Source organism: Pseudogulbenkiania sp. FW507-F1 (assembly GCF_058781125.1).
Genome location: NZ_JBYSWM010000023.1, coordinates 1 through 55,555, shown reverse-complemented (window position 1 = coordinate 55,555; position 55,555 = coordinate 1). Strand labels below are relative to the sequence as shown.

At 64.0% G+C, this 55,555-nt stretch carries 51 protein-coding genes (1 of these 51 cut by a window edge); 31 read left to right on the top strand and 20 right to left on the bottom strand.

Going from position 1 to position 55,555, the window contains the following annotated elements:
* The 10 genes from mutY to AC3WG5_RS14660 all read left to right on the top strand — a co-directional run.
* Positions 1-896, top strand: partial view of an A/G-specific adenine glycosylase gene (mutY, locus tag AC3WG5_RS14705; protein ID WP_492569250.1) — the 3' portion only. Its footprint begins 145 nt before the window's first position; only the last 896 of its 1,041 coding nucleotides appear in the window; its start codon lies off the left edge, out of view; the stop codon is at positions 894-896.
* A 62-nt stretch (positions 897-958) separates the two neighbouring features.
* On the top strand, positions 959-3,160 hold the full coding sequence (locus tag AC3WG5_RS14700) for a RelA/SpoT family protein (RefSeq protein WP_492569248.1): 2,202 nt from the start codon (positions 959-961) through the stop codon (positions 3,158-3,160).
* A gap of 351 nt (positions 3,161-3,511) precedes the next feature.
* Positions 3,512-3,940, top strand: coding sequence for a 50S ribosomal protein L13 (gene rplM, locus AC3WG5_RS14695; protein ID WP_008953419.1), 429 nt, complete (start codon positions 3,512-3,514; stop codon positions 3,938-3,940).
* 14 nt (positions 3,941-3,954) lie between these two features.
* On the top strand, positions 3,955-4,347 hold the full coding sequence (gene rpsI / locus AC3WG5_RS14690) for a 30S ribosomal protein S9 (protein ID WP_014085984.1): 393 nt from the start codon (positions 3,955-3,957) through the stop codon (positions 4,345-4,347).
* 124 nt (positions 4,348-4,471) lie between these two features.
* Positions 4,472-5,515 carry an N-acetyl-gamma-glutamyl-phosphate reductase gene (argC, locus tag AC3WG5_RS14685; RefSeq protein ID WP_014085985.1) on the top strand — a complete coding sequence of 348 codons (1,044 nt, stop codon included), beginning with the start codon at positions 4,472-4,474 and terminating at the stop codon, positions 5,513-5,515.
* Between the two features lie 179 nt (positions 5,516-5,694).
* Positions 5,695-6,045, top strand: coding sequence for an iron-sulfur cluster insertion protein ErpA (gene erpA / locus AC3WG5_RS14680; RefSeq protein ID WP_008953416.1), 351 nt, complete (start codon positions 5,695-5,697; stop codon positions 6,043-6,045).
* Positions 6,046-6,102: 57 nt separating this feature from the next.
* The gene (locus AC3WG5_RS14675; protein WP_492569245.1) at positions 6,103-6,969 is read left to right on the top strand and encodes a CheR family methyltransferase; all 867 of its coding nucleotides are present in this window, start codon (positions 6,103-6,105) and stop codon (positions 6,967-6,969) included.
* A gap of 82 nt (positions 6,970-7,051) precedes the next feature.
* Positions 7,052-8,311 carry a D-amino acid dehydrogenase gene (locus AC3WG5_RS14670; protein ID WP_492569244.1) on the top strand — a complete coding sequence of 420 codons (1,260 nt, stop codon included), beginning with the start codon at positions 7,052-7,054 and terminating at the stop codon, positions 8,309-8,311.
* 74 nt (positions 8,312-8,385) lie between these two features.
* On the top strand, positions 8,386-8,772 hold the full coding sequence (locus AC3WG5_RS14665; RefSeq protein WP_014085987.1) for a group II truncated hemoglobin: 387 nt from the start codon (positions 8,386-8,388) through the stop codon (positions 8,770-8,772).
* Positions 8,773-8,870: 98 nt separating this feature from the next.
* Entirely contained in the window at positions 8,871-9,179 is a 309-nt protein-coding gene (locus tag AC3WG5_RS14660; RefSeq protein ID WP_008953412.1) for a hypothetical protein, read from the top strand.
* Between the two features lie 69 nt (positions 9,180-9,248).
* Here the strand turns inward: AC3WG5_RS14660 and folB are convergent, their stop codons facing one another.
* A complete protein-coding gene (gene folB, locus AC3WG5_RS14655) occupies positions 9,249-9,608 on the bottom strand; it encodes a dihydroneopterin aldolase (protein ID WP_008953411.1) in 360 nt (119 codons plus the stop codon).
* 71 nt (positions 9,609-9,679) lie between these two features.
* On the opposite strand from folB, the gene plsY reads away from it, so the two are divergent.
* Complete coding sequence (gene plsY / locus AC3WG5_RS14650) at positions 9,680-10,324, top strand: glycerol-3-phosphate 1-O-acyltransferase PlsY (protein ID WP_014085989.1); 645 nt, start codon at positions 9,680-9,682, stop codon at positions 10,322-10,324.
* A gap of 74 nt (positions 10,325-10,398) precedes the next feature.
* On the opposite strand, the gene AC3WG5_RS14645 is transcribed toward plsY, so the two are convergent.
* On the bottom strand, positions 10,399-11,358 hold the full coding sequence (locus tag AC3WG5_RS14645; protein ID WP_492569242.1) for a histone deacetylase family protein: 960 nt from the start codon (positions 11,356-11,358) through the stop codon (positions 10,399-10,401).
* A 74-nt stretch (positions 11,359-11,432) separates the two neighbouring features.
* On the opposite strand from AC3WG5_RS14645, the gene AC3WG5_RS14640 reads away from it, so the two are divergent.
* The 3 genes from AC3WG5_RS14640 to AC3WG5_RS14630 are packed head-to-tail and all read left to right on the top strand — an operon-like array spanning position 11,433 to position 15,230.
* Positions 11,433-12,347 carry an AAA family ATPase gene (locus tag AC3WG5_RS14640; RefSeq protein ID WP_492569240.1) on the top strand — a complete coding sequence of 305 codons (915 nt, stop codon included), beginning with the start codon at positions 11,433-11,435 and terminating at the stop codon, positions 12,345-12,347.
* Entirely contained in the window at positions 12,334-13,281 is a 948-nt protein-coding gene (locus tag AC3WG5_RS14635) for a DUF58 domain-containing protein (protein WP_492569238.1), read from the top strand. Before AC3WG5_RS14640 ends, AC3WG5_RS14635 begins: the two co-directional genes overlap by 14 nt.
* A complete protein-coding gene (locus tag AC3WG5_RS14630) occupies positions 13,278-15,230 on the top strand; it encodes a transglutaminase TgpA family protein (protein WP_492569236.1) in 1,953 nt (650 codons plus the stop codon). Before AC3WG5_RS14635 ends, AC3WG5_RS14630 begins: the two co-directional genes overlap by 4 nt.
* Positions 15,231-15,287: 57 nt before the next feature.
* Here AC3WG5_RS14630 and rpoS read toward each other — a convergent pair whose 3' ends face one another.
* The 5 genes from rpoS to nadA form a co-directional block, all read right to left on the bottom strand.
* Entirely contained in the window at positions 15,288-16,238 is a 951-nt protein-coding gene (gene rpoS, locus AC3WG5_RS14625) for an RNA polymerase sigma factor RpoS (RefSeq protein ID WP_008953405.1), read from the bottom strand.
* A 41-nt stretch (positions 16,239-16,279) separates the two neighbouring features.
* A complete protein-coding gene (locus tag AC3WG5_RS14620) occupies positions 16,280-17,365 on the bottom strand; it encodes a peptidoglycan DD-metalloendopeptidase family protein (protein ID WP_492569234.1) in 1,086 nt (361 codons plus the stop codon).
* Positions 17,366-17,439: 74 nt separating this feature from the next.
* On the bottom strand, positions 17,440-18,108 hold the full coding sequence (locus AC3WG5_RS14615; protein WP_008953403.1) for a protein-L-isoaspartate(D-aspartate) O-methyltransferase: 669 nt from the start codon (positions 18,106-18,108) through the stop codon (positions 17,440-17,442).
* Positions 18,093-18,836 (bottom strand): 5'/3'-nucleotidase SurE, encoded by a 744-nt coding sequence (surE, locus tag AC3WG5_RS14610; RefSeq protein WP_014085995.1) that lies wholly within the window; start codon positions 18,834-18,836, stop codon positions 18,093-18,095. The genes AC3WG5_RS14615 and surE overlap by 16 nt, the downstream gene beginning before the upstream one ends.
* Before the next feature lie 113 nt (positions 18,837-18,949).
* Entirely contained in the window at positions 18,950-19,867 is a 918-nt protein-coding gene (gene nadA / locus AC3WG5_RS14605) for a quinolinate synthase NadA (protein ID WP_008953401.1), read from the bottom strand.
* Between the two features lie 605 nt (positions 19,868-20,472).
* Between nadA and AC3WG5_RS14600 the strand changes: the two genes are divergently transcribed.
* The 7 genes from AC3WG5_RS14600 (at position 20,473) to xerD (ending at position 26,601) form a co-directional block, all read left to right on the top strand.
* A complete protein-coding gene (locus AC3WG5_RS14600) occupies positions 20,473-23,154 on the top strand; it encodes a bifunctional acetate--CoA ligase family protein/GNAT family N-acetyltransferase (protein WP_492569232.1) in 2,682 nt (893 codons plus the stop codon).
* A 105-nt stretch (positions 23,155-23,259) separates the two neighbouring features.
* The gene (gene rpsP / locus AC3WG5_RS14595; protein WP_008953399.1) at positions 23,260-23,508 is read left to right on the top strand and encodes a 30S ribosomal protein S16; all 249 of its coding nucleotides are present in this window, start codon (positions 23,260-23,262) and stop codon (positions 23,506-23,508) included.
* A gap of 35 nt (positions 23,509-23,543) precedes the next feature.
* A complete protein-coding gene (gene rimM, locus AC3WG5_RS14590; RefSeq protein ID WP_492569231.1) occupies positions 23,544-24,050 on the top strand; it encodes a ribosome maturation factor RimM in 507 nt (168 codons plus the stop codon).
* Positions 24,050-24,820 (top strand): tRNA (guanosine(37)-N1)-methyltransferase TrmD, encoded by a 771-nt coding sequence (gene trmD / locus AC3WG5_RS14585; protein ID WP_492569230.1) that lies wholly within the window; start codon positions 24,050-24,052, stop codon positions 24,818-24,820. The genes rimM and trmD overlap by 1 nt, the downstream gene beginning before the upstream one ends.
* Before the next feature lies 1 nt (position 24,821).
* Positions 24,822-25,190, top strand: coding sequence for a 50S ribosomal protein L19 (gene rplS, locus AC3WG5_RS14580; RefSeq protein ID WP_008953396.1), 369 nt, complete (start codon positions 24,822-24,824; stop codon positions 25,188-25,190).
* Between the two features lie 69 nt (positions 25,191-25,259).
* The gene (locus AC3WG5_RS14575) at positions 25,260-25,727 is read left to right on the top strand and encodes a methylated-DNA--[protein]-cysteine S-methyltransferase (protein WP_492569228.1); all 468 of its coding nucleotides are present in this window, start codon (positions 25,260-25,262) and stop codon (positions 25,725-25,727) included.
* Positions 25,711-26,601, top strand: a complete 891-nt coding sequence (gene xerD / locus AC3WG5_RS14570) for a site-specific tyrosine recombinase XerD (protein WP_492569226.1) — start codon at positions 25,711-25,713, stop codon at positions 26,599-26,601. Before AC3WG5_RS14575 ends, xerD begins: the two co-directional genes overlap by 17 nt.
* A 56-nt stretch (positions 26,602-26,657) precedes the next feature.
* On the opposite strand, the gene clpA is transcribed toward xerD, so the two are convergent.
* Together clpA and clpS are read right to left on the bottom strand one after the other, a co-directional pair.
* A complete protein-coding gene (gene clpA, locus AC3WG5_RS14565; RefSeq protein WP_008953393.1) occupies positions 26,658-28,937 on the bottom strand; it encodes an ATP-dependent Clp protease ATP-binding subunit ClpA in 2,280 nt (759 codons plus the stop codon).
* Positions 28,937-29,245 (bottom strand): ATP-dependent Clp protease adapter ClpS, encoded by a 309-nt coding sequence (gene clpS, locus AC3WG5_RS14560; protein WP_008953392.1) that lies wholly within the window; start codon positions 29,243-29,245, stop codon positions 28,937-28,939. Before clpS ends, clpA begins: the two co-directional genes overlap by 1 nt.
* A 231-nt stretch (positions 29,246-29,476) precedes the next feature.
* On the opposite strand from clpS, the gene AC3WG5_RS14555 reads away from it, so the two are divergent.
* Complete coding sequence (locus tag AC3WG5_RS14555) at positions 29,477-29,680, top strand: cold-shock protein (RefSeq protein WP_008953391.1); 204 nt, start codon at positions 29,477-29,479, stop codon at positions 29,678-29,680.
* 222 nt (positions 29,681-29,902) lie between these two features.
* Here AC3WG5_RS14555 and icd read toward each other — a convergent pair whose 3' ends face one another.
* Positions 29,903-31,147 (bottom strand): NADP-dependent isocitrate dehydrogenase, encoded by a 1,245-nt coding sequence (gene icd / locus AC3WG5_RS14550; protein WP_492569224.1) that lies wholly within the window; start codon positions 31,145-31,147, stop codon positions 29,903-29,905.
* Positions 31,148-31,432: 285 nt separating this feature from the next.
* The gene (locus tag AC3WG5_RS14545; RefSeq protein WP_492569222.1) at positions 31,433-33,670 is read right to left on the bottom strand and encodes an NADP-dependent isocitrate dehydrogenase; all 2,238 of its coding nucleotides are present in this window, start codon (positions 33,668-33,670) and stop codon (positions 31,433-31,435) included.
* 522 nt (positions 33,671-34,192) lie between these two features.
* On the opposite strand from AC3WG5_RS14545, the gene AC3WG5_RS14540 reads away from it, so the two are divergent.
* The gene (locus tag AC3WG5_RS14540; protein ID WP_492569220.1) at positions 34,193-34,870 is read left to right on the top strand and encodes a pseudouridine synthase; all 678 of its coding nucleotides are present in this window, start codon (positions 34,193-34,195) and stop codon (positions 34,868-34,870) included.
* Between the two features lie 85 nt (positions 34,871-34,955).
* Entirely contained in the window at positions 34,956-36,758 is a 1,803-nt protein-coding gene (aceK, locus tag AC3WG5_RS14535; RefSeq protein WP_492569218.1) for a bifunctional isocitrate dehydrogenase kinase/phosphatase, read from the top strand.
* A 71-nt stretch (positions 36,759-36,829) separates the two neighbouring features.
* Here the strand turns inward: aceK and AC3WG5_RS14530 are convergent, their stop codons facing one another.
* A complete protein-coding gene (locus AC3WG5_RS14530) occupies positions 36,830-37,264 on the bottom strand; it encodes a hypothetical protein (RefSeq protein WP_008953386.1) in 435 nt (144 codons plus the stop codon).
* A gap of 68 nt (positions 37,265-37,332) precedes the next feature.
* On the bottom strand, positions 37,333-39,879 hold the full coding sequence (gene mutS, locus AC3WG5_RS14525) for a DNA mismatch repair protein MutS (protein ID WP_492569215.1): 2,547 nt from the start codon (positions 39,877-39,879) through the stop codon (positions 37,333-37,335).
* 212 nt (positions 39,880-40,091) lie between these two features.
* Between mutS and AC3WG5_RS14520 the strand changes: the two genes are divergently transcribed.
* From AC3WG5_RS14520 to AC3WG5_RS14510, 3 genes are read left to right on the top strand one after another with little or no spacing between them, the layout of a single operon-like run.
* Positions 40,092-40,661 carry a GbsR/MarR family transcriptional regulator gene (locus tag AC3WG5_RS14520; RefSeq protein ID WP_014086008.1) on the top strand — a complete coding sequence of 190 codons (570 nt, stop codon included), beginning with the start codon at positions 40,092-40,094 and terminating at the stop codon, positions 40,659-40,661.
* 3 nt (positions 40,662-40,664) lie between these two features.
* Positions 40,665-42,008, top strand: a complete 1,344-nt coding sequence (locus AC3WG5_RS14515; RefSeq protein ID WP_492569213.1) for a cytochrome ubiquinol oxidase subunit I — start codon at positions 40,665-40,667, stop codon at positions 42,006-42,008.
* Positions 42,005-43,015 (top strand): cytochrome d ubiquinol oxidase subunit II, encoded by a 1,011-nt coding sequence (locus tag AC3WG5_RS14510; protein ID WP_492569211.1) that lies wholly within the window; start codon positions 42,005-42,007, stop codon positions 43,013-43,015. The genes AC3WG5_RS14515 and AC3WG5_RS14510 overlap by 4 nt, the downstream gene beginning before the upstream one ends.
* Here the strand turns inward: AC3WG5_RS14510 and AC3WG5_RS14505 are convergent.
* Entirely contained in the window at positions 43,006-43,170 is a 165-nt protein-coding gene (locus AC3WG5_RS14505; protein WP_492569209.1) for a hypothetical protein, read from the bottom strand. The genes AC3WG5_RS14510 and AC3WG5_RS14505 overlap by 10 nt on opposite strands.
* A gap of 156 nt (positions 43,171-43,326) precedes the next feature.
* Here AC3WG5_RS14505 and aptA point away from each other — a divergent pair, with 156 nt between their 5' ends.
* The 3 genes from aptA (at position 43,327) to AC3WG5_RS14490 (ending at position 46,578) form a co-directional block, all read left to right on the top strand.
* Positions 43,327-44,670 (top strand): omega-aminotransferase AptA, encoded by a 1,344-nt coding sequence (gene aptA / locus AC3WG5_RS14500; protein WP_492569207.1) that lies wholly within the window; start codon positions 43,327-43,329, stop codon positions 44,668-44,670.
* Between the two features lies 1 nt (position 44,671).
* Positions 44,672-44,965, top strand: coding sequence for a cupin domain-containing protein (locus AC3WG5_RS14495; protein ID WP_492569205.1), 294 nt, complete (start codon positions 44,672-44,674; stop codon positions 44,963-44,965).
* Positions 44,966-45,084: 119 nt separating this feature from the next.
* On the top strand, positions 45,085-46,578 hold the full coding sequence (locus tag AC3WG5_RS14490) for a CoA-acylating methylmalonate-semialdehyde dehydrogenase (protein WP_492569203.1): 1,494 nt from the start codon (positions 45,085-45,087) through the stop codon (positions 46,576-46,578).
* 78 nt (positions 46,579-46,656) lie between these two features.
* On the opposite strand, the gene AC3WG5_RS14485 is transcribed toward AC3WG5_RS14490, so the two are convergent.
* A complete protein-coding gene (locus tag AC3WG5_RS14485) occupies positions 46,657-47,877 on the bottom strand; it encodes an alpha-hydroxy acid oxidase (protein ID WP_492569201.1) in 1,221 nt (406 codons plus the stop codon).
* Positions 47,878-48,061: 184 nt separating this feature from the next.
* Here AC3WG5_RS14485 and AC3WG5_RS14480 point away from each other — a divergent pair, with 184 nt between their 5' ends.
* Positions 48,062-48,961 carry a LysR family transcriptional regulator gene (locus tag AC3WG5_RS14480; protein WP_492569199.1) on the top strand — a complete coding sequence of 300 codons (900 nt, stop codon included), beginning with the start codon at positions 48,062-48,064 and terminating at the stop codon, positions 48,959-48,961.
* Positions 48,962-49,002: 41 nt separating this feature from the next.
* Here AC3WG5_RS14480 and AC3WG5_RS14475 read toward each other — a convergent pair whose 3' ends face one another.
* Genes AC3WG5_RS14475 through AC3WG5_RS14455 form a run of 5 tightly spaced genes read right to left on the bottom strand, consistent with a single transcriptional unit; the run spans position 49,003 to position 54,790 of the window.
* Positions 49,003-50,346 (bottom strand): sigma-54-dependent transcriptional regulator, encoded by a 1,344-nt coding sequence (locus AC3WG5_RS14475; protein ID WP_492569198.1) that lies wholly within the window; start codon positions 50,344-50,346, stop codon positions 49,003-49,005.
* Positions 50,343-52,217, bottom strand: coding sequence for a sensor histidine kinase (locus tag AC3WG5_RS14470; RefSeq protein ID WP_492569197.1), 1,875 nt, complete (start codon positions 52,215-52,217; stop codon positions 50,343-50,345). Before AC3WG5_RS14470 ends, AC3WG5_RS14475 begins: the two co-directional genes overlap by 4 nt.
* Before the next feature lie 19 nt (positions 52,218-52,236).
* A complete protein-coding gene (locus tag AC3WG5_RS14465) occupies positions 52,237-53,034 on the bottom strand; it encodes an ABC transporter ATP-binding protein (protein ID WP_492569195.1) in 798 nt (265 codons plus the stop codon).
* Positions 53,035-53,045: 11 nt separating this feature from the next.
* Positions 53,046-53,813, bottom strand: coding sequence for an ABC transporter permease (locus AC3WG5_RS14460; RefSeq protein WP_482583232.1), 768 nt, complete (start codon positions 53,811-53,813; stop codon positions 53,046-53,048).
* 8 nt (positions 53,814-53,821) lie between these two features.
* The gene (locus AC3WG5_RS14455) at positions 53,822-54,790 is read right to left on the bottom strand and encodes an ABC transporter substrate-binding protein (RefSeq protein WP_294864449.1); all 969 of its coding nucleotides are present in this window, start codon (positions 54,788-54,790) and stop codon (positions 53,822-53,824) included.
* Positions 54,791-55,555: the final 765 nt, after the last annotated feature.

Genomic DNA, 55,555 nt, shown 5'->3' with positions numbered 1-55,555 from the left:
ATTACGCACGCTTTCTCGCGCGTTTTCCCGACGTCGCCAGTTTGGCTGCAGCGCCGCTCGACGACGTGCTGGCCCTGTGGAGCGGCCTCGGCTACTACACCCGGGCACGGAATCTGCATAAGGCCGCGGGCATGGTGATGAGCGAGTTCGGCGGGCAATTCCCGCAGCAGCGCAGCCAGATCGAGCGTCTGCCCGGTATCGGCCGCTCCACCGCGGCGGCGGTCGCCGCCTTCGCTTTCGGCCAGCGCGAGGCCATCCTCGACGGCAACGTCAAGCGCGTGCTGACGCGCTGCTTCGGCGTCGAGGGCTTTCCCGGGGAGAAGAAGGTCGAGCAGCAGTTGTGGGCGCTGGCCGAATCGCTGCTGCCAAATCAAGGCATGACCGCCTATACCCAAGGCATGATGGATCTGGGCGCCACCGTCTGTACCCGCAGCAAGCCGGCCTGTACCGTCTGTCCGATGGTCGATCGCTGCGTCGCCGCGCGCGACGGGCGCTGCGCCGAACTGCCGGCGCGCCGGCCGAAGAAAGTGGTGCCGACGCGGCGTACCGTGATGCTGCTGGCCGTGCACCAGAACCGCGTCTGGCTGGAGCGGCGTCCGCCCAGCGGCATCTGGGGCGGCTTGCTGTCGCTGCCGGAGTTCGAGACTTCCGAGGCCGTCGAGGCATGGCGGCGCGAGCGCGGCCCGGGCGACCTGTTGCCGGCCTGGCCCGAGCTGGAACACGTATTTTCGCATTTCCGGCTGATCATCACCCCGCAGCCGTTGCGGCTGGAGGCTCTGGACGGACGCGTGGCGAAGGAAGAAAACGGCAGCTGGCTGGCGCTGGACGAGGCTCCCGATGCCGGGGTGCCGGCCCCGGTGCGCCGGCTGCTGCACAGGTTGGCCGAAGAGCGCTGAACCTTCAGCGTGCGATGTTGACGAAGAGGACGGCCAAGCGGCCGTCACGAGAATAGAGAATCATGGTTTCCGTAGTCCGTTCCGTAGCCGATACCCTGGCTGGTGCCGCCGATCCGCAGCGCTGGCTCGAGCACCTTTCCGCCTCGCAAAACGAGGCCGACCGCAGTGCGCTGGCCCGCGCCTTCAACAGCGCGCGCGAGCTGTACGCCGGCAAGCGCCTGACCCAGACCGGCGAGGACGTGTTCAGCCACGCCGTATCGGCCGCTGCCATCGTCGCCGACCTCGACCTGCTGACCGACGCCGTGGTCGCCACGCTGCTGTTCGCCGTGCCGGATTTCCGCGAAGACTGGCACGAATGGATGACGAACGAATTCAACCCCACCGTCGTGGTGCTGGTGGATGGCGTCAACCGCGTGCGCCGGCTCACCGAGATCGCCCGCATCGACAAGCTCGACACCCCCGAGGAGCGCGCGCGCCAGGCCGAGACCATGCGCAAGATGCTGCTCGCCATGGTGGCCGATATCCGCGTGGTGCTGATCAAGCTGGCCTGGCGCACCCAGACCATGCACTACCTGACCGAGTGCCCCGAAGCGGTGCGCCGCGCCATCGCCCAGGAAACCATGGACGTGTTCGCCCCGCTGGCTAACCGTCTCGGCGTGTGGCAGATCAAGTGGGAACTGGAAGATCTGGCATTCCGCCATATCGAACCGGAAAACTACAAGAAAATCGCCAAACTGCTCGATGAGCGCCGCCTAGGCCGCATCGATTACATCGCGCGCGTGCTGGACACGTTGCGTGGCGAATTGCGCGCCGCCGACATCAACGGCGAGGTGGCCGGCCGACCCAAGCACATCTATTCCATCTGGAAAAAGATGCGCAAGAAAAACCTCGACTTCTCCGAGCTGTACGATATCCGCGCCGTGCGTGTGCTGGTCGAATCGGTGAAGGACTGCTACACCGTGCTGGGCCTGATCCACAGCATGTGGCAACCGGTGCCGGGCGAGTTCGACGACTACATCTCGCACCCCAAGGCCAACGACTACCGCAGCCTGCACACCGCCGTCATCGGCCCGGAAGACCGCGTCATCGAAGTACAGATCCGCACTTTCGACATGCACGAACACGCCGAATTCGGCGTCGCGGCGCACTGGCGCTACAAGGAGGGAGGCAAGGGCGATGCCGCCTACGAGGAAAAAATCTCCTGGCTGCGGCAACTACTCGACTGGCGCGAGGAGGTCTCCGACCGCTCCGGCCTGACCGACGCCTTCAAGACCGAGCTGTTCTCCGACACCATCTACGTGCTGACTCCCAACGGCCGGGTGCTGGCGCTGCCCAGCGGCGCCACCGCGATCGACTTCGCCTACGCCATCCATACCGACCTCGGCCATCGCTGCCGCGGCGCCAAGGTGGAAGGGCAGATCGTGCCGCTGTCCACGCCGCTGCAGAACGGCCAGCGCGTCGAAATCCTCGCGGCCAAGGAAGGCGGCCCCAGCGTCAACTGGCTGCACGAAGGCTGGGTCAAGAGCCATCGCGCCATCGCCAAGATCCGCCAGCACATCCGGCTGCAGAACGCCGACGCGGTGCGCGAGAGCGGGCGACAGCTGTTCGAGAAAGAGCTGGCGCGCCACCCCAACCTGCAACCCAACCTGGCCGCGCTCGCCGAAAAACTCGGCTTTGCGCGCATGGACGAGCTCTACGGCGCGCTCGGCCACGGCGAGCTGTCGATCCGCTCGGTCGCCCAGGCGATCGAGAGCTTCGCCCCGCCGCCGCCGCCGGACATCGCCCCGGAAGACCTGGTCAAGCGCAGCAAGGGCGGGCACAACGCCGGCGGCATCCTGATCGAAGGCATCGACAACCTGATGACGCAGCTGGCGCGTTGCTGCAAGCCGGCGCCGCCCGACGCCGTGGTCGGCTTCGTCACCAAGGGGCGCGGCATCTCCATCCATCGCGCCAATTGCCTCACGCTCAAGCGGCTGTCGGCGGACGCCCCCGAGCGCCTGATCGCCGCCGACTGGGGCGAGCAGAAAACCAGCGTGTTCCCGATCGACATAGAAGTGATCGCGCATGATCGCAACGGCCTGTTGCGCGATATTTCCGACGTCTTGTCGCGGGAAAAGCTCAATGTCATTGCCGTGAACACGCTCTCCAAGGATCTCAAGGCGCGGATGCGTTTCACCGTCGAGGTGCGGCAGGTCAACGACATCAACCGTGTTCTGTCTCATGTGCTTGATTTGCAAGGAATTCTTGAGGCTAGGCGAGTGTGATTCAGGCGTCAGTTGCAAATTTATACTGCACTGCACAAAAAATACTTGCGTAATCGATCACATGTGCCGATAATCGGTACTGCATCAGGACGTTACATGCAACGTGTGCGTTTTGGTGTTGTCTCCTCCATCCTCCTTCTTAGGTGGAACTTGGCGCAATCTAACGGTTGCGCTTTTTTTTTGCCTTTTGCACAAGCCCCAGGTGGCATTTCTGGTGCTTTGAGACACCCGTTACAACACTTTTCCGAGCTCGCCTCACCTCGCCTTTTCTGTTGCCGCACAAGGGTTTGACAGTCCCCAGGCACTGTAATAGAATCCGGAACTTTCAAGAATTTACGATGGAAGAGCTCCATGAAGACCTTTTCTGCCAAGCCGCATGAAGTAAAGCGCGAGTGGTACGTGGTCGATGCCTCGGACAAGGTGCTGGGTCGCCTCGCGGCCGAAGTTGCCCGCCGTCTGCGTGGCAAGCACAAGCCGGAATTCACCCCGCACGTTGATACCGGCGACTACATCGTAGTCGTTAACGTCGACAAGTTGCGTGTTACCGGTGCCAAGGCACTCGACAAGAAATACTACCGTCACACCGGCTATCCGGGCGGTATCAAAGAGCGTTCCTTCACCGAACTGCAAAACCAGTTCCCGGAACGTGTTCTGGAAAAAGCCGTCAAGGGTATGCTGCCGAAGGGTCCGCTGGGTTACGCCATGATCAAGAAGCTCAAGGTATACGCCGGTAGCGAACATCCGCACACTGCTCAGCAGCCGAAAGTGCTGGAATTCTGATTTAGAGGCAAAAGATGAACGGTAAATATTACTACGGTACCGGCCGTCGCAAGAGCTCGGTAGCGCGTGTATTCATGCAAAAGGGTTCCGGCCAGATCATCGTCAACGGCAAGCCGGTTGACGAGTACTTCGCCCGCGAAACCGGCCGCATGGTGATCCGCCAGCCGCTGGCTCTGACCGAGCACCTCGAGTCGTTCGACATCAAGGTGAACGTGGTTGGTGGCGGCGAAACCGGCCAGGCCGGCGCCATCCGTCACGGCATCACCCGTGCCCTGATCGACTTCAGCGCCGAGCTGAAGCCCGCTCTGTCCCACGCTGGCTTCGTTACCCGCGATGCCCGTGAAGTCGAGCGTAAGAAAGTCGGTCTGCGTAAAGCACGCCGCGCCAAGCAGTTCTCCAAGCGTTAATCCGCTGCTGGACTGGATCGAAAAAGCCACCGCGAGGTGGCTTTTTTGTTTTGTTGCGTTGGCTGGTTACTCTACTTAGACTGTCGTCTTTGCGACATTGTTTTACAGCTACGAGGAGTTGGGCATGATCAAGGTGGGTATTGTCGGTGGCACTGGGTACACCGGGGTGGAACTGCTGCGTCTGCTGGCCGGGCATCCGGCGGCACACGTCACCGCGGTAACCTCGCGCAAGGAAGCCGGCATGCCGGTGGCCGAGATGTTCCCGAGCCTGCGCGGTCGTGTCGATGTTGCCTTCTCCACCCCCGAGGAGGCCAAGCTGACCGAGTGCGACGTGGTGTTTTTCGCCACCCCGCACGGTGTTGCCATGGCGCAGGCGCGCGAGCTGCTGGAGGCGGGTGTCAAGGTGATCGACCTGGCCGCCGACTTCCGTCTGAAGGATCCCGCCGTGTTCCAGCAGTGGTACGCGATGGAGCACAGCTGTACCGACCTGTTGGCCGAAGCCGTGTACGGGCTGCCGGAAGTCAACCGCGAGGCGATCAAGGCCGCACGCCTGGTCGGCATGGCCGGCTGCTACCCGACCTCGGTACAGCTCGGCCTGCTGCCGCTGCTGGAAGGCGGCAAGCAGCTGATCGACGTCGACACCCTCATCGCCGACTGCAAGTCCGGCGTGTCCGGGGCCGGGCGCAAGGCCGAGGTCGGCACGCTGCTGGCCGAGGCCGGCGACAACTTCAAGGCCTACGCCGTCAAGGGGCACCGCCACTCGCCCGAGATCATGCAGGGTCTGTCGGCGATCCACGGCGCACCGGTCAAGCTGACCTTCGTGCCGCATCTGACACCGATGATCCGCGGCATCCATTCCACCATCTACGCGCGCATCCGCCCCGAGGCCAGTGCGACCGACTTCCAGGCCTTGTTCGAGCAGCGTTTCGCCGCTGAACCGTTCGTCGACGTGCTGCCGGCCGGCAGCCATCCCGAGACGCGCTCGGTACGCGGCTCCAACACCGCACGCATCGCGCTGCATCGGCCGGGTAACGGCGACCTGTTGATCGTGTTGGTGGTCGAGGACAACCTGGTCAAGGGTGCTTCCGGCCAGGCGGTGCAGGTGATGAACCTGATGTTTGGCCAGCCGGAAAACGCCGGTCTCGATATCGTCCCCTTGCTGCCGTAAGTACGGCTGACAGGGCAGGAACACGTCAGCAGTCGGAGGCTTTTTCGCCGCCGTCGATATGGGGTGCGGCTTTTGCACCCACCTGCCGTATTGAAAACTGGCCAGCCGGCCTAATATCCGACTAAAATAGTAGGATGAAAGCCGTGCTGACGGCATTTGTTTGTTTTGTGAGGTAAAAAATGACTGCTACGACCGAAATGCCGAGCCCGATCGCGTTCACCGACAGTGCCTGCTCCAAGGTGCGCGACCTGGTGGCGGAAGAAGGTAATCCGGACCTGAAACTGCGCGTCTTCGTGACCGGCGGTGGCTGTTCCGGTTTCCAGTACGGCTTCACCTTCGATGAAATCGTCAACGAAGACGATACCGCCATCGAGCGCGAAGGCGTCACCTTTCTGGTCGACCCGATGAGCTACCAGTACCTGGTCGGCGCCGAGATCGACTACCAGGAAAGCCTGGAAGGCTCGCAGTTCGTGATTCGCAATCCGAACGCCGAGACCACCTGCGGCTGTGGCTCGTCCTTCTCGGTATAAGCAATCCACGCTAAGATAAGACCCGGGCTTCCGCCCGGGTTTTTTTATGTGGACTTCATGATCAAGCTGCCATCGATTGCCCTGCCCAAGGTCGAGTACACGCGTGAATTCGCCTTCAATGATGCCGATTTCGAACGCATCCGCAAGCTGATCTACCGCGAAGCCGGCATTGCCCTGAATCCTTCCAAGAAGGACATGGTGTACGGTCGCCTGGTGCGGCGCATCCGTGAACTGAAGCTCTCCAGCTTTGCCGCTTACCTCGACCAACTCGAGTCCGCCTCCGGACGCCGGGAGTTCGAGCAGTTCGTCAATGCGCTGACGACCAACCTGACGTTCTTCTTTCGTGAAGAACACCATTTTCCCATTCTCTCCGAGCACCTGAAAAAGAAGGCGCAGCAGGGGGGGGAGCTCTCCATCTGGTGTGCCGCGGCCTCGACCGGCGAGGAGCCGTACTCGATCGCGATGACGGCGCTGGAGAGCGTGCCGGGGGCGCGCGTGTCGATCACCGCCACCGATCTCGATACCACGGTGCTGGAAACCGGCCGCAAGGGCATCTACCCCGCTGACAAAATTGCACGTCTGCCGGCTGGGCATGCCACGCGTTTTTTTGACAAGCAGGGCGACGGCAGCTACCAGGCCAAGGCCGCGTTGCGCAGCATGATCAGCTTCTCGCGCCTCAACCTGATCGACAGCACCTGGCCCCTGCGCAAGCAGTACGACGCCATCTTCTGCCGCAACGTGATGATCTATTTCGATCGCGATACCCAGCTCGCCGTACTGAAAAAGTTCGCGCCGTTGCTGAAGCCGGATGGCCTGTTGTTCGTCGGTCATTCCGAAAACTTCTATTTTGCCGCCGACCTGTTCAAGCTGCGCGGCAAGACCGTGTACGAGCTGGCCGCCAATGGCGCCGGCCGTTCGGCTTGAACATGTGCCAGCGCCGCCCTAGCGCTCGGGCCGTACCCAGTGGACATGCCCCCCTCTTTGCTATCGTGAACGGGGTTCTACGATGAAGGTGGTGGTGTTGGGGGCGGGCATCATCGGCGTCTCGACGGCCTGGTTCCTGGCGCGTGACGGACACGAGGTGGTGGTGCTGGAGCGGGCGACCGGTCCGGCGCGCGAGACCAGTTTCGCCAATGGCGGACAGATCTCGGTAAGCCACTCCGAGCCGTGGGCGCAGCCGTCCACCCCATGGAAAGTGTTCAAGTGGTTGCTGCGGGAAGATGCTCCGCTGCTGTACCGGCCGCGCTTCGACAGCGCCCAGTGGGCCTTTGCGCTACGCTTTCTGCGCGAATGCCTGCCGCAACGCGCGCATCGCAACATGCTGTGCATGCTGGCGCTGGGGCGCTTCAGCCGCGACACCTTCGCGCTGATCCGCGAGGAAACCGGCATCGCCTTCGATCACCTGGCGCGCGGTATCGTGACGCTGTTCGAGTCCCGCCGGGATCTGGAGCAAGCCTTGCGCGCGGCCGAAACCATGCGTGAGTTCGGCGTCGACAAACGGGAGATTTCGCGCACCGAGCTGCTGCGGATCGAGCCTGCCCTGGCAGCCAGTGCCGACCGCATTGCGGCGGCCTGCTACTGCGACAGCGATCAGTCCGGCGATATCCACAAATTCACGTCGGGGCTGGCTGCGGCCGCAGCGGCCTTGGGCGTGGAGTTTCGCTTTTCCACCCACATCAACGCCTTGTTGGCCGAAGGCGGCGACGTCGCCGGGGTGTCGGTGACTCGCCCGGATGGCTACTTCGAGACGGTGCGCGCCGATGCCTACGTGCTGGCGCTGGGCAGTTACAGCACACCGATTGCGCGCAGCGTCGGTCTCGCGTTGCCGGTGTATCCCGCCAAGGGCTATTCGGTCACTCTGCCCATCCGCGAGCCCGCGGCGGCGCCCACGGTGGCGCTCACCGAGGAAAGCTACAAGGTATTCATGTCACGGCTGGGAGACCGCCTGCGCGTGGCCGGCACCGCCGAACTCGCCGGTTACTCCTCGACGCTCAACCCGGTGCGCTGCGGCCTGCTGGTGCAACGCGCGCGGGCGTTGTTTCCTGACGCGTGCGACTGGGAAGGGGAGCTTCAGTACTGGACCGGTCTGCGGCCCGCCTCGCCGGGCAATGTGCCGCTGATCGGGCGTACCCGCTACCCCAGTCTTTATCTGAACACCGGCCATGGCACGCTGGGCTGGACTGAAGGTCCGGGCTCGGGGCGGGCGCTGGCCGACATCATCGGTGGGCGCCGCCCGCCACTGGATTTTCCTTTTACCGGCTGCTGATGAGGCACTGGCCTGGCTTGTGACGCACAGGCGAGGTCGATTGCCATGGCAGCGCAACTTGGCAGGATAGAACGATGCAGGACATGACCCCCTTTCAACTGTTGGGCGGAGCCGGCGTGGTACGCTGGCTGACCGACCGCTTCTACGACATCATGGACAGCGACCCCTCCGTGAAAGCGCTGCGCGATATGCATCCGGCCGACCTGACCGAGTCGCGCGACAAACTCTACATGTTTCTGTCGGGCTGGCTCGGCGGCCCCTCGCTGTACATCGAAAAGTATGGCCATCCGCGTCTGCGTGCCCGGCACATGCCATTTCCGGTCGACAGCGCCGCCCGTGATCAGTGGATGTCCTGCATGAGTCGTGCCATTGCCGACCTGGTGGTGGAGGAAGCGCTGAAAGAGAAGCTGCTGGAGGCCTTTTTCAATACCGCCGACTTCATGCGCAATCAGCAAGAATAAACGAATAATTGAAGATGAAATAACTGCTTGAATGAATTTAGGGATGATCCATGCTGATATGAGTAGCGGCTTTCCGTCGACCTTGCAGGACGATCGCCATGAAATACTCGTTGTGCTGGATCTCTGTGCTGTGCGGCTGTTTTGCCATGCCTGCACTGGCGAAATGTCCCGAGGGCGCGTGGATGTGCGCAACGCCGGGAGCGGCCTATGCCGGCAAGAGCGAAAGCCGGGTTGCCGCCACCGAGACGGTGGTGCTGCGCTCGGGCGCGTTCGCCTTGGAGCGGATCGATTCGCCTGGCGGGCAAAGTCTCGATCTGCGGCCTAGCTGGCGCCTCGACGAGGATACCCGCCTGTCGCTCAAGGTCACCAAGCACCAGACAGAGTTGCGCTTGAAGTGGCAGTGGTAACGAATGATCAGCACAACACCTTGTGCCAACAAAAAACGGCCCGCATGCGGGCCGTTGCCTTTGCCGGGGTCAGTGCGGCCGGTGGCCGCGCTCTATCATGACCCCGACCTGTTTTACTCCCGGCAAAATGCCGAGCTTGGTTACCGAAACCTTGACCCACGGCGCGCCGAAATCCTCGCGGATGACCTTGGCGATGTATTCCGCCAGCGCCTCGATCAGCAGGAAATGCTGCTCGGCCAGCGCCTTGCGCAGGCGCTCGACCACCACGCCGTAATGAATGGTATCGCCGATATCGTCGCTATGGCACGGCACTTCGCTGGGGATGCCGATTTCCAGATCGATTTCGATGACTTGCGGGGCTTGCCGCTCCCATTCGTAGACGCCGATGACGGTGTCGGCGCGCACCTCGCGCAAGAAGATGATGTCCATTGGAGCGCGGCAGTTGGGGATTGCCGCCTGATACCGTAAAATTCGAAGTCTTGCATTTTAGTGGATATACGATGACCACGACAGCTTTTGCTTTTCTCGTGGCGGCCTACCTTATCGGTTCGCTGTCTTTCGCCGTGATCGTCAGCCGCCTGATGGGCATGGCCGACCCGCGTTCCTACGGCTCCGGCAACCCGGGGGCCACCAACGTGTTGCGCAGCGGCAAGAAGCTGGCAGCCGTGCTGACCCTGCTGGGCGACGGCATCAAGGGCTGGGTGGCGGTGGCGCTAACGCAGTGGCTCGGCCCGCGTTATGGCCTGGGTGAGCAGGCGGTGGGCATGGCCGCCATCGCGGTACTGGTTGGTCACATGTGGCCGGTATTCTTCGGCTTCAAAGGCGGCAAGGGGGTTGCCACCGCCGTGGGCGTGCTGTTTGGTTTCAACCTGTGGTTGGCGCTGGCCGCCGTGGCCACCTGGCTGTTCATGGCCGTCGTGGTGAAGATTTCCTCGCTGTCGGCGCTGACTGCTGCGGTATTGGCCCCGGTCTACGCTTTCTTCATCGTCGGGCCGCACAGCGTCTACTTCGGCAGTTCCATCATCATCGCCATTCTGGTGGTGCATCGTCACAAGTCCAACCTGATCAAGCTGCTGACCGGGCAAGAGGGCAAGATCGGCGAGAAGGCCGACGGCTCAGCCGGCAACGGATCCGGCGGACAGTAACTGTCAGGATGAAAAAAGCCGACGTAATGTCGGCTTTTTCATGTCTGCAACGCGTAGAGGGTCCGGTCCGGCGCCTATCCCTCCGACAGCACCCGCAGGTGCGCCACCACGCTGCGCGCCAGTGCCGACAGGTCGTAGCCGCCTTCCAGCACCGAGACGATGCGGCCCTCGGCGTGTTGTGCGGCCACCGCCATCAACTGCCGCGTCACCCACTCGTAATCCGCCTCCACCAGTCCCAGCGATCCCATGTCGTCCTCGCGGTGCGCGTCGAAGCCGGCCGAGATGAACAGCATCTGCGGCTGGAACTGGTGCAGTGCCGGCAGCCAGACGTTTTCCACCGCCTCGCGGAATTCGCGCCCGCCACTCCCGGCCTTGAGCGGCACGTTGTGCATGTTGGGGCCGAGCGGCTGGTCGCCGCAGTAGGGGTAGAACGGATGCTGGAACGTCGACACCATCATCACCCGTGGATCGTCACGGAAGATCTGCTCGGTGCCGTTGCCATGGTGCACGTCGAAGTCGATGATGGCGACCCGCTCCAGCTTGTAGTAAGACAAAGCATGGGCCACGCCGACGGCCAGGTTGTTGAAGAAGCAGAAGCCCATGGAGCGGTCTCTCTCGGCATGGTGGCCGGGCGGGCGCACGGCGCAGAAGGCGTTGGGCGCCTTGCCCTCGCACAGCAGGTCCACCGCCTTGACCACGGCGCCGGCAGCACGGAGCGCAGCCGGCAGCGTGCCCGCCGACATCGCGGTGTCGGGGTCAATGCGGAAGGTGCCGACCGCGGGCGCGCAGGATTCGATGTATTCGACGTAGCGGGGCGGATGGATGCGCGCCAGCTGCTGGTCGGTGACCAGCGGCGCCTCCACCTCCTGCAGGAAATCGAACAGCTGCGACGCCATCAGTTGGTCGCGAATGGCGGTAAGCCTCTCCGGACATTCCGGATGGCCGACCCCCATATTGTGCAGCAGGCAGTCGGAATGGGTGATGTAGGCGGTCAGTCCGTTGTGCGGCAGGCGGTTTTTCAGCCAGTTGAACACGAGCGTTTCCTTGTTGCGTAGAATGGGACGCAATCTATGACTTTTTGATAAATAGTGCGCGGAACCTCCCGGAAATGCAATCTCTCGCCTTTGCTTATCGTCAACTAAATGCGTTGTTACTCGGTAAGAGCGATGCGATCAAGCTGGCACTGGCCTGCCTGGTCGCCCGCGGCCACCTGCTGATCGAGGATGTGCCCGGGGTTGGCAAGACCACGCTGGCACAGGGGCTGGCGCGTGTGCTCGGGCTAGACTACCGGCGCGTCCAATTCACCAGCGACCTGTTGCCGGCCGATATCGTCGGCGTCAACATCTTCGAGCGCGAAACCGGCACCTTCCGCTTTCACCACGGCCCGGTCTTCGCCCAGGTGCTGCTCGCCGACGAGATCAACCGGGCCTCGCCGAAGGTGCAGTCGGCCTTGCTGGAGGCGATGGAGGAGCGTCAGGTATCGGTGGACGGCGAGACACATCCTTTACCGCAGCCGTTTTTCGTCATCGCTACCCAGAATCCGCTCGAGCAGGTTGGCACGTTCCCCTTGCCCGAGTCGCAAATGGACCGCTTCCTGATGCGTATCGGATTGGGTTACCCGCCCCCACAGGCGGAGCGGGCCTTGCTACTCGGTGAGGAGCGGCGCCGGGTAATGGAGGAACTGGTTCCGGCCCTGGAGCCGCTGCCGTTGCTGCAATTGCAGGCGCAGGCCAGCCGGCTGACCGTGAGTCCGGCACTGGCCGATTATGTCCTGGCGCTGCTCCAGGCCACCCGGCAGGGGCGCCGTTTCGCCCAGGGGCTGAGCCCGCGCGCCGGGCTGGCCTTGGTGGCTGCCGCGCGGGCCTGGGCCTTGCTGGAGGGGCGCGATTACGTATTGCCGGATGACGTCAAGGCAGTGTTTCCTGCCGTCGCCGGTCATCGCCTGACGACCGCACAGCCGGGGGGAGGGCCGGTGTCGGACGATGAGCTGGCCGCGTTGGTGGCGGGCGTTGCGATTCCGTAGCCACCTGCAGGCCTGGCTGGTACGCCGCCTGCCGCCTTCCGCGCAGTGGACGCTGCGCCATCAGCGCATCTACCTGCTGCCGACCTCATTCGGCTGGATGCTGCTGGGGGTGGCATTGGCAATCTGGGTCGGCGCGCTCAATTACGCGGTCAGTCTGGCCTATGCCTTGTCATTCTGGATCATCGGCCTGTTGTTGGTGTCAGTGCTGATGGCGTATCGGCAGCTGGCGGGGCTGACGCTACAGGCCGGGACGGCCGACCCGGTGTTTGCCGGGGAGGTGACGCACTTTTCGGTACGGCTCGATAATCCCTCGGGCTGGTCGCGTACCTTGCAGGGCCACCTAGCCGGAAGTACCGGGCGCGCCTCGGCTTGCCAGTTGTCTCCCCACTCCAGTGTGTGGTTATCGCTGCCACTGGTGACCACGCAGCGCGGCCTGCTCGCGATGCCGGCGCTGGCTCTCAGCAGCGACGTCCCGTTCGGACTGATCCGGGCGTTTGCCTATGTCCGTTTGCGGCAGCAGGCACTGGTCTATCCCGTGCCACTGAGCGATGTGCTCGGCCCCCGGCAAGGTGCGAGCGGGGAGGGCGAGGCGGTGTCGACGGCGGGTGACGACGAGTTTTCTCATCTGGCCGCCTATCGTGACGGCGACACGCCGCGCCAGATCGCCTGGAAAGTTCTCGCCCGACGCGATGTCTTGACGAGCAAGCGCTTTGCCGGCGCGGTGGCGGGTGGCTGTCGCGTGCTGGATTGGTACGACTATCCGCCAGGGGACGATGCCGAGTCGCGGCTGTCGCGGCTGGCCTGGCGTGTGTTGGAGTGCGAGCGTGAACAGCACTGCTACCGGCTGCGTGTGCCGGGCGCGGAGGTTGGTCCCCAGCTCCATCAACGGGAACAGGCCTTGGCGCTGTTGGCACGCTATGGAGAGGCGCCATGACCGGGAGCGATGCGCTGCGCCGTGTGTTACCGGTGTTGCTCGCTCTGGCGGTCACCGCCGCTCCCCTGGCGCGCTACCTGCCGGGCTGGGTAGTGGGCTTGTCGGCGGCAATGCTGCTGGCACGGGGCATACTGCTGTGGCAGCAACGCCAGTTGCCGCCGCGCTGGCTGGTGGCGCTAGCGGTGGCGGTGCCGCTGGTACTGCTATGGCTGACCCTGCGCACCCTGATCGGCCGCGAAGGCGGTAGCGCTCTGCTGTTGTTGCTGGTTGGCTTCAAGGCCTTCGAGACCTTCAGCCTGCGCGACTGGAGGGTGTTGCTGGCGTTGGGTTTTTTCCTGGCAGCGACGCCCTTGCTGTTCGACCAGTCGCCCTTGGCGGCCGGCTGGCTGGTGCTGAGTCTGTTCAGCCTGACTTGGGCGATGGCGGCGCTGCACGGCAAGCAGCCGATACTCACCAGTTTGCGGGCCACGTTGCAGGCCTTGCTGCTTTCTCTGCCCCTGATGCTGGTGCTGTTCGTGGTGATGCCACGTCTACCTGGGCCGTTGTGGAGCATTCCGGCTGCGAGCGCTACGGCCAGCAGCGGGTTGGCCGAAGACATGGCTCCGGGCAGCATCAGCCAGCTGATCCCCAGCAATGAACCGGTTTTTACTGCCGTCTTTGCCGGGGCTGCGCCGCCGAGGCGCGATTTCTACTGGCGGGTGATGCTGTTCGACCAGTTCGATGGCCGCCGCTGGTTCAATGCCGGGGCGGTAGACGAACCCGGCGGCCAGGTGCTGGGGGGAAATCCTGTCAGTTACACCCTGACGGTGGTGCCGGACAAAGGGCGGGTGCCGGTACTCGACCTGCCGGGTGAGGTGGCGGAAGGGCTGCGCGAGGGTGCCGGCATGGTCTGGCGGCAGCCGCGTCCCAGCGACACCCGCATCCGCTACCGGGCGGGCAGCCACACCGGTGCCCTGCTGGCAGAACCCCTGGATGCCAGCCATCTCGCCTACTACCGCCATCTGCCGGCAGGCAATGAACGCACGCGTGCCCTGGCGGCTTCGATACGGGCGCGCAGTCAGGGCGATGAGGGCTATATCCGGAGCCTACTGGAGCATTTCCACCTGGAGAACTTCCGCTATACCCTGTCCCCGCCTCTGCTGGAGGGGGGGGACATCGTCGACCAGTTCCTGTTCCAGACGCGGCAGGGGTTTTGCGAGCATTACGCCTCGGCGTTCGCATTCCTGGCTCGTGCGGCAGGCATTCCCAGCCGCGTGGTGGTGGGGTACCAAGGAGGAGAATACAATCCTGCGGGGGGCTACTGGCAGATTCGTTCTTCCGATGCCCATGCCTGGGTCGAGGTCTGGCTGGCCTCGCGCCAGAGCTGGTGGCGGGTCGATCCAACCGCAGCGGTATCGCCGGACCGCATCGAGCAAGGCGTAGAACAGGCGGTACCGGCGGTGCGCGCCGCAGTGCCGATACTGGGTGGGCGGCCTCCCGCCTGGATCATGGCCCTGCGTCAGCACTGGCTGGCTGCCAACTTTGTGTGGCAGCAATGGGTGGTCGGCTATGATGCCGGCCGGCAACGCTCACTGTTCCGCTCGTTGGGCTTGGGGCCCGAGGTCGACACTGCTGCCGTACTCAAGGGGTTGTTGCTCGGCGCCGTGCTGGCGTTGCTGCCGCTCTGGTGGTGGTGGCGTAGCCTGCCGCCACGCGAGCCCTTGCTGGTGGGGTGGCTGCTGCTGGCGCAGCGCCTGCGGCGGGCAGGGGTGGCGGTGACGTCGGCAGATACGCCGGCCGAGCTGCTGCAGCGCGGGACGTCGCTGGGCGAGGCCGATCGCGAGCAATTGGCGGCCCTGCTGGATGCCTACGTCGGCTTGCGCTACCGTACCCGGGAAGAGGCTGCACCGCTGGCTGCACGGCGCTGGCTCAGAGGGGTGAGGCGTTTTCGCCCGTCGGCGAGGCGCTGAATGGCAAAACCCCGGCGCCCCGGGGTTTTTATCTGTTGCTGCTGCTGGGGAACCTGATTACAGCAGCAGGTCTTTGCCAATGCCCTTGCGACGCAGGATGCGGCGCAGTTGCTCGAGTCCTTCGATCTGGATCTGGCGCACCCGCTCGCGCGTCAGGCTGAGGGTGCTGGCCAGTTCCTCCAGTGTGCAGATTTCATGGCCGTTCAGGCCGTAGCGACGCTCGATCACCATGCGCTGCTTGTCGTTGAGCTGGGCCATCCACTCGTGGACGAAGTTTTCCAGCTGGGTATTGTGCAACTGGATTTCCGGCTCGTCGTGCTGGTCGTCCGGAATTGACTCCCCGATCGACAGCATGGGGTCGATGTCCAGTGGCGCATCCAGCGAGGCCATCCGCTCGTTGAGGTTCATTACCCGGCGCACGTCTTCCACCGGCTTGTCGACCAGTTGTGCGATTTCCTCGACGCTGGGCTCGCGCCCTATCTGGCTTTCCAGGTGGCGCGAGGCGCGCAGGTAAACGTTGAGTTCCTTGATGACGTGCACCGGCAGCCGGATGGTGCGCGACTGGTTCATGATGGCGCGTTCGATGCTCTGGCGTATCCACCACGTAGCGTAGGTGGAAAAACGGAAGCCGCGCTCGGGATCGAATTTTTCCAGCGCATGCATCAGCCCGATATTGCCTTCCTCGATCAGGTCGAGCAGGGCCAGGCCGCGGTTGATATAGCGTTTGGCAATGTTCACGACCAAGCGCAGATTGTGCTCGATCATTTTCTGGCGCGCTTCGAAGTCGCCTTGCACCACCAGTCGCGCCAAGGACTGCTCCTCCTGAGGGCTGAGCAGGGCATTGTTGCCGATATCGTTCAGGTAGATCTGGGTGACGTCGGCAATGTCGTCATAGGCGGATGCGGCTTCCTGCACTTCTTCACTGTCGGTTTCCGCGACAGTGTCGTCGCTAGCCTCTTCATCCGCGGCAATGTCGTCGTCGTCGAGAATGTCCAGGTCGTTGCTCATTTCTACCCCCTTCGCTGTGATCCGACGGGGACGCGTCCCTGTCAGGATGTGCTGTCAAGATATTGCAACGGGTCGACCGGTTTGCCGAAGCGGCGGATTTCAAAGTGCAGTTTCACTTGGTCCGCATCCGTATTTCCCATTTCGGCAATGGGCTGACCTTTCTTTACTGCCTGTCCTTCCTTGACCAGTAGCTGGCTGTTGTGTGCGTACGCTGAGAGGAACGTCTTATTGTGTTTGATGATGATCAGCTTGCCATAGCCCCTCAGGCCATTACCACTATATACCACCCTGCCATCCGAGGCGGCGAGAACAGGCTGGCCCATCCGCCCCGAGATATCCACTCCCTTGTTGGTGTCCGAGTAGCCGTGCAACACCTTCCCTTTCACCGGCCAGGCCCAGGCGATATCGCCATCGCCGCCTTTGTCCTGCGGCTCTGCCTTGGCCCCGTTTTCGGGCTTGGCCGTTCCTTGGGGCTCGGCCTTCGGCGTCGCCGGCACGATGGCGGGAGCTGCCGGCTTGACCGCTGCCGGGGCGCTGCTACCCTCGCTTTGTGTCACCAGAGACTTGGCCGCTGCCTCCGAATAGGGCAACTTCAGCGCCTTGGGGTAGGCCTTGAGCGTTGTTTGCCCGTTCGTCGCCGCTGCCGGTGTAGCCGGCGTCACCGGGCCTGCGCTAGCCGCCCTTGCAGGCTGTTTAGCTGGGGCGGTGTTGGTTTTGGTTGCCGGCTCGCTATCTGGCGGCGTCAGCCGCAACACCTGACCTACCTTGATCTGATTGTCGGGCAGGTTGTTCCAGGCTGCGACGTCCTGATACTTGAGCCCGTTATTCAGCGAGATACGAAACAGGTTCTCGCCGGGTTGCACGATATGCGTCTTGGCCGCTTCCGTCCCGGTTTGCACGGGTTTAATGCTGCCACCCTGCCGATACGGCGTGGTAACGGCGTCATTACCGCTTGGAGCGGGGGGAGAGATCGCTGGAGGCGGCGCACTTGTCGCGCCGGCCGGTGTTCTCGTCACCCCGCTTTCCACCGGGGCCGCCTCCTGGACCAGAGTACTGCAACCGGTGAGCAGCGCGGCCGTCAGCAAGGTGATCAGGGTCGGAACTTTTCGGTCAAGCTGGATTCGCATGCTGGTGATGTTATATGTCAATAAGTTAAAGTTTGTAAATCGCCGACCGGCAGCCCTGTGGCGTTTTTACCCGGTCAGCCACGACCGGGTAGAAGAGGAACGAATTTTACCGGGTCGAGCTTGGTTTTCTGCAGGCCCTGGGCGGTTTTCTCGATCAGCCAGAGGAATTGTTCGCCATCCCCCATCGGCATCACCAGCTTGCCGCCCTCGGCCAACTGGCTGACGAGGGCATCCGGGATGCTCTTCGCTGCGGCGGTCATGATGATGCCGTCAAAGGGCGCCGCCTCCGGCAGGCCAAGATGGCCGTCGCCATGTACCAGACGTGCGTGCACCAGGCGTGCGTTTCGCAGATGTTGTCTAGCTTTGTCCAATAGCGGCGCCAAGCGTTCCATCGAGAAGACCTGTGCGCCGGTTTTCAGTAGCACGGCAGTCTGATAACCGCAGCCGGTGCCAATTTCGAGAATTTTGCCGGGAGTGCGGCCCACGATCAGTAGCTCGGTCATCCGTGCTACCGTCAGTGGCTGCGAGATGGTCTGGGCATGGCCTATTGGCAGCGACACGTCGTCGTAGGCGCGGGTTGCCAGTGCCTGGTCGACAAACAGGTGGCGCGGGACCTCGTACATCGCTGCCAGCACCCGTTCATCGCGAATCCCGGCCTGGCGTAGCCGGTCGACCATGCGCATGCGGGTCCGGTCGGACAGCATGCCGTAATTCTGGCGCGTCGGTGTCAGCTGTGAAGCCATGTCTTGATTCCGTCCAGTTGGCCGTAGGCGGTCAGATCGAGCATCAGCGGTGTGACCGAGGCTTGGTTGTTGGCAAGTGCCCGGAAGTCGGTGCCTTCCCCTGCGTCCTGCGCCGGACCGACCGGGCCGACCCAGTATACGGTATCGCCGCGGGGATTTTTTGCCTTAATAACCGGTTCGGCATAGTGGCGTCGTCCCAGGCGGGTGACTGTCATGCCCGCAAGTCGGTCAAGCGGAATGTCGGGGACGTTGACATTGAGCAGTACCGGGGCCTGAAACGGCGACGCCTGGAGGCGTTGCACCAGTTGATCGACCACCGCGGCGGCGGTGGCGAAGTGCGCCCCGCTCTTGCCGGCCAGTGATACCGCCACCGAGGGAATGCCGAGCAAAAAGCCCTCCGTCGCGGCCGCGACCGTGCCGGAGTAGATGGTGTCGTCGCCCATGTTGGGGCCGTGGTTAATGCCGGAAAACACCATGTCGGGACGAAAGTCCAACAGCCCCGTGACGGCGACGTGTACGCAGTCGGTCGGGGTGCCGTTGACGTAGAAGAAGCCGTTGGCGGCCTTGCGTACGCTCAGCGGCCGATCAAGGGTGAGGGAGTTGCTCGAGCCGCTGCGGTCGCGCTCGGGGGCCACGACCACCACCTCGCCATGCCGCGAGAGGGCTTCGGCCAAGGTGGCGATGCCGGGGGCAAAGTAACCGTCGTCGTTGCTGATGAGAAACTTCATGCCATCTTCCTGGGGAACCCCGGTGATTGTATCGCTGCGTGGAGCCTGCTGAAAACCTTCCTGTCATGGCGCCGGGTCGAAACAAGAAACCCGCCGAAAGGCGGGTTTCTGGGTCAGGCGTAGTAGCGTCGGCTGAATTCCAGCATGCGCTCGATGGGCACCCGTGCGGCGTCCATCTGTTCTGTGCTGAGGTAGTCGATGTGCGTACCACCGCCTTGCTGGGCGTGCTTGACGGCCTCTATGGTGTTCATCTTCATGTAAGGACAGGAGTTGCACTGGCAGCCGGCATAGATCGGCGCCTGGCGCAGGTCCAGATCGGGTCGGGCCTGGCTCATGTTGTACAGGATGCCGTCTTCGGTGGCGACGAAGATCACGGCGTCCGGACCTCCCTTGAACTGCTTGACCCAGTTCAGCATGCCCGAGGTCGAGCCGACGTAATCGGCGCGTTTGAGCACCGGCAGCGGGCTTTCCGGGTGGGCGATGAGGTGGGCTTCGCCGGTGACGGCATTCAGCGCTTCGTTGAGGGCGGCCTCGTTGAACTTGTCGTGCACCTCGCATACCGCCGACCACAGCGGCATGTCGTAGCCGTACTGGTAGTTCAGGTAGGCGCCCATGTTGCGGTCGGGCGAGAAGATGACTTTCTTACCCTGCTCGTAGAGATGCGCGATAATGTCATCGACGTTGCGGCTGGTGACGATCCAGTCCGACAGTGCCTTGTGCTCGGCGCTGGAGTTGATGTACGACACATGGACGTAATCGGCGTGCTCTTCGCGCCAGGCTTTCAGCGCGGCGACGTCGGTCTGGGTGACCAGCGAGCAGGTCGACCCTGCATCCGGCAGGATCACCTCGGCCTGCGGGTTGAGGATTTTGGCCGTTTCCGCCATGAAGCGGACGCCGGCGAACACGATGATGTCAGCCTCGGCTTCACGGGCGTAGAGCGACAATTCCAGGCTGTCCCCTACCTTGTCCGCCATCTGCTGAATTTCAGGCTGGGTGTAATAGTGTGCGAGTGTGACGACGCGTTTCGTCATGATGACCTTGGCTCCGGCCGCGCTGGGGAAGCTTCGGCATCTTCCTTTGACACGGCGCAATGAAGGTTTGTATCTAAAGGGTAAAGATTAACAATATTGAGCCCGGCTTACCAGCCGCTACGTGCGCTTGATGCCAAAGGCAAGCCAGGTTGTGGCACAGGATGGTCCTTGTCAGGCCATGTCCCGCATGGTGGCGGGTTCTGGCTCGCTCGTCGGTCTGAGGGGCCGAGGAGAAGGGTGCCGGGGTATCGCGGTTCGGTCACCACCTGGGCTGACAGTCCGGCCGATGCCCGATTGTGGGGTTGGCTGTGCGCAGGCCCTCAATCGTCTTATGCCGCTTTTGTCGTGGTCGAAGCAGGGTAGTGAAGGGTGTAGGCTCTGCGCATGTCGGGCTGGTGTGGTATATGTCGATAGAGTGGCGCGCCGTGTCCTGCGCCTCATTGGCATCACCGCGTTGCAGGCAGGGACGGTCCGGCTGGCCGAGTCTCAGCGCCGTTTGACGTATTGCTTTCACATCGATCACGTTACCTTGCAGGTCGAATGGTCTCTGACGCCTCTGTGGGAGGCCGGGTTCCGGTTCAGATCAGCACATCGGATGGGTTGCCATGAAACCGCACTATCTCACTCCCCTGTTTTCTCCTCGCGCCGTCGCCGTCGTCGGCGCCAGCGATACCCCTGGCTCGATTGGCCAGGCGGTATTTGCGAGCCTGCTGGCGGGCAATTTCCAGGGCAAGCTGTTCCCCGTCAACCTCAACCACAAGGTGGTCGGGGGGATGCGGGCGGTGCCATCGGTACGGCTGATCGAGGGCGAGGTGGAACTGGCCGTGGTGACCACGGCGCTGAGAACCTTGCCGGCCATCCTGCGCGATTGCGGCAAGAAGGGTGTGAAGGCGGTGCTGCTGGCCAAGGAGTTCGCCGACAGCGAGCAGCTGGAGCGTGAAATTCTCAAGGAGTCGTTGTCGATCGCCCGGCACTTCGGCATCCGCGTGCTGGGTCCCAACGTGCTGGGACTGATGCGTCCAGTGGCGGGCTTCAACGCTTCCAACTACTCCAGCAAGGTACGCCCCGGCAACCTGGCGTTGGTATCGCAATCCAGCGCCCTGTGCACCGCGATGTTGGACTGGGCCGATAGCAAGGGCATCGGGTTTTCCAGCGTGATTTCGGTGGGGGAGGGGCTGGACGTCGATTTCGGCGAAATCCTCGATTACCTGGTGGCCGATACCTTCACCCAGGGCATACTGTTGCACGTCCACCACATCCACGATGCGCGTCGCTTCATCAGCGCGTTGCGTGCCGCCGCCCGTACCAAGCCGGTGGTGGTGATCAAGTCCGGTCGCTACGAGGATGATGTGACCGGCCTGACCCATTCCAGCAATCTGGTCGAGAGCGCTGACGTGTTCGATGCCGCACTGTCGCGTGCCGGTGTGCTGCGGGTGGGATCGATCTCCCAGCTATTCACGGCCGCCAAGGTGCTGGCCGCCAGTTTCCGGGTGCAGGGGCGGCGTCTGGCCATCGTCACCAACGGCATCGGCCCGGGCGTGTTGGCGGCGGACAGCGCCTATCTCAACGGTGTGGAGCTGGCGAAGTTGTCGGAGCCGACCATGGAGGTGCTCAACGACGCGCTGCCGCGCAACTGGTCGCACGGTAACCCGGTCGACATCATCGGCGATGCCAGCCCGGTGCGTTTTCGCACGGCGGTCAAGGCCTGCCTCGATGACGCCAACGTGGACGGCGTGCTGGTCATCTTCACGCCGCAGGCCGGTACCGATCATCTGACCACCGCGCAGCTGATGGTGGGGCTGCAGCGCGAGTCGACCAAGCCGATCCTGCTGTCCTGGCTGGGCGACGCCAAGGTTTCGGAGAGTCGGGAACTGTTCAGTAAGGCCAAGTGTGCTCATTTCCGCGCCCCGGAGTATGCCGTGGAAGTGTTCCGCAACCTGGCGGCCTACCATCACAACCAGCGCTTGCTGCTGCAGACGCCGGGGCCGCTCGAAGGCAAGCAGGTTTCTCCCGACGTGACGCGCGCACGCACGCTGATCAATGTCGCCTTGGCGGAAGGGCGGGTCATCCTGTCGGAGCGCGAGTCGAAGGAAGTGCTGTCGGCTTTCAACATCCCGGTCAACCCGACCCGGCTGGCGCGCGACCCCGACGAGGCCGTGAGGTTGGCCGAAGAAACCGGCTACCCGGTGGTGCTGAAGATCGATTCGCCGGACATCATCTACAAGTCCGATGTCGGCGGCGTCGAACTCAACATCAGTAGTGCGGCGGCACTGAGAGAGGCATTTGCCTCCATCGTCGAACGCTGCCGCCAGGCCCGCCCCGAGGCGGCCATCTCGGGGGTGTCGGTGCAGCCGATGCGCAGCCGACGATTCGCGCGCGAGGTGATGGTCGGCGTGACGCACGACAACGCTTTCGGCCCGGTCATCACCTTCGGTGCCGGCGGTATCGCCGTCGAGGTCATGAACGACCGTGCGCTGGCCCTGCCGCCGCTCAACCACTACTTGGTCGAGAGCCTGATCGGCAAGACACGCATCGGCCAGATTCTCGGCCCCTTCAAGAACCTGCCGGCAATCGATATCGACCAGCTGAAAGAGGTGTTGTTGCGGGTCTCGGAAATGATCTGCGAATTGCCCGAAATTCGCGAGATGGACATCAATCCCTTGCTGGCCGACGAGCAGGGGGTGATGGCGCTGGACGCACGCATCATCGTGCAGAAGGGGAGCGCGGGCGGCAAGCCGTACCGTCACATGGCGATCATGCCGTATCCCTCGCACATGGTGGTGTGCTCCCGCCTCAAGGATCAGACCCAGGTGACCATCCGTCCGGTGCGCCCGGAGGATGCGCAGATGCAGCAGGAGTTCGTGCGCAACCTCTCCGAGGAAAGCCGCTACAACCGCTATATGTCCAGCATCAAGCAACTGTCGCAAAGCATGCTGGTGCGCTTTACCCAGCTCGACTACGACCGCGAGATGGCGCTGGCCATGACCCGCGAGACGGCGCAAGGGGAAGAGCAACTGGCCGTGGCACGTTACGTCACCGACCCTGATAACGAGAGCTGCGAGTTCGCGTTGGAGGTAGCCGACCAGTGGCAGGGCAAAGGGATCGGCTTCATCCTGATGAGCGCGTTGTTCGACGCCGCCCGTGATCAGGGGCTGAAAGTGATGCGTGGCGAGGTGCTCTCCGGCAACAAGGGCATGCTCAAGCTGATGCACAAACTGGGCTTCTCCAGCGAGTACCATCCGGAAGACCGGGCACTGATGCTGGTCACCAAGGTGTTGCAGGCGTAGCCGGCCCCGACACACGGCCGGAATAAGCGCTTGCAAGATAAGGGAAAACTGCCCTAAAATCGTGGGCTTTTCTACGATACCGTTTTTATTCAAGGACAATCGACAATGGTAGTGATTCGTCTGGCCCGCGGCGGCTCCAAGAACCGTCCGTTCTACAACATCGTGGTGACCGACTCCCGCAACCGTCGCGACGGTCGCTTCATCGAGCGCCTGGGCTTCTACAACCCGGTTGCCAACGACAAAGAAGAACGCGTTCGCCTCGCCGCTGACCGCCTGAACCACTGGATCAACGTTGGTGCTCAACTGAGCGACGCCGTTGCCAAGCTGGTTAAAGAGCAAAAAGTAGCTGCCTGATTGCAGTCTGCTGATACACGCAGGGTTTGAGGCGCATGCGCAACGATGATCTCGTCTTGATGGGGTATGTGCGCGGCGCCTTTGGTGTTCGTGGCTGGGTGAAAATCCATGCCGACACCGGGTCCGCAGACAGCCTGTTCGACTACCCGGTCTGGTGGCTGGGGCGGGATGGTCAATGGTCATCCTATCGTTTCGAAGACGGGCTGGTCCAGCCCAAGGCGCTGGCCGCCAAGCTCGAAGGCGTCGACAGTCGCGAGGCGGCAGAAGCCATGCGCGGCATGCAGATTGCCATACCGCGCAGCGAATTCCCGGAGACCGCCGACGACGAGTACTACTGGTCCGATTTGATCGGCCTGGATGTCGTCAACAAGGACGGTCAGCGGTTCGGTCAGGTGGTCGAACTGATGGAAACCGGTGCCAACGAGGTACTGGTGGTACGGGAAGGGAAGGGCGAGTGGCTTATTCCTTTCGTCGGCCAGTTTGTGCTCGATGTCAACCTGACTGACAAGCGCATCACGGTAGACTGGAACCTCGACGACTGATGCAGATCGACGCTATCTCGCTGTTCCCCGAGATGTTCGACGCTGTTTCCCGCTTCGGCGTTAGCCGACGCGCGCTGGAGCAGAACATCTGGGGCTTTCGTGCCTGGAATCCGCGCGATTTCACCACGGACAATTACCGCACCGTCGATGATCGTCCCTACGGAGGCGGTCCCGGCATGGTGATGCTGATCGAGCCCTTGGAAGCCGCCATTGCTGCGGCCGAAGAGCGACAGCGTGAGGCTGGAGTGGCACAGAGCCATGTGGTCTACCTGTCTCCTCAGGGGCGGTCGTTGAGCCACACCAAGGCGGTCGAGCTGTCGCAGCGACCCGGTCTCATCCTGCTGTGCGGGCGTTACGAAGGGATTGATGAGCGTCTGATCGAGCGCCGTGTCGACGAGGAAATCTCCATCGGCGACTACGTGTTGTCCGGTGGCGAACTGCCCGCCATGGTGTTGATGGACGCCGTCGTCAGGCTGTTGCCGGGGGTGCTCAACGATGCCCAGTCGGCTTATGAGGATTCCTTCGTGGACGGCCTGCTGGATTGCCCGCACTATACCCGACCCGAAGAATATCAAGGCATGCGGGTGCCGGACATCCTGATGTCAGGTAATCATGCCTTGATCGCAAAATGGCGGTTGAAACAGTCGTTGGGAAGAACGTGGAAGCGTCGTCCCGACCTGCTGCAAAACCGCCCTTTGACAAAACAGGAGTCTCGGCTGCTGGCAGAGTACCAGCAGGAACAAGATCTCCCGAAAAACCAGGAGCATTGACATGGATCTGATCCAGCAACTCGAGCAAGAAGAAATTGCCCGCATCGGCAAAACCGTTCCGGCTTTCGCCCCAGGCGACACCGTCATCGTTCAGGTGAAGGTAAAGGAAGGTAACCGCGAGCGTCTGCAGGCTTACGAAGGCGTCGTGATCGCCAAGCGTAACCGTGGCCTGAACAGCTCCTTCATCGTGCGCAAGATCTCCGCCGGCGAAGGCGTTGAGCGTACCTTCCAGACCTACTCCCCGCTGGTTGCTTCGATCGAAGTGAAGCGCCGTGGTGACGTGCGTCGCGCCAAGCTGTACTACCTGCGTGGTCGTACCGGCAAGTCCGCACGCATCAAGGAAAAGCTGCCGGCCCGCAAGCAAGGCTAATCGCCTGGCCGTTGGCTATGATGAGAGCGCAAGGCATCCGCCTTGCGCTTTTTTTTTTCGGGCTCTGTCATGTCTTATACCGCTGTGATCGCTACGCCGTTTGGCCACCTGGGCATCGTGGCACCGTTCCAGGTCGTCAGCCGCATCGAGTTTCTGGATGCCTCGGTCCCGCTTTTGCCACCTGAGCCGGGTTCGCTCGCCGAGGAGGTGGAGCGCCAGTTGCAGGAGTACTTCCGGCATCCCGGCTTCCACTTCGACCTGCCGTGTCGGCCGCAGGGTACTCCGTTCCAGCAACGGGTATGGCAGGCAATTGCCTCGCTTCCTTCTGGCGCTACCATCAGTTACGGTGCCATCGCCCAACAGCTCGGCAGCTCCGCCCGTGCGGTAGGGCAGGCTTGCGGCAACAACCCGTTGCCGATCGTGATTCCGTGTCACCGCGTGCTAGCACGCTCCGGCTTGGGGGGCTTCAATCATTCGAGCGCGGAGCAGACCTTGTCGATCAAGTTCTGGCTGTTGAGACATGAGCAGCAACGCTGAACAGATCGACCTGTTCCTCGACCAGCTGTGGCTGAGCGATGGTCTGTCGCGCAATACGCTGTCAGCGTATCGTCGCGACCTGCTCAAGCTGGGGGCGCGTCTGGACGAAGAGGGTGGGGTGCGTTTGATCGAGGCGGGCGTGGCGGATTTGCAGCGCGCCTTGTTGCAGGGGGTCGAACAGGAGAAGGCCACCACCCGGGCGCGACTGGTGAGTGCCATGCGCCGGTTCTACCAGTATCTGCACGCCAGCGGCCAACGCCCTGACGATCCATCCGCCGCGCTCGAGCGCCCCAAGCACGGACAGCCCTTACCCAAGAGTCTGTCGGAGAAGCACGTGGTCGCGCTGCTGGAGGCTCCTGATGTGGCTACGCCGCTGGGCTTGCGCGACCGTGCCATGCTGGAGGTTTTGTACGCGACTGGCTTGCGGGTGTCGGAACTGGTTGGCTTGACGCTACAGCAGGTCGATCTCACTAGCGGCGTTGTGATGACGCTGGGCAAGGGCGGCAAGGAGCGGCTGGTGCCGATGGGTGAGGTGGCGCAGGACTGGCTGGGGCGGTATCTGGCTACAGGGCGGCCGGCTTTGCTGACGGGGGTGCCTTGCGAACAGGTGTTCGTCACTCGTCTCAAGGCGGGTATGACGCGCCAGATGGCGTGGCATCTGATTTCAGGGTATGCACGCCGGCAGGGGCTGCCGCCGGTCAGTCCACACACGCTACGCCACGCTTTTGCCTCGCATCTGGTCAACCATGGCGCCGACTTGCGCGTGGTGCAGCTGCTGTTGGGGCATTCGGATATTTCCACCACCCAGATCTACACCCATGTCGCCCGGGAGCGCTTGCGCCAGCTGCACGAACAGCACCATCCCCGCGGTTGAGCCAAGGAAAACGCCCGCAAGAGCGGGCGTGATCGAGACGGGTTAGGCCCTTGGAATCAGGCCGGTTCCGCCGCCAAGGGCGTCTTCTCGTCGAATTGCAACTCGACCTTGTCGTTGGCGTCGATGGTGACCGTCACTTCGCCTCCATCCACCAGGCGGCCGAACAGCAACTCGTCGGCGAGAGCCTTGCGGATGGTGTCCTGGATCAGGCGGGCCATCGGACGCGCGCCCATCAGCGGGTCGAAGCCGTTCTTGGCCAGGTACTGACGCAGCATGTCGGTGAAGTGGATATCCACCTTCTTCTCGGCCAGCTGGTGTTCCAGTTGCATCAGGAACTTGTCCACCACCTGCAGGATGATGTTCTCGTCGAGCATGCGGAACGGGATGGTGGCATCCAGCCGGTTGCGGAACTCGGGGCTGAACAGGCGCTTGATGTCGGCCATCTCGTCGCCGGTCTGCTTGGCGTTGGTAAAGCCCATGCTCGGCTTGGACAGCGACTCGGCCCCGGCGTTGGTGGTCATGATGATGATCACGTTGCGGAAGTCGGCCTTGCGTCCGTTGTTGTCGGTCAGGGTGCCATGGTCCATCACCTGCAGCAGGATGTTGTAGATGTCCGGGTGCGCCTTCTCGATCTCGTCCAGCAACAGCACCGCGTAGGGGTGCTTGTTGATGGCTTCGGTCAAGAGACCGCCTTGTTCGAAGCCGACGTATCCCGGTGGGGCACCGATCAGGCGCGACACCGCGTGGCGCTCCATGTATTCCGACATGTCAAAGCGCAGCATCTCGACACCGAGGAAGTAGGCCAACTGCTTGGCGACTTCGGTCTTGCCGACACCGGTGGGGCCGCTGAACAGGAACGAGCCGATCGGTTTCTGCGGGTTGCCCAGCCCGGAACGCGCCATCTTGATGGCGGTCGCCAGGGCCTCGATGGCCTTGTCCTGGCCAAACACCACGCTGCGTAAATCGCGATCGAGGTTCTTCAGCACGTTCTTGTCGTTGGACGAGACGGTCTTGGCCGGAATGCGTGCGATCTTGGCGACGATGTCCTCGATCTCGGCCTTGTTGATGACCTTGCGCTGGCGCGACTTGGGCAGGATCTTCTGCGCCGCGCCGGCTTCGTCGATGACGTCGATGGCCTTGTCCGGCAGATGGCGGTCGTTGATGTAGCGTGCCGCCAGCTCGGCCGCCGTCACCAGTGCGCCTTGGGTGTATTTCACGCCATGGTGCGATTCGAAGCGCGATTTGAGTCCCTTGAGGATTTCTACCGTCTGTTCCACGGTCGGCTCGTTGATGTCGATCTTCTGGAAGCGCCGCGACAGAGCGTTATCCTTCTCGAAGATGCCACGGAACTCGTTGTAGGTGGTGGCACCGATGCAGCGCAGCGAACCGTTCGACAGGGCCGGCTTGAGCAGGTTGGAAGCATCCAGCGTGCCGCCCGACGCCGCTCCCGCGCCGATCAGGGTGTGGATCTCGTCGATGAACAGGATCGCGTGCGGGTCTTCGGTGAGCTGCTTGATCACGGCCTTGAGGCGCTGCTCGAAATCGCCGCGGTACTTGGTGCCGGCCAGCAGCGCTCCCATGTCCAGCGAGTAGACGGTGGCGCGGTCGAGCACCTCGGGGACCTCGCCGTTGACGATACGGCGTGCCAAGCCCTCGGCGATGGCGGTCTTGCCGACACCGGCCTCGCCCACCAGCAGCGGGTTGTTCTTGCGGCGCCGGCACAGAATCTGCACCGTGCGCTCCAACTCGTGCTCACGGCCGATCAGCGGGTCGATCTTGCCTTCGCGTGCCAGTGCGTTGAGGTTCTGGGTGTAGTTCTCCAGCGCCCCGCCGACGTTGGCCGAAGCGTCTTCGGTTTCGCTCTCGCTGTTGTCGCGCTGTTCGTTGGGCGTCGGCTGCGAGCGCTGCTTGGTGATGCCGTGGGAGATGAAGTTGACCACGTCCAGCCGGGAAATACCTTGCTGATGCAGATAGTACACGGCGTGGGAGTCTTTCTCGCCGAAAATGGCGACCAGGATGTTGGCCCCCGTTACTTCCTTCTTGCCAGACGACTGCACGTGCAGGATGGCGCGCTGGATCACGCGCTGGAAGCCTAGCGTGGGCTGGGTTTCCACCTCGGTCTCGCCGGGCACGGTCGGGGTATGTTCGTCGATGAAATCGGTCAGCTGTTTTTTCAGCTGATCGAGATTCGCTCCACACGCACGCAACACTTCTGCGGCGGACGGGTTGTCCGTCATCGCCAACAGCAGGTGCTCGACACTGATGAATTCGTGCCGTTTGCGTCGAGCGTCCATGAACGCCATGTGCAGGCTTACTTCGAGCTCTTGGGCAATCATCAGTTTTCCTCCATTACGCACTGGAGCGGATGCTGGTGAGCTTTCGCAAACTGCAACACCTGCTCAACTTTGGTCGCGGCGACATCTTTGGTATAAACACCACACACCCCGCGGCCCTGGGTGTGCACTTGCAGCATGATGCTTGTGGCCTGCTCCCGGTTCTTGTGGAAGAAGTGTTGCAGTATCTGTACCACAAAATCCATCGGCGTGTAATCGTCGTTCAATAACAAGACCTTATACATCGACGGTGGGCGTGTCTTCGCCCGCGACGCCTCCAGTTGGGCGTCGTCCTTGTACTGCGTGGACATGGCGGCTTTCAGCAATGAGGCATTTCACTTTTATTTTGGTTCCGCCGGGATTTTTTTCAAGGGGGGGAGAATTCTTTTCACCTTGGACTTGACGCTGGGGCCGCGGTTGCGTAGAAATGAGTCTGGTGCTTGGCTTAATTGAAATGAATGAGGTTTGCCCTAGGTAAAACCGAAGCGCTTTTAAGCTTTTGTTGGTCGGCCTCACCAGCCTGTTAAATGCAAGGAAGTAAAATGGCAACTGGTATTGTCAAGTGGTTCAATGATGCTAAAGGCTTCGGTTTCATCACCCCGGATGAGGGCGGTGAAGACCTGTTCGCGCATTTCTCGGCCATCAACACGCAAGGCTTCAAGTCCCTGAAAGAGGGGCAGCGCGTGAGCTTCGACGTGGTGAACGGTCCGAAGGGCAAGCAAGCATCCAATATCCAGCCGCAGTAACCGCCATGGTTATCGCCGGTCTTGGTTAATGAGGCCGGCGCTGGATGAAAAAACCCGCTATAAGCGGGTTTTTTATTTTGGTGGCAGCACATTTAATTTAGACTAATTTACGTGTCTGTGCTTGCACTAATTGGCGGCGAATAGGCGGCTATTTTTTTGTCATTAGTCAATGGAAAAGGGCTTGCGCTTGGCAAGCCCTTTGCTCCCGCTATAGCGGGGGGATTACATGCGCGCAATCATCGCATCGCCGAAGGCGGAGCAGCTTACCTCGGTGGCGCCATCCATCAGGCGGGCGAAGTCGTAGGTCACGATCTTGTCGGCGATGGCGGCTTCCATGGATTGGATGACCAGATCGGCGGCTTCTTTCCAGCCCAGGTGGCGCAGCATCATTTCGGCGGACAGGATCAGAGAGCCGGGGTTCACCTTGTCCTGGCCGGCGTATTTGGGTGCGGTGCCGTGGGTGGCTTCGAAGCAGGCATACTGGTCGGAAATATTGGCGCCCGGGGCGATGCCGATACCCCCAACCTGAGCGGCCAGCGCGTCGGAGATGTAATCGCCGTTCAGGTTGCAGCAAGCGATGACGTCGTACTCGGCCGGACGCAGCAGAATCTGCTGCAAGAAGGCGTCGGCGATGGCGTCCTTGACGATGATTTCCCGGCCGGTATTCGGGTTCTTGAACTTGCACCACGGGCCGCCATCGATCAGTTCGGCACCGAATTCTTCCTGGGCCAGCTTGTAGGCGACGTCACGGAACAGCCCTTCCGTGAACTTCATGATGTTGCCCTTGTGCACGATGGTGACCGATTTGCGGTCGTTCTCGATGGCGTATTTGATCGCGGCGCGAACCAGGCGCTGGGTGCCTTCGATGGAAACGGGCTTGATGCCGATGCCGGAGGTTTCCGGGAAGCGGATCTTCTTGACGCCCATTTCGTCTTGCAGGAACTTGATGACTTTCCTGGCAGCTTCGGACTGGGCGGCCCACTCGATGCCGGCGTAGATGTCCTCGGTGTTTTCACGGAAGATCACCATGTTGACCAGTTCCGGCTGCTTCAGCGGCGACGGCACGCCCTGGAAGTACTGCACCGGCCGCACGCACTGGTACAGATCCAGTTCCTGGCGCAGGGCCACGTTCAGCGAGCGGATGCCGCCGCCGACCGGGGTGGTCATCGGGCCCTTGATCGATACCGAGTATTCTTTCAGTGCGTCGAAGGTTTCTTTGGGCAGCCACTCGTCCGGGCCATACAGCTTGGTCGATTTCTCGCCAGCGTACACTTCCATCCAGTGGATCTTCTTCTGGCCATCGTAGGCCTTGTCCACTGCCGCGTCGATGACCTTGATCATGACCGGGGTGATGTCGATGCCGATGCCGTCGCCTTCGATGAATGGGATGATGGGGTTGTTCGGAATTGGCTGACCCGGAATGATCTTCTGGCCAGCGGCGGGAACCTTGATGTGGGATGCACTCATTGTTTCTCCTTCTCCTTCTGTATTGACCTGTTGTCTGCCATTTCCCGGTGCCTTCGCCGTTCTGCACTGCGGGAGCGGTGCTGGCTACTCTTGCTGGTTAGCTCAACGGAGATGCACGCCGGGACAACTACCCGATTTCCCGATGTATGTAGCGCTTATTGTAGCCGAGCACACGCTTGGCGGGACATGATTGTCCTCAATTGAGCGGCATGAAAAAACGCCAGGGGAGCCCTGGCGTTTGGTCTTGGCGGAAGGCTCGCGAAGCGAGCTTCCTGGTCATGCTGCTCAGGCGAGCGTGGCGGCCAGGGCGGCGTTGAGGGTGGCGCTCGGGCGCATCACCGCCTTGCACTTCTCGGCGTCGGCCAGGTAGTAGCCGCCGATGTCGGCGGGCTTGCCCTGCACGGCCTTCAGCTCGTTGAGGATGGTCTGCTCGTTGTCGGCCAGTGCCTTGGCGAGCGGTGCGAAGTGGGCCTGCAGTTCCTTGTCGGCGCTCTGCTCGGCCAGCGCCTGCGCCCAGTACATGGCGAGGTAGAACTGGCTGCCACGGTTGTCGAGCTCTCCGGTGCGGCGCGACGGAGACTTGTCGTTGTCGAGCAGCTTGCCAGTGGCCTCGTCCAGCGTCTTGGCGAGAATCTTGGCCTTGTCGTTGCCGGTCTTGATGCCCAGCTCTTCCAGGGATACGGCCAGGGCCAGGAACTCGCCCAGCGAATCCCAACGCAGGTGGTTTTCTTCCAGAAGCTGTTGTACGTGCTTCGGCGCGGAGCCGCCGGCGCCGGTTTCGTACATGCCGCCGCCCGCCATCAGCGGCACGATGGACAGCATCTTGGCCGAGGTGCCCAGTTCCATGATCGGGAACAGGTCGGTCAGGTAGTCGCGCAGGATGTTGCCGGTGACCGAGATGGTGTCGAGGCCGCGAGCGACGCGTTCGAGGGTGAAGCGCATGGCGCGCACTTGCGACATGTGGTGGATTTCGAGGCCGGTGAGGTCGTAATCCTTCAGGTAGGTTTCAACCTTCTTGATCAGCTCGGCTTCGTGCGGACGGTACGGGTCGAGCCAGAACACCGCCGGCATGCCGGAGTTGCGGGCGCGGGTGACGGCGAGCTTGACCCAGTCGCGGATCGGCGCGTCCTTCACCTGGCACATGCGCCAGATGTCGCCAGCTTCCACGTTCTGCGACAGCAGCACTTCGCCGGTGGCGAGGTCGACGATGTTGGCCACGCCGTCTTCGGCGATTTCGAAGGTCTTGTCGTGCGAGCCGTATTCTTCGGCCTTCTGCGCCATCAGGCCGACGTTCGGCACGGTGCCCATGGTCTTCGGATCGAAGTTGCCGTGCCACTTGCAGAAGTTGATCATCTCTTGGTAGATGCGGGCGAAGGTCGATTCCGGCATCACGGCCTTGGCGTCGTACGGTTTGCCGTCAGCGCCCCACATCTTGCCGCCATTACGGATCATGGCGGGCATGGAGGCGTCGACGATGATGTCGTTCGGCGAGTGGAAGTTGGTGATGCCCTTGGCGGAGTCCACCATGGCCAGGCGCGGACGGTGTTCCTGGCAGGCGTGCAGGTCGCGGATGATCTCTTCGCGCTTGGAGGCCGGCAGGGTCTCGATCTTCTCGTACAGGGTCGCCATGCCGTTGTTGACGTTGATGCCCAGTTCGTCGAACAGCTTGCCGTGCTTCTCGAAGGCTTCCTTGTAGTAGATCTTCACGCAGTGGCCGAACACGATCGGGTGCGACACCTTCATCATGGTGGCCTTTACGTGCAGCGAGAACAGGATGCCGGACTGACGGCAGTCTTCCAATTCCTTCTCGTAGAACTCGCACAGCGCCTTCTTGCTCATGAACATGGAGTCGATGATTTCGCCGTCCTGCAGCGCAACCTTCGGCTTCAAGACGATGCTCTGGCCGCTCTTGGTGACGAGCTCCATCTTCACGTCACGGGCGCGATCTAGGGTGATGGACTTTTCGCCGTGGTAGAAGTCGCCGTGCTCCATGTGCGATACGTGGGTCTGCGACCACTGCTTCCATTCGCCCATGGAGTGCGGGTGCTTCTTGGCGTAGTTCTTGACCGCGGCCGGGGCGCGGCGGTCGGAGTTGCCTTCGCGCAACACCGGGTTCACGGCGGAGCCCAGGCACTTGGCGTAGCGGGCCTTGAGCGCCTTTTCTTCCTCGCTGCTCGGGTTTTCCGGGTAGTCGGGGATGGCGTAGCCCTTGGATTGCAGTTCCTTGATGCAGGCCATCAGCTGGGACACGGAGGCGCTGATGTTGGGCAGCTTGATGATGTTGGTGTCGGGATCCTGCGTGAGGCGGCCGAGTTCGGCCAGCGTGTCCGGCACCTTTTGTTCGTCGGTCAGATAATCGGGAAACTCGGCCAGAACGCGCGCGGCCACCGAGATGTCAGCGGTATCGATATTGATGCCGGCCGGGCCGGTAAAGGTTTGGATGATCGGCAGGAAGGCGCTGGTTGCCAGCGCGGGCGCTTCGTCGGTGAGTGTGTAGATGATGGTCGGGCGTTCCGAAGGCATTACTCTATCTCCATGATTATTACGACGTCAGAGCGTAGCGCGGCCGGGCGGGTGAGGGTGCCGGCGCGACGAAAGGCAGCGGAAAGGCGGACGCGGTGCCGGGTTGCGGTGGTCGTCCGTAGACTCTCGGGGGCTTTTCAAAAGCGAATTATAGCGCTCTGTTCTGTTGCGTATCCGAACTTTGATGTCGCTTTCTGTGTGGATTCGGTGTTCAAACGGTTGTTTGGGTAGAAGCAGTCCCGTATTCGGCACAAAATTGAAAATGTCGTCTTTAGAAAAATGGCAGGAATTTTCATTAATTCGCGGCAATTTTCTGTTAAGAGGCCTCGTTTTGCGCTGTAAACAGGGTAGGGCGTCTGGTGCGCGCCGACTCGCCGGAATGTGAATAAACGAAAACAGGGGTGTGCCGTCAGCTCACCCATTCGGGCGCTGTGCTCCGGTTCGGGTGCGAACAGTCACTGCCCGGCACCTGCCGCGCTTGTTATCATTCGCGCATTCCTGTGTTTTTACCGGTGTGCCGCCATGCCCCAACTGATCCTGTTCAACAAGCCTTACGGCGTGATTTGCCAGTTCTCGGAGCACGAGCTGCATCCCACGCTGAAAGACCATATCGACATTCCCGGGGTGTACCCGGCCGGGCGGCTGGATACCGACAGCGAGGGCTTGTTGCTGCTGACTGGCGATGGCGAGCTGCAGCACCGCATCAGCGACCCGCGCTGGAAACAGCCCAAGACGTACTGGGTGCAGGTGGAGGGGACGCCGTCCGAGGAGCAGCTCGAGGCGTTGCGCGCCGGGGTGAACCTGGGCGATTTCGTCACCCAGCCGGCCGAGGTGCGCCTGCTCTCCGAGCCCCCGCAGCTGTGGGAACGCAAGCCGCCGGTGCGTTTTCGCAAGACGGTGCCCGACGCGTGGCTGGAGATCATCATCAGCGAGGGCAAAAACCGGCAGGTGCGGCGCATGACCGCCAAGGTGGGGTTGCCGACGCTGCGGCTGGTGCGCGTGGCGGTCGGGCCGTGGCGCCTCGATGGACTGCAGCCGGGTGAGTTCCGCCGGCTGGAGGTGCCGCTTGCCGATTTGCCGCGTGCGGGGCATGCTAAACCCGTCGGCAAGGCGCCCGTGCAGCAGCCGGGGCGGCAGGCCGCCGAACCGGCGCCTGCCCGCCGTGCGGCGCCGCGCTTCCGGTTTGCCAAGAAGTCTTAGGGCTCCCGTACGTTCGCTATGGCCGGCAGACTGGTGATTGACGTTGGCCGCACGAGGCGCGGCCTGCGCAGCAAAAGGCGAGCGTATGCAGATACCCGAATACTACAACCCCGTCGCGCGTGACATTGCCCTGGCGCTGATCGAGGGTTTCGACAAGCACTACCGGCTGTTCAGCGAGTGCAACCACCAGGCCAAGGTGCTGTTCGAGGAGGGGGACTGGCAGGGGGTGCAGCAGGCCATCCGCGACCGTATCCAGTTCTACGACGAGCGCGTCAGCGAGACGGTGGCGCGGCTGCATACGGTTTTCCACGCCGAGTTGCTGGACGACGAAATCTGGCAGCAGGCCAAGCTGTACTTCATCGGCCTGTTGACCAACCACAAGCAGCCGGAGTGCGCCGAGACCTTCTTCAACTCGGTGTTCACGCGCATTCTGCACCGCGACTACTTCAACAACGATTTCATCTTCGTGCGGCCGGCGATTTCCACCGAGTACATCGAGGCCGACCCGCCGTCCTACCGCAGCTACTATCCGCTGCAGTACGGCCTGCGCCCGGTGCTGCGTCAGATCGTGCGGGATTTCGGCTGGAAGCGGCCGTTCGCCAGCCTGCGCCGCGACCTGGGCTACGTGCTGCGCATGGCGCGCGATGAGCTGCAGGGACGTTGGCCAAAGCCCGAGGCCAATTTCCAGATCCAGGTCTTGTCGTCGGCGTTCTACCGCAACAAGACCGCCTATATCTTCGGCAAGGTGGTGAACGGCAATTCCAACTATCCGTTCGCGGTGCCGGTGCTGCACGATGCCGACGGCAAGCTCTACCTCGATACCGTGCTGCTCGAGCCGTGGCGTATCGGCGTGCTGTTCTCGTTCAGCCGGGCCTACTTCCTGGTCGACATGGCGGTGCCGTCGGGCTACGTGCAGTTCCTGCGCTCGATGCTTCCGACCAAGAGCAAGGCCGAGCTCTATACCATGCTGGGCTTGCAGAAGCAGGGCAAGAACATCTTCTACCGCGACTTCATCCAGCACCTGCAGCATTCCAACGACCAGTTCATCGTGGCGCCGGGCATCCGCGGCCTGGTGATGCTGGTGTTCACGCTGCCGTCCTACCCTTACGTGTTCAAGCTGATCAAGGACGTGTTCGGGATTACCAAGGAAGTCGATCACGACACGGTGCGCGCCAAGTACCGTCTGGTGAAGCGCCATGACCGGGTGGGGCGCATGGCGGATACCCTGGAATTTTCCAACGTGGCGTTTCCCAAGGCGCGCTTCACCGAGGAACTGCTGCGCGAGTTGCGCCAGCTGGCGCCGTCGCAGATCGAGGAGGACGAGCAGAGCATCGTCATCAAGCACGTCTACATCGAGCGCCGCATGAAGCCGCTCAATCTCTACCTGCAGAACGCCTCGCCGGAGGAGAAGGCCGAGGCGGTGCGCGACTACGGCAACGCCATCCGCGAGCTGGCTTCGGCCAACATCTTCCCCGGCGACATGCTGTTCAAGAACTTCGGCGTGACGCGCTACGGCCGGGTGATCTTCTACGATTACGACGAGATCGAGTACATGACCGACTGCCACTTCCGCCGCATCCCGGAGGCGCCCAATCCCGAGATGGAGATGTCGGGCGAGGTGTGGTACCCGGTGGCCAAGGGCGACGTGTTCCCGGAGGAGTTCGCCACCTTCCTGCTGGGCGACGCCGAGGTCAGGAAGGTGTTCCTGCAGTATCACCGGGATCTGCTCGACGCCGGCTTCTGGCAGACCCGCCAGCAGCGCATCCGCGACGGCTACATCGAGGACTTCTACCCGTATCCGCTGGAGATGCGCTTCGTCAACCGCTTTGCTGCCGGCTTGGCGCCGCGCCGCGTGCGTGTCGAGCCGGTCCAGGCTGCCGCGGTGTGAGCGCCGGGTGAGCGGAAAGAGCGAAGGGGACGGCGTGCCGTCCCCTCGCTGGCTGTGGGTGGTCGAATGGCTTAGTGATTCAAGAGGGGAGCGCTGCTGTCTTCGAAGTAGGCAACCGGCCCGGCGCTGGTGAGGCCGACATGAAAGCGCGACGTTTCCGGGAAAACCACCCCCGGGTGTTCTGCCGCCCGCACGATTTCAAACAGTACTTCCACTTCTTTGAACTTCTTGACGATCTCGCTATTGCCCTTGAGCCATTCCCGGATCGCCTCGGCTTGCGGGTGCTGACTTTCCAGCACCAGTTCGCCGTCCTGCCCTACCAGACTGAGCGCAGGCGGGATGGTAATGGTTCGTTGGGCCAGCTGCTGCTGTGCCAGGGCGACAAATCGGGATAATTGTTTGTTGGCCCGTTCACGGATACCGGCCAGCGAAACCGCCGAGCCTGAGTCCGCCTCGCCGAACAGTCTGGCCAACCCCGGGTTTGCCACAGCACTTTCCGACTGCATTATGTCGCTCTCCTTTACAAGTGGTGTATCCGGTTTTCATTGTAGGCAACGGCGCCTGATTTGCAGACCTAATTCAGCATCGTTTTCAAGGCGTAGAGCAGGTCGAGCGCCTGGCGCGGGGTCAGTTCATCGGGTTGCAGTTCGGCCAGCCGCTCCAGCGCCGGGTGCGGTTCCGGCTCGACGGCGGCGGTGGGCAGCGGTGCCGCAAACAGGTCCGGCTGCTGCGTCGCGGCGGACTGGTTTTCCAGCTCGGCGAGACGCCGCCGCGCCTCGCGGATCACCTTGCCCGGCACGCCGGCCAACTGCGCCACGGCGAGGCCGTAGCTCTGGCTCGCCGGGCCGTCCTCGACGTGGTGCAGGAACACGATCTTGTCCTTGTGCTCGATGGCGGAGAGGTGCACGTTGGCGACGCCGGGGTAGTCGCTGGCGAGCCGCGTCAGCTCGAAGTAGTGGGTGGCGAACAGGGTGTAGGCGCGGTTCTTTTCGATCAGCGCCTTGGCGATGGCCCAGGCCAGCGCCAGGCCGTCGAAGGTGGAGGTGCCGCGGCCGACCTCGTCCATCAGCACCAGCGATTTGTCGCTGGCGTTGTTGAGGATGTTGGCGGTCTCGGTCATTTCCACCATGAAGGTGGAGCGGCCGCCGGCGAGGTCGTCGGAGGCGCCGATGCGGGTGAAGATGCGGTCGATCGGGCCGAGCACGGCGGAGTCGGCCGGCACGAACGAGCCGACGTGGGCCAAGAGCGTGATCAGCGCGGTCTGGCGCATGTAGGTCGATTTACCGCCCATGTTCGGGCCGGTGATCAGCAGCAGCTTGCGGCTGTCGGACAGGCAGGAGTCGTTGGCGATGAAGCGCTCGACCTCGGCTTCGACCACCGGGTGGCGACCCTCGATGATCTCGAGGCGCACCTCGTCGACGAATTCCGGCTCGACGTAGTTGCGCGTCTCGGCGTGACGGGCGAAGGCAGCCAGCACGTCGAGCGTGGCTACTGCCTGGGCGATCAGCTGCAGTTCGGCGATGTGCGGTGCCAGCTCGTCGAGCAGCGTCTCGTAGAGCTGTTTTTCCAGCGCCAGCGCGCGGTCGTTGGCCGACAGCGCCTTGTCCTCGAATTCCTTCAGTTCCGGCGTGATGTAGCGCTCGGCGTTCTTCAGCGTCTGGCGTCGGCGGTAGTCGTCCGGCACCTTGTCGCCCTGCGCCTTGCTGACCTCGATGTAGAAGCCGTGCACGCGGTTGAATTCGACTTTGAGCGAGGGGATGCCGGTGCGCTCCTTCTCGCGCGCTTCCAGTTGCAGCAGGAATTCGCCGCAGTTGGTCTGGATCGCCCGCAGTTCGTCCAGGTTGGCCGAAAAGCCGTGGTTGATCACGCCGCCATCACGCAGGAAGGTGGCGGGTTCGGGCAGGATGGCGCTCGCCAGCAGCGTGGCCACCGGGCTGTCGGCCGGCAGCAGCACGGCCAATTGGCGCAGCAGTGGGCTGTCGAGTTGTTCGGCCAACCCTTTCACCCCGGTCAGCGCCTTGAGCGAGTCGCGCAGCGCGGCCAGGTCGCGCGGGCGCGCCGAGCGCAGCGCCACGCGCGCGGTTATGCGCTCGATGTCGGCCACCTCGGCGAGCTGTTCGGCGACCTCGCCGTGGCGCGCCAGCAGCGCGCGCACCGCGCCGAGGCGCTCGCGGATCTTGCCGTGGCGGCGCAGCGGATGGTGCAGCCAGTGCGCTAGCTGCCGGCTGCCCATGCTGGTAGCACAGCAGTCGAGCAGCGAGCCCAGGGTGGGCGAGGGTTCGCCGCGGATGGTTTCGGTCAGTTCCAGGTTGCGGCGGGTGGCGGCGTCCATGCGGATCAGGTCGCTCTCGTCTTCCACCGCCAGGCTGGCGATGTGCGCAGGGTTCACCCCCTGCGTGGCCTTGACGTAGCCCAGCAAGGCGCCAGCGGCGCCGATCGCCACGGTCAGCTCTTCGGCACCGAAGCCGGCCAGGTCGCGCGTGCCGAAGTGGCGGATCAGCGTCTCCAGCCCGGACTGCTGATCGAACTGCCAGGTCGGCAGCTTCTTCTTCGGGATCGAGAGCTGCTCCAGCAGCCCGACCTGGCTTTCGTCCGGCAGCAGCAGTTCGGCCGGCTTCAAGCGCTCCAGTTCGCTCGCCAGCTCGTCGACGCTGGTTTCCATCACCTTGAATTCGCCGCTCGCCAGCGACAGCCAGGCGAGGCCCAGCTTGCCGCGCACGCTGTTGAGCGAGAGCACCAGGTTGTCGCGCTTGTCGTCGAGCAGCGCCGAGTCGGTCAGCGTGCCCGGGGTGACGATGCGCACCACCTTGCGCTCCACCGGGCCCTTGGCGAGCGCCGGGTCGCCGATCTGCTCGGCGATGGCCACCGATTCACCCAGCTTCACCAGCCGCGCCAGGTAGCCTTCGGCGGCGTGGTAGGGCACGCCGGCCATCTTGATCGGGATACCGGCCGTGGCGCCGCGCGTGGTCAGGGTGATGTCCAGCAGCCGCGCCGCTTTTTCGGCGTCCTCGAAGAACAGTTCGTAGAAGTCGCCCATGCGGTAGAACACCAGTTTGTCCTGGTGCTCGCGTTTGATGGCGAGGTACTGCTGCATCATCGGGGTGTGCTGGGGTGTGGTCATGCCGAGTCCGTGGAAATCAGGAGCAGACGACCTGCGGGGCCGTCCGACGGGTAAAAGCGGGCATTCTACCGCAGTTGCCGCGGTGCTCCGAAGGGAGATGGCCCGGGTGGTCGGGTGCGACATCTAGCCGCAGGCAGGGCGGCTTGCAAGAAAAATAACGCGGGTCTATGATCCATATCAAACTTTCAGAAATTACTGAAAATTGGAGAAAGATGAACCTGCCACCCCTGATCCAATCCTTCGTGCTGCATTTCGGCGAGATGGGCAGCCACTGGGGCATCAACCGCACCGTCGGTCAGATCTATGCCCTGCTGTACGTCTCGCCCAAGCCGCTCAACGCCGACGACATCGTCGAGGCCATCGGCTGCTCCCGCTCCAATACCAGCATGGCGCTGAAGGAGTTGCAGGCCTGGCGCCTGGTCAAACTGCAGCACCTGCCCGGTGACCGGCGCGAGTACTTTTCCACGCCGGACGACGTCTGGGCGATCTTCAAGACCTTGGCCGAAGAACGCCAGAAGCGCGAGGTGGAGCCGACCTTGACCATGCTGCGAGGGGCGATCCTGGAGCGGCCGGGCAGCGAGGAAGAGCGCCACGCCCAGGCGCGCATGAAGGAGATGTACCAGCTCATCGAGCTGGTGACCAAGTGGTTCGCCGACATCCGCGACATGGACGTCGAGACCCTGCAACGGCTGATGAAGCTGGGGGCGCAGGTGCAGAAGGTGTTGCAGTTCACCCAGAGCCTCGGCCGGCTGGCCGGCCGCGACGGCGCCAAGGAGGAGTGAGTCATGGAGTTCGATCCCGTTACCCTGGCCCGGATCCAGTTCGGCGCCAACATCAGTTTCCACATCCTGTTTCCGACCATCAGCATCGCCATGGGCTGGGTGCTGCTGTTCTTCAAATGGCGCTTCAACGCCACGCGCGACGAGGCGTGGATGGAGGCCTACGGCTTCTGGGTCAAGGTGTTCGCGCTGACCTTCGCGGTCGGGGTGGTGTCCGGTATCACCATGAGCTTCCAGTTCGGCACCAACTGGCCGGGCTACATGCGCACCGTCGGCAATATCGCGGGGCCGCTCTTGGCCTACGAGGTGCTGACCGCGTTCTTTCTGGAGGCGACCTTCCTCGGCATCATGCTGTTCGGCCGCTCGCGCGTGTCCAACCGCATGCACACCCTGGCCACCTTCCTGGTGGCGTTCGGCACCACGGTGTCGGCGTTCTGGATCATCGCGCTCAATTCGTGGATGCAGACCCCGGCCGGCTTCACCATGGTGAACGGCCAGGCCCACGTCACCAGCTGGCTGGAGGTGATCTTCAACCCGTCGATGCCGTACCGCCTGATCCACATGCTGCTGGCCTCGGGCCTGACCGTGGCGTTCCTGGTGGCGGGGCTGTCGGCCTACCGCTGGGGGCGCGGCGACCGGGTGCGGGCGGTGCGCCACAGCCTCACGACCGGCGTCTACCTGGCGGCGCTGCTGATCCCCTTGCAGATTCTCGCCGGCGACGCCCACGGCCTGAACACCTTCCATCACCAGCCGGCCAAGCTCGCGGCGATGGAGGGGGTGTGGCACACCGAGCGCGGCGCGCCGCTGTTGCTGTTCGCGCTGCCGGACGAGGCGAGCCAGTCCAACCGCTACCAGATCGGCATCCCCAAGCTGGCGAGCCTGATCATCACGCACCAGCCGGACGGCGAGATCCGCGGTCTGAACGAGTTCGCCGGCCGGCACCCGCCGGTGGGCAAGGTGTTCTGGAGCTTCCGCGCGATGGTGGCGGTCGGCGTGCTGATGCTGGCGACGGCGTGGCTCGCGGCCTGGCAGCTGCGGCGCGGCGAGCCGGCGGGCTGGACCGTCACGCTGCTCACCGCCATGACCTTCTCCGGCTGGCTGGCGACGCTGGCGGGTTGGTACGTCACCGAGATCGGGCGCCAGCCCTGGCTGGTGACCGGGGTGCTCAGCACCGCCGACGCCGCCTCGACGGTGCCGGGCGGCATGATCCTCTCCACCTTGCTGATGTACCTGGCGCTGTATGTGGTGCTGCTGGCGAGCTACGTCTCGGTGGTGTTCTATCTGGCGCGCAAGGCGGGCAAGCACGATGAGCTCCCGCTTTCGGCCAACCTGGCAGGAGAACAAGCATGAACGCGGAACTGTGGTTGCCGGTGGTGTTCGCCGGCTTGATGGCGATCTCGCTGTTGGCCTACGTGATCCTGGACGGCTACGACCTGGGGGTGGGCATCCTGCTGCCGCTGGGTGCCAAGGCCGAGCGCGACACCATGATCGCCAGCATCGGCCCGTTCTGGGACGCCAACGAGACCTGGCTGGTGTTGGGCGTGGGGCTGTTGCTGGTGGCCTTCCCGCTGGCGCACGGCATCATCCTGGGCGAACTCTACCTGCCGGTGGCGCTGATGCTGCTCGGGCTGATCCTGCGCGGCGTGGCGTTCGACTTCCGCGTCAAGGCGCGCGACCCGCACCAGCCGTGGTGGAATGCGGCCTTCGCCGCCGGTTCGCTGCTGGCGGCGCTGAGCCAGGGCGTGATGCTGGGGCGCTACCTCACCGGCTTCGCGCCGGGCGCGGCGGCGTGGGGCTTCGCGCTGTTGGCCGGGGTTGGGCTGGCGGCAGCCTACGCCTTGCTCGGCGCCGGCTGGCTGATCATGAAAACACGTGGGGCGTTGCAGGCGCGCGCCATCGGCTGGGCGCGCCGCGCGCTGTACGGTACCGGGCTGGCGGTGCTGGCGGTGTCCATCGCCACGCCGCTGGCGAGCGCGCACATCGCCGCCAAGTGGTTCGTGCTGCCCGATTTCCTGCTGCTGTTGCCGTTGCCGCTGGGTTCGCTGGCGCTGTTCGTGCTGCTCGCCCTGAGCCTGCCGAGGCTGGCGCGGCGCCAGGCGGCGGGTAACGACACGCTGTGCTGGCTGCCGTTCGCCGCCACCGTCGGCATTGTGCTGCTGTCGTTCTGGGGCCTGGCCTACAGCGTGTTCCCCGATATCGTCATCGGTCGGCTCACCATCTGGCAGGCGGCATCCAGCCCCGAGGCGCTGCGCGTGATCCTGTGGGGCGCGGCGGTGGTGCTGCCCACCATCGTCGGCTACACCGTGTACGCCTACCGCGTGTTCTGGGGCAAGGCTGAGGGCTTGAGCTACTCGTGAACGGGGCCGCGGGCGAGGGCTTGGGACGTCCCCGCCAGCTCCTCGAGCAATCGCTCCAGGATCAGGTTGGGGCTGCGTCCCGGGCGCGTCACGACGGCGGAGAGGCTGCCGCATTCCAGCACGGTCTTGAACAGGCGCAACAGGCGGAGGTACATCGCTGACCCGGGCGAGGGAGTGTGTCTTGCTGATGGGTGAGTAAAATCAAAACTGAACATAAGAAAAATGTGATTTAACTCGCCTTGCAGCTTGGTGCAAGCTAGGCACCGCTTCTTCCACTTCCTGTGCCACTTTACCGTTTCGGGAGCCGTGCCATGAATTTCCCCCTGCCTGCCGTTCCGCCTGTCGCCGCCGGTCTCGATCTGCGTGCGCACTGGATGCCGTTCACCGCCAACCGCAATTTCCAACGCGACCCGCGCCTGATCGTCGCCGCCAGCGGCAACTACCTGACCGATGCCGATGGCCGCCAGATCTTCGACAGCCTGTCGAGCCTGTGGTGCTGCGGCGCCGGCCATGCCCGCAAGGAGATCGCCGAGGCGGTGTATCAGCAGCTTGGCACGCTGGACTACTCCCCGGCGTTCCAGTTCGGCCACCCGCTGTCGTTCAGGTTGGCCGAAAAAGTCGCCAGTATGACTCCAGCGGGCCTCGACCACGTGTTCTTCACCAACTCCGGCTCGGAGTGCGCCGACACCGCGGTGAAGATGGCGCGCGCCTACTGGCGCCTGAAAGGGCAGGCCAGCAAGACCAAGCTGATCGGCCGCGCCCGCGGCTACCATGGCGTCAACATCGCCGGCACCAGCTTGGGCGGCATCAACGGCAACCGCAAGGCCTACGGCCAGCTGCTCGACGTCGACCACCTGCCGCACACGCTGCTGCCGCAGAACGCCTTCAGCCGTGGCCTGCCCGAGCACGGCATCGAACTGGCCGACGACCTGCTGCGCCTGATCGAGCTGCACGACGCTTCCAACATCGCCGCCGTCATCGTCGAGCCGATGGCGGGCTCGGCCGGCGTGATCGTGCCGCCGGCGGGTTATCTGCAGCGCCTGCGTCAGATCTGCACCCAGCACAACATCCTGCTGATCTTCGACGAGGTGATCACCGGCTTCGGCCGCACCGGTTCGCTGTTCGGGGCGGACTATTTCGGCGTGGTGCCGGACATCATGAACCTCGCCAAGCAGCTCACCAACGGCGCCGTGCCGATGGGAGCGGTGGTGGCGAGCAACGAGATCTACGACACCTTCATGAACCAGAACATCCCCGAATACGCGGTGGAGTTCACCCAAGGCTACACCTACTCGGCGCACCCAGTGGCCTGCGCCGCCGGTCTGGCCGCGCTCGACCTCCTGAAGCGCGAAAACCTGGTGGCGCGCGTCGCCGAACTGGCGCCGCACTTCGAGAACGCCATCCACGGCGTCAAGGGCAGCCAGCACGTGGTGGACATCCGCAACTGCGGCCTGGCGGGCGCGATCCAGCTCGCCCCACGCGACGGCGACGCCATCGTGCGTCCGTTCGAGGCGGCGATGAAGTTGTGGAAAAAAGGCTTCTACGTGCGCTACGGCGGCGACTGCCTGCAGTTCGGCCCTCCGTTCACCAGCACCCCGGCCGAGCTCGACCGCCTGTTCGACGCAGTGGGCGAAGCCCTCAACGAGGTGGCCTGAGATGACGGCGCGTCCCCTGGCCGTCCCCACGGTGCAGATCGACAACGACAAGGTGGTGGTGACCGAGTGGCGCTTTGCCCCCGGTGCCGAAACCGGCTACCACCGCCACGGCATGGAATACGTCGTGGTGCCGATCACCCACGGTGAGTTGCTGCTGCAAACGCCCGACGGCGAACGGCGTGCGGCGCTGGTTCCGGGCCAGAGCTACACCCGCCTGATCGGCACCGAGCACAACGTGATCAACCCCTGCGCGCACGAAGTCGCGTTCATTGAGATCGAACTCAAGCCACGGTGAGCGCGTCGGCTGGCAGCAGGGCCAGCATGGAACAACGTCCTCTCCGGCAGCGAGAGGCCAAAGGGAGAGGGGCTGCGCACGCCCCGTCCCGACCCTATTTAGCGAGATAGAAACCGACCATGAGCATCCTCAATCATCTGATCAACGGCGAACTGAGCGCGGGCGGCAGCCGCACCGCAGCGGTATTCAACCCCTCCACCGGGGAGGCCATCCGCCAATTGCCGCTGGCCGACGTCGCCACCGTGCAGCAGGCCATCGCCGCCGCCCAGGCCGCCTACCCGGCCTGGCGCAATACCCCGCCGGCCAAGCGCGCGCAGGTGATGTTCCGCTTCAAGCAACTGTTGGAAGCCAACGAAGCGCGCATCGCCCAGCTCATCAGTGAAGAACACGGCAAGACCCTGGAAGACGCCGCCGGCGAACTGAAGCGTGGCATCGAGAACGTCGAGTACGCCTGCGGCGTGCCGGAACTGCTCAAGGGCGAGTACAACCGCAACGTCGGCCCCAACATCGACGCCTGGAGCGACTTCCAGCCGCTCGGCGTGGTGGCCGGCATCACCCCGTTCAACTTCCCGGCCATGGTGCCGCTGTGGATGTACCCGCTCGCCATCGCCTGCGGCAACACCTTCATCCTCAAGCCGTCCGAGCGCGACCCCAGCTCCACCTTGCTGATCGCCCAGCTGCTGCACGAAGCCGGCCTGCCCAAGGGCGTCCTGAACGTAGTGCACGGCGACAAGGAAGCGGTGGATGCGCTGATCGAGGCGCCGGACGTGAAGGCCTTGAGCTTCGTCGGCTCCACCCCGATCGCCGAGTACATCTACGCCGAAGGCACCAAGCGCGGCAAGCGCGTGCAGGCCCTGGGCGGCGCCAAGAACCACGCCGTGCTGATGCCGGATGCGGATCTGAACAACGCGGTGAACGCGCTGATGGGGGCCGCCTACGGTTCCTGCGGCGAACGCTGCATGGCGATCTCGGTGGCGGTCTGCGTGGGCGACCAGGTGGCCGACGCGCTGATCGCCAAGCTCACCCCGCAGATTCAGGCGCTGAAGATCGGCGCCGGCACCAGCTGCGGCTTGGACATGGGCCCGCTGGTCACCGCCGCCGCCCGCGACAAGGTGGTGGGCTACATCGACGACGGTGTCGCTGCCGGTGCGCAACTGGTGGTGGACGGCCGCGGCTATCGCGTCGCTGGCCATGAGCAGGGCTACTTTGTCGGTGGCACGCTGTTCGACCGCGTCACCCCGGAGATGCGCATCTACCAGGAAGAAATCTTCGGCCCGGTGCTGTGCGTGGTGCGCGTCAACAGCCTGGAAGAGGCCATCGCCCTGATCAACGCCCACGAATACGGCAACGGCACCTGCATCTTCACCCGCGACGGCGAGGCGGCGCGGCTGTTCGCCGATCTGATCGAAGTCGGCATGGTCGGCATCAACGTGCCGCTGCCGGTGCCGGTGGCCTACCACAGCTTCGGCGGCTGGAAGCGCTCGCTGTTCGGCGACCTGCACGCCTACGGCCCGGACGGCGTGCGCTTCTACACCCGGCGCAAGGCCATCACCCAGCGCTGGCCGCAACGCGCCAGCCACGAGGCGTCGCAGTTCGCCTTCCCCAGTTTGTAAGACCCACACGGTGTGAACTTGATAAGCCCAACCTCGGTTGGGCTTCTTTTTTTGCCGGCTTGAGGGGTGAAGGCGGGGCTAAGCCTTCCTGTGCAGCAGGCCGGCGTGCAGGTCCGCGCAGCTGTTGACACCCAGCATCGCCATATTGCGATCGACCTCGTCGTAGAGCAGGCGGAAGGCATGCGCCACCCCGGCCTCGCCGGCCACGGCCGCCGCGTAGTTGAACGGACGGCCGACGAACACGCAGCGTGCACCCAGCGCCAGGGCTTTCAAGACATCGCTGCCGCGGCGCACGCCGCTGTCCATCATCACGCTCATGTCCTGCGCCACGTCGACGATGGCCGGCAGCACGCGCAGCGGGGAGACGGCGCCGTCCAGCTGCCGGCCGCCGTGGTTGGAGACGATGATGCCGTCAGCCCCGTGCAGCCGTGCTTGCCGCGCATCCTCCGCGCTCAAGATGCCCTTGATGATCAGCGCCCCCTTCCACTGGCGGCGGATGCGCTCGAAGTGGGGCCAGCTCAGGTGGTCGCGCGCCGAGAAGTCGCGCAGCACGCTGGCGGAGATGATCGGCGCGCCGCGCGTGGCAAACGAGTTTTCGAAGTGCGGCATGCCGTGCTTCAGCAGGGTGCGCAGCAGCACCCCCAGCAGCCAGCGCGGATGCGTCAGCCCCTGGTACGCCAGCGCCAGACTGGGGCGCAAGGGGGTGGAGAAGCCGTTGCGTACGTTGTTTTCACGGTTGGCCGAAACCGGTATGTCCACGGTCAGCACCAGCGTTTCTACCCCGGCCCGCGCCACGCGCTGCACCAGGGCATCGATGCGTGCCGGATCGCCCGGCAGATAAGCCTGGAACCAGGTGCCCGGCGCCTGCTCGATGACCTCCTCCAGGGGGATCAGCGAGGTGCCGCTGAGGATGGCGGGGATATTGGCCGCCTGACCGGCGCGGGCCAGCACGATGTCGCCGCGATAGGCCGACAGCGCGCTGATCCCCATCGGGGCGACGCCGAACGGCGCGGCATAGCGGCGGCCGAACAGTTCCACGCTCTGATTGCGTTGCGACACGTCGACCAGCGCCCGGGTCTGGAAACCGTAATCGCCAAAGGCGGCGCGGTTATCCTGCAGCGAGGCATTGTCTTCTGCCGCGCCGGCGACGTAGCCGAAGATGGGACGTGGCAGACGCTGTCTGGCCAGCGCCTCGAAGTCATCCAGGGCCAGCACGCCGCGCAAGGAGCGCGGCAGCCGGGCGGGCGCGCTGGCCGTCGCGCGGCATTCGGGCAGGGAGAGGGTAGGGGTGTGTGTCATGGTGGTCGGGGACTCCGGTTGCACTCGGTGGCGCCGCGTTCCGGCGCGACGCCGGCCTGACGCGGCAAGGTTGTCAGGAGCCAGACTAGACAATCCCGTTGATTCAATAAAGCGAATAAATTTCAGATTGTTTGTTCGCTTTTTTGATATATTTTTCCATCTCCAACCCTCGCCTTTCCCCTCCATGACCCTGAAGCAACTCGACGCCTTCTTCTGTGCCGCGACCTGCGCCAGCTTCGCCGTCGCGGCGGAACGGCTGCATCTGTCGCTCTCTTCGCTGTCGAAACGTATCGCGGAGCTGGAGCAATCGCTTGGCGAGAGCCTGTTCGATCGTAGCGGCCATCGCGCCGTGCTGACCCCGGCCGGGGCCCGCCTGCTGCCTCATGCCGCCGAGGTGCTGCAGTCCGCCGAACGGCTGGTGCTTGCGCTGGGCAAGGACAGCGGGTTGACCGGGCGCTGCCGTTTTGGTGTGGGCGAGCTGGCAGCGCTGACGTGGTTGCCCAGCCTGCTGGCGCAGGCCCGCGAGGCGTTTCCCCGCCTGGTGCTGGAGCCCTACGTCGACATCGGCACCGTGCTGGAACAACGCGTCAGCGACGGGGAGCTGGACTTCGCGGTGGTGGCGGGACGCTCGTCGCGCAGCACCGTGCTGTCGCAGCCGGTGGGCCAGGCCCATTTCCTGTGGGTGGTGTCTCCCGCCCTGGTGGGGGCGAGCCGGGTGCTGAGTGCCGAGCTGCTCTGCGCCCAGCCGCTGATCACCCTGCACCTCGGCGCCGGCACGACACGCCTGCTGGACGATTGGCTCGGCACCCAGCAGGTCGAGATTGAGCGACGGCTGACCTGCAATGGCTGGGGGGCGGTGGCGGGGATGCTGGTCGATGGCGTCGGGATCGGCTTTCTGCCGGAGGGGTGGGCGCATGCCCTGTCGCGGCGTGGTCAGCTGTGCATCCTGGAGAGTCAGCCGGCGCTGGCCCCACTCCACTACACGTTCCAGTCGCGGCGGGACGACACCCGCCTGGTGGTGCTGAAGCTGCGCGACATGGTGAGCGGCGTCGCCGATTTCTCGGCGACCAGCGGGCTGTTCTGAGCGGCGGTGGGTGTGGTGCCTGTTTCGAGGATGGCGCCGGATCAGCGGCGATATCGCTCCGGGTCGAGACCGTGGCGGTGCAGCTTGTCGTACAGCGTTTTGCGCGGCAGCTGTAACAGCTCGGCGGCCTTGATCACCTGGCCGCCGCTGCGGCTGAGCGCGGTCTCGATGCAGGCTTTCTCCGCCGCCTCCACCACGGCGGCGAGCGAGACCTCGCCGCCAGCCGCAGCGGGTGCCATCTCCGCCTCCAGGCCGTCGCCTAGGCCCAGGCAGTAGCGTTCGGCGATGTTGCGCAGCTCGCGTACGTTGCCCGGCCAATCGTGGCGCTGCCAGCGCGCCAGATCGGCCGCGCTCCACTCCGGCAGCGGGCGGTTGAAGCGGGTCGCGGCCTGCTGCAGGAAATACGCCATCAGGAGCGGGATGTCGGCCTTGCGCTCGCGCAACGGTGGCAGGTCGAGGCGCGCCACGTTGAGGCGGTAGTACATGTCGCTACGGAACCGTCCGGCGTCGGATTCGGCCTTGAGGTCGGCCTTGCTGGCGGCGATCACCCGGCATTCCACCGGGATCGCTTCGTTGCCGCCCAGGCGCTCGATGGTGCGTTCCTGCAGCGCCCGCAGCAGCTTGACCTGCAGCGTGAGCGGCATGCTCTCGATCTCGTCGAGAAACAGCGTACCGCCGTGCGCCAGCTCGAACTTGCCGATGCGGCGCTTGGCGGCACCGGTGAAGGCGCCGCTCTCATGGCCGAAGATCTCGCTCTCGAACACGCTCTCCGGCAGCGCGCCGCAGTTGAGCGCGACGAAGCGGCCGCGCCGGCCGCTGGCGGCATGGATGGCGCGTGCCACCACCTCCTTGCCGCAGCCGGTCTCGCCGTTGAGCAGGATGTCGACCCCGGTGGGGGCCAGCGCGCTCACCAGCCGGCGCAGATTCTGCATCGCCGGGGTCTGGCCGATCAGCGGGGAGTCGCCGCCCGCCTGCAACTGCTCGCGCAGGCGGCGGTTTTCCTGCTGCAGCGCGCGCTTCTCCAGTGCCCGTCCCGTCACGTCGGCGAGCCGCTCGGATGGGAAGGGCTTTTCGATGAAATCGTAGGCGCCTTCGCGCATCGCCTGCACCGCCAGCGTGACGTCGCCGTGGCCGGTGATCAGGATCACCGGCAATTCCGGATCGAGGCGGCGTGCCTGCAGCAGCAGCGCCAGGCCGTCTTGTCCGGGCAGGCGCACGTCGCTCACCAGCGCACCGGGCGAGGCCTGTCCGAGTGCTGCCAGCGCGCTCTCGGCGTCGCCGAAGTCGGTCACGGCAAAGCCCGCCAGCCGCAGCGCCTGGGCGCAGCCGTGGCGCACCACCGGGTCGTCTTCGACCAGGAACACCGGCAGCGAGAGGTCGGTCATGAGAGGGGTTCTCCTGAAGTGGGGGCCGCCGGCAGGTCGAGCCGGAACACGGCGCCGGCACCGTCGGCGTTGCCGGCGGTGAGCGTGCCGCCGAAGCTCTCGACGATGGCCAGCGAGATGGCCAGGCCGAGGCCCAGCCCCTGGCCCGCCGGCTTGGTGGTGTAGAAGGGTTCGAACAGCCGCTCCAGCGCCTCGGCCGGCAGGCCGGGGCCGTGGTCGCGCACCGTCAAGCGCAGGCGCGTGCCGTGACGCACGGCGTGGAGTTCGAGGCGCGGCGCGGCCTGGCCGGCCATGGCGTCGAGCCCGTTGCGCAGCAGGTTCACCAGTACTTGTTCCAGCCGCACCACGTCGGCCCAGGCCTGCAGTTCCGGGGCGATGTCGGTCGCGATCACCGCATCGAGTTCGCGCCGGCGCGGCTCGACGATCAGGCAGGCGTGCTCCACCGCCTGCGCCACGTGCACCGCGGCGGTATCGGCCGGCGCCTGGCGCGCGAACGACTTGAGCTGGCCGAGGATGCGGCCGAGGCGGCCGGTGAGCTGGCCGATCAGGGTGAGGTTGTCGCGCGCCTCGTCGTAGCGCGCCAGTTCGATCAGCTTCACGGCGTTGTCGGACAGGGTGTTGAGCGCGGCGAGCGGCTGGTTCAGTTCATGGGTGACCCCGGCGGCCATCTGCCCCAACACCGCCAGCTTGCCGGCCTGTACCGCGCTGTCGCGCGTCTCGCGCAGGATGCTTTCGGTGCGCTTGAGTTCGTCCACGCGCTGTCCCAGCATGGTGTTGGCGGCCTGCAGTGCGGCGGTGCGCTCGACGATACGCGCCTCGAGCCCGGCCTCGACGCGGCGCAGCTCGGCCTGGGCCGCGCGCCGTTCCGCCAGGCGGCGCCGGCGCTGCTGCCAATACACCGTCAGCGCCAGCACGAAGGCGGTGGCGAAACCCAGCGCAGCCGCGCCGCCGGCGGCGCTCTGGCGCGCTTCGGCCAACTCGCTGAACAGCAGCACGCGCCAGCCCAGCAGGCCGGCAGGATGGGACTGCACCAGCAGTTCGCGCCGGCCGTTCCCCAGCGGCAGGCGCCGCTGCTCGCCGTGGCCGCGCAGGGCGGTGTCGGCAGCGAGCGGTGGCAGGGGGTAGTCGCCGTACTGGCGCTCGGCATGTAGCCGGTGGCGTACCGCGGGCGGCAAGGGGGCGAGGGTGTGATATTGCCAGGCGGACTCGGTGGCGAGAAACAGCACACCGTCGCGGTCGGCCAGGGCGAGGTGGTCGCCGCTGGCCTGCCAGGCGCGTTCGATGCTGTCGAGCTTGACCTTGACCACCACCACGCCGATCGGCCCGGTCGGGCTGGGCAGCGGGGCGGCCAGAAACACCCCGGGCTCGCGGGTGGTGCTGCCGATGCCGTAAAAGCGGCTCGGCCGCCCGTTGATGGCGTCCTGGAAGTAGGGGCGGTAGGCGTAGGAGTTGCCGACCAGGCTCAGCGGCGAGTGCCAGTTGGACGAGGCCAGGGTGCGGCCGCTGCGGTCGAGCAGGAAGGCCTGCGCCACCCCGGCGCGCTGCTGCACCCCTTCGAGGTAGTGGTTCACCTGAGCCGTCAGTGCCGCATCGCTGGGCTGCGCTAGCAGCCGGGCCAGCCGCCCGTCCAGGCTCAGCACGTAGGGCAGCGCCTCGTGGCGGGCGAGCAGGTTGTCCAGGCTGAGGGCGTAGGCGCCGAGACGCTGGGCGTTGGCCTGGCGCTGCGCCGCCAGCTGGCCGCGCAGCAGCAGGGTGTAGGCCGTCAGCGCCACCAGCGCGCACAGCGCCAGTCCCGCCAGCGCCACCAGTACGGTGCGATGGCGGGGCCGGTTCAGGATGGGCAGGACGGAGGGAAGCGACAGGGCTGGCATGCCGTGGATTGTGCGGCAATCAATCCACGGCGGCCAGCTTCATCTCCGCCGCGGCGTGGCGCTGCTGCTCCTCCATCACCAGGCTCCCCAGCTCGCGCTTGAGCTCGTTGAACGCGGCGCTGGACGGGTCACGCGGGCGCGGCATGGTGACGCGCTGATCGCGCTTGACCGTGCCCGGGCGGTAGGTCATTACCACGATGCGGTCGGCCAGGTAGATCGACTCCTCGATGCTGTGGGTGACGAAGATGATGGTCTTGCCGAACTCGGCCCAGATGCGCAAGAGCTCGTCCTGCAGGTTGCGCCGTGTGAGCGCGTCGAGCGCGCCGAACGGCTCGTCCATCAGCATGATCGGCGAATCCATCGCCAGTACCCGGGCGATCGCCACGCGCTGGCGCATGCCGCCGGACAGATCCTTGGGGAAGCGGTTGCGGAAGTCCTTCAGGTGCAGCTTGTCGAGCAGGCTGTCGACGCGCTCCGCCATGGCGGCCTTGCTCATGCCCTTGACCTCCAGCCCGAAGGCGACGTTTTGCGCCACGGTCATCCACGGGAACAGCGCGTACTCCTGGAACACCATGCCGCGCTCCGGCCCCGGCGCGGTGACGGCCTGGCCGTCCACCTGGATGGAGCCGGAGGAGGGCAGCGAGAAGCCGGCGATGGCGTTGAGCAGGGTGGACTTGCCACAGCCGGACGGCCCCAAGAGGCAGACGAACTCGCCCTGCTTGATGGTGAGGTTGATGTCCTTCAGCGCCACCACGTCGCGTTCCTGGGTGCGAAAGACTTTCTGGACGTCGCTGACGACGATTTGCGGGTTCTGCATGGTGGTGTTCCTCAGTGTTCCAGGCCGCGGTGCCAGCGCAGCAGGTGGTTGTTGAGCGCGTTCATCGCGCTGTCGAGCGCCAGCCCCAACAGGCCGATGGTGATCATGCCGGCGATGATCTTGTCCGACCACATGAACTCGCGCGCTTCCAGGATGCGGTAGCCCAGGCCGTCGTTGACCGCGATCATCTCGGACACGATCACCACGATGAAGGCGGTACCGATGCCGATGCGCACCCCGGTCAGGATGTAGGGCGTCGCCGCCGGCAGCATCACGCGGGTGAACAGCGCCAGCCGTCCCACGCCCAGGTTGCGCGCCGCGCGCAGGTAGATGCCGTCGACGTGGCGCACCCCGGAGATGGTGTTCATCAACACCGGGAAGAAGGCGCCGATGGCGATCAGGAACACCGAGGGCGGGTTGCCGAGGCCGAACCAGAGGATGGCGAGCGGGATGTAGGCGATCGGCGGGATCGGCCGCAACAGCTGCAGCATGGGGTTGAACAGGCCGTAGAGACGCGGGCTCGAGCCCATGGTCAGGCCCAGCGGCAGCGCCAGCGCGGCACCGACCACAAAGCCCACCACCACGCGGTACAGGCTGGCGATGGAGTCGTGCACCAACTCGCCAGACAGCAGCGCTTCCCACCACTTGGCGGCCACCGCCGACGGCGCCGGCAGCACGATGGGTGAAACCAGACCGGCGCGGGCGCAGGCCTCCCAGACCAGCAGCACGACCACGGGGACGATGGCGCCGCGCACGAAGGATTTCAGGTGTTGTTGCATGATGATCCTCACTTCACTTTCAGTTCGTTCTTGGCCTGCTGCAGCAGGTCGAGCTTGACCCACTCCACCGCCTTGGGCGTCTTGGCCCAGTGGCCGATGCCGAACTTCTGCATGAAGTGGGTAGTGACGTCGAGGTGAAGCGGGGTGACGTCGTAGGTGTAATCGGCGTTGTCCATCGCGTCGCGGAAGTCCTCGGCGCTCAGCTGGCCCTTGAACAGGTTCTCGCGCACGTATTTCTCGGCCAGTGGCGGATTCTTGTTGAAGGTGCTGGTGGATTCGACGAAGCACTTCATCAGCCGGGTGGCGACGTCGCGCTTGTTGTACAGCTTTTCGCTCATCACTAGCGTGCGCACCGGCTCGCCCATCGGGGTGTCGTAGGGTTTCATCAGTTCACGCCCGAACTGCTTCCGGATCGCCTGCGACGACTGCGGTTCGGACTGGCTCATGGCATCGATCTGCTTGCCTGCCAGCGCCTGGTTGAGGTCGGGGTAGGAGAGGTAGACCAGCTGCACGTCCTTGCCGGGCTTGTCCGACCAGCTCAGGCCGTTCTTCTCCAGTTCGGCCAGGAGCAGCAGTTCCTGCGGGCTGCCACGCGTGACGCCCACCTTCTTGCCCTTCAGGTCGCGCAGGGTCTTGATGCCGGATTCGGCCTGGGCCACGATGCGCGTCCCGCCCTTGGCGAAGCCGGCCACGACGTAGATCGGCACGCCGTTGGCGCGGCCGGAAATCGAGGCGTCGGCGCCGGAGGCGGCGACGTCGACCTCGTCGGCGATGATGGCCGGCATGATGTCGGTGCCCTTGGCGAATAGGCGCTCTTCCAGCTTGATGTTGTACTTGCCACAGATTTCCTTCATGTACGACACGGCGCCGTAGTGGGCGAACTTGAGGTTGCCGAGGCGCACGGTGTCCTGGGCGCTGGCGGCCTGGCTCGCGGCGAGGGCGCAGAAAACGGCGATGGCGGTGGTATGACGCAGCATGGTTTGTCTCCTTCGGTGTTGTACTGAACAGGACACTCGGCGGTGTCCTTGCGGTACTGGTTTGCAGGAAGCGTGCCATGGGGCGGTTTTTTGTAAGTTATTGAATTATTGTTGTTTTGTTTTTTTCTGGCGTGGGGTGTGGGCGAAAGATCAGACAAGGGGAGGGGAGGTGTGCGGTTTTTCGCACAGGGTAGGGGCCGTCTGGCTGAGTTATAGGCAATTCCTATAGGGGGCTGAGGTGTGGGGTTTGCCGGTTCCGCCCGGCGGACGGGAAGGGGGAATTTGCGTCGCCAAATTCCCCCTTCACCCCCAAAGGCGAGCCCACCGCCGCTTGTTTCCGTCTGGCTGGAGGCTGGCGAGGCGCCGTGCAAACTCGCCGTTCGCTAACGACGAACGGCTCAGACAGCGCACGGCTTAAAACCTCGCCATCCGCCATCCAGCCGGCGCGGCAGAAGGGCCGATGGGGCGCATCGGTCATGTCTTAGCTTTGGGAATAACAGGCGAAGGAAGAGATGAGGATATTCTCTACTGCATTGGCCAAAGACATTGGCCGTGCTCTTCGGCCAACCGTGCCGGAATCCCTCCAGATTTGTCTTTTCACCGCATCAAATCAACCCGCTCAATGCGCCAGTAGCGGGTCCCCCTTCTGCCGTGCCGACGGGTGGCTTTGTCGAGGTTTTAAACCGCCGGCTGTCTGAGCGATTCGACGCTAGCGAATCGCGAGTTCCGGCGGTGCCTCGACAAAGCCGGGCCCCGGCGGGATCA

What these genes read in the sequence shown, in the direction of transcription:
- AC3WG5_RS14700 (WP_492569248.1), top strand. Translation starts at nt 959, where the DNA reads ATGGTTTCCGTAGTCCGTTCCGTAGCCGATACCCTGGCTGGTGCCGCC.
- rplM (WP_008953419.1), top strand. Translation starts at nt 3,512, where the DNA reads ATGAAGACCTTTTCTGCCAAGCCGCATGAAGTAAAGCGCGAGTGGTAC.
- rpsI (WP_014085984.1), top strand. Translation starts at nt 3,955, where the DNA reads ATGAACGGTAAATATTACTACGGTACCGGCCGTCGCAAGAGCTCGGTA.
- argC (WP_014085985.1), top strand. Translation starts at nt 4,472, where the DNA reads ATGATCAAGGTGGGTATTGTCGGTGGCACTGGGTACACCGGGGTGGAA.
- erpA (WP_008953416.1), top strand. Translation starts at nt 5,695, where the DNA reads ATGACTGCTACGACCGAAATGCCGAGCCCGATCGCGTTCACCGACAGT.
- AC3WG5_RS14675 (WP_492569245.1), top strand. Translation starts at nt 6,103, where the DNA reads ATGATCAAGCTGCCATCGATTGCCCTGCCCAAGGTCGAGTACACGCGT.
- AC3WG5_RS14670 (WP_492569244.1), top strand. Translation starts at nt 7,052, where the DNA reads ATGAAGGTGGTGGTGTTGGGGGCGGGCATCATCGGCGTCTCGACGGCC.
- AC3WG5_RS14665 (WP_014085987.1), top strand. Translation starts at nt 8,386, where the DNA reads ATGCAGGACATGACCCCCTTTCAACTGTTGGGCGGAGCCGGCGTGGTA.
- AC3WG5_RS14660 (WP_008953412.1), top strand. Translation starts at nt 8,871, where the DNA reads ATGAAATACTCGTTGTGCTGGATCTCTGTGCTGTGCGGCTGTTTTGCC.
- folB (WP_008953411.1), bottom strand. Translation starts at nt 9,608, where the DNA reads ATGGACATCATCTTCTTGCGCGAGGTGCGCGCCGACACCGTCATCGGC.
- plsY (WP_014085989.1), top strand. Translation starts at nt 9,680, where the DNA reads ATGACCACGACAGCTTTTGCTTTTCTCGTGGCGGCCTACCTTATCGGT.
- AC3WG5_RS14640 (WP_492569240.1), top strand. Translation starts at nt 11,433, where the DNA reads ATGCAATCTCTCGCCTTTGCTTATCGTCAACTAAATGCGTTGTTACTC.
- AC3WG5_RS14630 (WP_492569236.1), top strand. Translation starts at nt 13,278, where the DNA reads ATGACCGGGAGCGATGCGCTGCGCCGTGTGTTACCGGTGTTGCTCGCT.
- rpoS (WP_008953405.1), bottom strand. Translation starts at nt 16,238, where the DNA reads ATGAGCAACGACCTGGACATTCTCGACGACGACGACATTGCCGCGGAT.
- AC3WG5_RS14620 (WP_492569234.1), bottom strand. Translation starts at nt 17,365, where the DNA reads ATGCGAATCCAGCTTGACCGAAAAGTTCCGACCCTGATCACCTTGCTG.
- AC3WG5_RS14615 (WP_008953403.1), bottom strand. Translation starts at nt 18,108, where the DNA reads ATGGCTTCACAGCTGACACCGACGCGCCAGAATTACGGCATGCTGTCC.
- surE (WP_014085995.1), bottom strand. Translation starts at nt 18,836, where the DNA reads ATGAAGTTTCTCATCAGCAACGACGACGGTTACTTTGCCCCCGGCATC.
- nadA (WP_008953401.1), bottom strand. Translation starts at nt 19,867, where the DNA reads ATGACGAAACGCGTCGTCACACTCGCACACTATTACACCCAGCCTGAA.
- AC3WG5_RS14600 (WP_492569232.1), top strand. Translation starts at nt 20,473, where the DNA reads ATGAAACCGCACTATCTCACTCCCCTGTTTTCTCCTCGCGCCGTCGCC.
- rpsP (WP_008953399.1), top strand. Translation starts at nt 23,260, where the DNA reads ATGGTAGTGATTCGTCTGGCCCGCGGCGGCTCCAAGAACCGTCCGTTC.
- rimM (WP_492569231.1), top strand. Translation starts at nt 23,544, where the DNA reads ATGCGCAACGATGATCTCGTCTTGATGGGGTATGTGCGCGGCGCCTTT.
- trmD (WP_492569230.1), top strand. Translation starts at nt 24,050, where the DNA reads ATGCAGATCGACGCTATCTCGCTGTTCCCCGAGATGTTCGACGCTGTT.
- rplS (WP_008953396.1), top strand. Translation starts at nt 24,822, where the DNA reads ATGGATCTGATCCAGCAACTCGAGCAAGAAGAAATTGCCCGCATCGGC.
- AC3WG5_RS14575 (WP_492569228.1), top strand. Translation starts at nt 25,260, where the DNA reads ATGTCTTATACCGCTGTGATCGCTACGCCGTTTGGCCACCTGGGCATC.
- xerD (WP_492569226.1), top strand. Translation starts at nt 25,711, where the DNA reads ATGAGCAGCAACGCTGAACAGATCGACCTGTTCCTCGACCAGCTGTGG.
- clpA (WP_008953393.1), bottom strand. Translation starts at nt 28,937, where the DNA reads ATGATTGCCCAAGAGCTCGAAGTAAGCCTGCACATGGCGTTCATGGAC.
- clpS (WP_008953392.1), bottom strand. Translation starts at nt 29,245, where the DNA reads ATGTCCACGCAGTACAAGGACGACGCCCAACTGGAGGCGTCGCGGGCG.
- AC3WG5_RS14555 (WP_008953391.1), top strand. Translation starts at nt 29,477, where the DNA reads ATGGCAACTGGTATTGTCAAGTGGTTCAATGATGCTAAAGGCTTCGGT.
- icd (WP_492569224.1), bottom strand. Translation starts at nt 31,147, where the DNA reads ATGAGTGCATCCCACATCAAGGTTCCCGCCGCTGGCCAGAAGATCATT.
- AC3WG5_RS14545 (WP_492569222.1), bottom strand. Translation starts at nt 33,670, where the DNA reads ATGCCTTCGGAACGCCCGACCATCATCTACACACTCACCGACGAAGCG.
- AC3WG5_RS14540 (WP_492569220.1), top strand. Translation starts at nt 34,193, where the DNA reads ATGCCCCAACTGATCCTGTTCAACAAGCCTTACGGCGTGATTTGCCAG.
- aceK (WP_492569218.1), top strand. Translation starts at nt 34,956, where the DNA reads ATGCAGATACCCGAATACTACAACCCCGTCGCGCGTGACATTGCCCTG.
- AC3WG5_RS14530 (WP_008953386.1), bottom strand. Translation starts at nt 37,264, where the DNA reads ATGCAGTCGGAAAGTGCTGTGGCAAACCCGGGGTTGGCCAGACTGTTC.
- mutS (WP_492569215.1), bottom strand. Translation starts at nt 39,879, where the DNA reads ATGACCACACCCCAGCACACCCCGATGATGCAGCAGTACCTCGCCATC.
- AC3WG5_RS14520 (WP_014086008.1), top strand. Translation starts at nt 40,092, where the DNA reads ATGAACCTGCCACCCCTGATCCAATCCTTCGTGCTGCATTTCGGCGAG.
- AC3WG5_RS14515 (WP_492569213.1), top strand. Translation starts at nt 40,665, where the DNA reads ATGGAGTTCGATCCCGTTACCCTGGCCCGGATCCAGTTCGGCGCCAAC.
- AC3WG5_RS14510 (WP_492569211.1), top strand. Translation starts at nt 42,005, where the DNA reads ATGAACGCGGAACTGTGGTTGCCGGTGGTGTTCGCCGGCTTGATGGCG.
- AC3WG5_RS14505 (WP_492569209.1), bottom strand. Translation starts at nt 43,170, where the DNA reads ATGTACCTCCGCCTGTTGCGCCTGTTCAAGACCGTGCTGGAATGCGGC.
- aptA (WP_492569207.1), top strand. Translation starts at nt 43,327, where the DNA reads ATGAATTTCCCCCTGCCTGCCGTTCCGCCTGTCGCCGCCGGTCTCGAT.
- AC3WG5_RS14495 (WP_492569205.1), top strand. Translation starts at nt 44,672, where the DNA reads ATGACGGCGCGTCCCCTGGCCGTCCCCACGGTGCAGATCGACAACGAC.
- AC3WG5_RS14490 (WP_492569203.1), top strand. Translation starts at nt 45,085, where the DNA reads ATGAGCATCCTCAATCATCTGATCAACGGCGAACTGAGCGCGGGCGGC.
- AC3WG5_RS14485 (WP_492569201.1), bottom strand. Translation starts at nt 47,877, where the DNA reads ATGACACACACCCCTACCCTCTCCCTGCCCGAATGCCGCGCGACGGCC.
- AC3WG5_RS14480 (WP_492569199.1), top strand. Translation starts at nt 48,062, where the DNA reads ATGACCCTGAAGCAACTCGACGCCTTCTTCTGTGCCGCGACCTGCGCC.
- AC3WG5_RS14475 (WP_492569198.1), bottom strand. Translation starts at nt 50,346, where the DNA reads ATGACCGACCTCTCGCTGCCGGTGTTCCTGGTCGAAGACGACCCGGTG.
- AC3WG5_RS14470 (WP_492569197.1), bottom strand. Translation starts at nt 52,217, where the DNA reads ATGCCAGCCCTGTCGCTTCCCTCCGTCCTGCCCATCCTGAACCGGCCC.
- AC3WG5_RS14465 (WP_492569195.1), bottom strand. Translation starts at nt 53,034, where the DNA reads ATGCAGAACCCGCAAATCGTCGTCAGCGACGTCCAGAAAGTCTTTCGC.
- AC3WG5_RS14460 (WP_482583232.1), bottom strand. Translation starts at nt 53,813, where the DNA reads ATGCAACAACACCTGAAATCCTTCGTGCGCGGCGCCATCGTCCCCGTG.
- AC3WG5_RS14455 (WP_294864449.1), bottom strand. Translation starts at nt 54,790, where the DNA reads ATGCTGCGTCATACCACCGCCATCGCCGTTTTCTGCGCCCTCGCCGCG.